The organism is Pelosinus baikalensis, from assembly GCF_020819555.1.
Classification (GTDB): Bacteria; Bacillota; Negativicutes; order DSM-13327; family DSM-13327; genus Pelosinus; species Pelosinus baikalensis.
Genome location: NZ_JAJHJB010000026.1, coordinates 1 through 57,671 on the forward strand (window position 1 = coordinate 1; position 57,671 = coordinate 57,671).

A 57,671-nucleotide genomic window follows, 5' to 3' on the forward strand; every position below is an offset into this window, starting at 1 on the left:
TTCAAATCTTCTAGGGGGCTAAAAAGGAACCACAAAGACGCAAAGGACACAAAGGATTCTATTTATAATTTATTTTGTGTACTCCTTTGTATGCCGCAGCAGCGGCATTGCGCCTTTGTGGTTCATAGCATCTTATATCTTTTCGCCTACAAAACTTGCACATTCTGATACTCAAAAAAAATATCTGACAAAAGAGGCTGCCAACAGCCCCTGATGTCAGATGACGAGTAATATTCTATTATTTTAATCCTAATATATCTTTGATCTCTCTAACTCGACTTTTGCTAATTGGTATTTCAACATCGCCTTCAACTTTTAACCAGTAGGTTCCCTTAAACCAAGGCACTACCTCTTTTACCTTATCCATGTTTACAATATAACTCTTATGCACACGCACCAAATTAGTCTGGGCCAAACGTTCCTCTAATTCCGTTAAAGTACTTGTATAACTAAATTCACCATAAATTGTAACTACTGTAACAATACCTTTTTGGGTATACACATAAATCAAGTCATTGTAATGCACCATAATAATCTTACCATTTCTTTCCAGAGGAAGCTTTTGCACAACAATTTTGGATTTATTTAACGCCGCATCCACGCGGCCAACCGCGGCCCGCCATTCATCACTATGATAATTTTTCAGGCGCTGGATTGTCATATGTACACGTTCTCTTTCAAAAGGCTTTAAAAGATAATCTACTGCGCCAACTGTAAAAGCCTGGACAGCATATTCATCATAGGCAGTGGCAAATACCAGTAAGGTTTCCGGAACAATAGTACGAAGTATAGCTGCAGTTTCTAAACCATTCATACCCCGCATTTGTACATCCATAAAAATAACATTCGCCTTTAATTGAGCTGCTAATCCAATCGCTGCGGCCCCACTATCCGCTTCGCCCACAATTTCCACTTCATTTTCCAAGGACAATAAATACTTTAGCTCATCGCGAGCCGGACTCTCATCATCTACGATCAAAATGCTAAGCACATTCTTCCCCCTCATCATACACACGCTTTGGAATACGCAAGGTTACTGTAGTTCCACTGCCTGGGGCACTCAAAAGGGACAATCCATATCCTATGCCATATTGTCCTCGTAAACGTTCATGAACATTGGATAGACCAATGCATTCTGGAGCAGGCGCCGCCAAAGGACACCGCCCTTTGACATCCATGCCGACACCATCATCACGAATCGTAATCACAATATCCTGACCATCTTCCTTGGCGCTAATTATAATGCAGCCACCATTTTCCTTGGGTTGCAGCCCATGCTTTATCGCATTTTCTACTAAAGGCTGTATGGTTAAGGTAGGAATCAAATATTTTTCTACTTCTTGAGATATCATCTCTTGAATTACTAGCTTCTCGCCATGTCTAGCTTGCTCAATGGTTAAATAAGCACGTACTTGGGATAGTTCCTCTTTGAGGGTAATATTACGCCCCGTTTTATGTAAGGTATGCCGAAACATAGCTCCTAACTTTAACAAAAGCTCTCTTGCTAAATCAGGTTTTGTACGTACCAAAGAAGTAATCGTGTTAAGGGTGTTGAATAAGAAATGAGGATTGATTTGTGCATAAAGCGCTTTAAGCTCTGCTCTAGAAACTAATTTCGCCTGACGATCAATTTCTGTTAATTCTAATTGTGTGGAAAATAAATGGGCGATACCAGAAGCAAAAACTCTGTCTCCATGTCCTACGGCATTTGCCCTTGTATAATATAACTTCAACGTGCCTATAATGCGATTTGCACGTTTTAAAGGCACGATAATGGCACTGGCCAATTTGCAATTTTTGCAAGAACAGCCAATCTCTAAAGCATTTTGTGCGATATACATCTCTCCCTTAGAAAGCACTTGATTGGTAGCAAGGGTTAATCCTAAAGTATCTGCAGAATGGTGTGTTGACTCCACGCCTACAAAAGCCAACACCTGCTCCGTATCCGTAATGGCAACTGCCTCATAGCTTCCTGCATTAAAAATAATTTGAGCTGTTGCCTGAGCAGAGCTGCGATCTAAGCCATGTCGCAGATACGGCAAGGTCTTGGTTGCAATATCAAGAGCTTTATGAGACTGTTCAGCCCCAACCTGTTCTTGGGTATACATCGCCGTCTTAATAATTAGCATAAAAATAGCAACGCCTAAGGAATTGACCAGAATCATCGGCATTCCAATCGCATCTACCAAATTCCTAGCCATATCATAGGGATGAGCCGTAAGCAAAATAATAATCATCTGCATGACTTCCCCTGCAACACCGGCAACAAAAGCGATCCACCAAGGAATGAGCTTCTCGTGATAATAACGGTGGATTAGACCTGCCAGTAATCCTTCACAAATACTAGAGATTCCACAAGAAAATGATGTAAAACCACCTAATAAATAGCGATGCCCGCCAGCTATAATTCCAGCGGCTGTCCCCATAATAGGACCGCCAATCAGCCCAGCAGCCATTACACCAATAACCCTGGAATTTGCTAATGCATCGCCGACGGGAATACCAGCATAGGTCCCTAAAATACCAATAAAACCGAAAATAATAGTGATCGCAGCTTTTTCACTAAAATTACCTTGTCGATAAATCATTCGCCGAAATACTGAAAATTGAGACAATAGAAAAGCCAGCGTAGCAGCCACACTCATTCGTTCAATCATTTCCCATAATAAAAAGTCAGTCAAAACCCTCACCTCATATAGTGCCGATTTTTATATCTCTCCAACGTACATAAGGTATGATCCTTTAAATACTCTTGATTAAAGAATAACATGTTTAAATATAGCAAGCAACTACAACATGGTTCGATTATCCGCCATAGCATTGCTGCTTTAGTCTATACTTATTATCTAGATCTTTATTGTAACAAGGTCTAATTCCCCAGATTAATAGGACTATAGTACCTTATTCCTTCCTAAAAAATCCATTACAATAATATATACAATACTACAAAATATTACAGAAACGTTTTTATACTGGGAGTTGTTGTCATGATCATTGACTATGCTGAACCTGGAATGATATTAGGGCAGGACGTTATAGACGAGTATGGAAAACTTTTACTTGAACAAGGAATTACACTAACAGAAAGTTATATTAAGCGCTTAAAAAAATTTGGTATTAATACCATTCGCATCTTTGACCAAGAAGCAACGCTGCTCAAACAACAGCAAGTAATTCCCTCTGAATTGCGCACCGAGCTGTCCCTTTGTTTCCAGGCCTTGTCTTCGCTACAAACCAGCTTTTTGGCAAATGAAAAGCTTACTTTTTTATATTTGGAGCAAATTGGTAACCTTATCAATAACATTATCGATCAAGCATCACAACAAGCAACCACAATGATTAATACACAAATTTATTATCCCAATCAGCAAGAACTCGTTCATTCCATCAATGTCTGTTTACTTTCATTAATAACAGGCTTTCAGTTGAATATGTCCAAGGATGACCTTTATGAACTAGCCTTAGGGGCCTTATTACATGACATTGGAAAAGCGACTCTTCCTCGTATCAATGGTTTGTTATTTGATAGTGCCAAATTGCACACATTATATGGACGCAATTTACTGTTGCGTAACAAATTATCACCGAAAATTGCACGAATTGTGGCCGAACACCACGAAGCTTTAGATGGATCGGGACTGCCCTTAGGTCTCACTAATAATAAAATTCATTTGTTTTCAAAGATTGTAGCCATTGCTAATTTTTTTGATAAAGCGATCACAAAAGCCACTATTGAAAACACTTCTCAATTGGAGGTAATTGAAGGAATGTTAGCAAAAAGCAATACAATTTTTGATGTGCATCTTCTTACGATATTCATCCATACGATACCAATCTATCCTGTTGGCAGTTTAGTTCTATTAAATACGAAGCAAGTGGCCCACGTGACGAAAAATCATCAAAGCCACCTGCTGCGCCCTGAAATTAAACTCAATACAAAACTAGGCAAAGTGGTTGTCAACCTACGGCAAGAACCCAACCTGGCTATCAGCAAAGTAATTGAATACTAGTACACTGCATAAGAAAATACTAATGCATTCTGTAAATCATATAAAGCGAATCGAACCACAAAGACGCAAAGGACACAAAGGGATGCCGCATCAGCGGCATTGTGTCTTTGTGGCTCAAAAAATGTCAGCTTTTCCACCTCTAAAACGTATACTCTTCCTCTATATATTATATTTTTAAAATTTTTTATGGTATAATAAAAACCATCTAAAAATCATAAAGTTGGTGCAATATGTTATATACTGATATTCCTATCGTAATCGCCAGGGAGCTTACTATCAAAGTTCCTCAGGTAATTGCTACTATTAATTTATTAGACGAAGGCAATACTGTTCCTTTTATCGCTCGCTATCGCAAAGAAGCGACTGGAGAACTGGATGAAGAGCAGCTTCGCACTACAGAAGAACGCCTGCAATATTTGCGCAATCTGGTAAAACGACAAGAAGACATCCTTGCTAATATTGAAGAACAAGGCAAGTTGACACCCGAATTAAGTGCGGCCATTATTGCCGCTACCAAACTGCAAGAGTTAGAAGACTTATATCTGCCCTTTAAGCAAAAGAAACGTACTCGTGCCCAAGTTGCCCGGGAAAAAGGACTAGAACCTTTAGCCGACATTATTTTGTCTCAACAACTGACAACGGGTACACCTCTTACAGTTGCAGCAGACTTTATATCCCCTGAAAATAAAGTGGATACTGCTGAAGATGCCTTAGCAGGGGCTCTTGATATTATTGCTGAAACAATCAGCGAAACAGCCGAAATTAGGGCCAACATGAGAAAACAGCTATGGAGAACAGCCGAAATTCGTACAGAGCTGGCAGTAGCAGAGGAACTAGGTAAAGAAGTTCTTACTTATAAAGAATATAAAGAACCCGTTAACCGTATCCCCTCTCACCGTATTTTAGCAGTCAATCGGGGAGAAGATAAAAAACTACTCAAAGTAACCCTAGAAGCTCCACATGATACCAATATAGAATTAATCAACCGTCAAATCAATAAAGGGACTTCTATTTTCAGCGAATGCATCTTATTAGCAGTCACTGATGGTTATAAACGGTTATTATTTCCTGCTCTTGATCGGGAAATTCGCTCTCTTTTAACAGAGAATGCAGAAAAGCAGGCAATCCGTGTCTTTAGCCTTAACCTGCGCCAATTACTTCTCCAGCCGCCTTTTGCTGGACATACCGTCATGGGACTTGATCCAGGTTATCGCACAGGCTGTAAAATGACCGTAGTTAGCCCTACAGGCTCTGTCCTCACCACAAATGTCCTTTATGTGACCATGGGAGAGGGGCAAAAAGAAAAATCAGCACAAATTGCTCTAGAGGCTATAAAACAATATGGTGTAACACTCATTGCAATTGGCAACGGTACAGCTTCCTATGAAACGGAAGAATTTACTGCTGGGCTGATTAACACCCACCAACTGCCAGTAAATTACCTAATTACCAATGAAGCGGGTGCTTCTATCTATTCTGCTTCTAAACTGGCAAAAGACGAATTGCCTGATTTGGATGTCACCTTGCGAGGTGCCGTGTCCATTGCACGACGAGTACAAGACCCTTTAGCTGAATTAGTGAAAATTGATCCTAAGTCAATTGGCGTTGGTCAATATCAACATGACGTAAACCAGAAAGAACTGGGTGCAACCCTCTCTAACGTAATCGAATCTGCTGTAAATCATGTTGGTGTCGAGTTAAATACCGCCTCCATTGAACTACTAAAACATGTATCGGGCATTAATGCTACCGTAGCCAAAAATATCGTAGCTTATCGAGAAGAAAACGGCACTTTTAAAAGTCGAGCTCAACTACTTAAAGTTGCCCGTCTAGGACAATCCACCTTTATCCAATGCGCTGGTTTCCTGCGTATTCAAGATGGAGAAACGCCTTTAGATAATACTCCTGTTCATCCGGAATCTTATAAGTTAGCAGCAGCTATTTTAGCCAAACTTGGTTTCTCACCAAAAGATTTAAAAGATAAAACCACTCTGCAAACCATTCAAGAAGAAGCACTAAAAGCAAACGCTGCTACTTTGGCAGCCGAGCTGGAAGCAGGTGAACCTACCGTTCGTGATATTTTGGCAGCACTAGCCAAACCCGGTCGTGATCCTAGAGAAGACATGCCAGCTCCCATGACCCGCAAAAATATTGTTAAATTATCAGAACTAACTGCTGGAACGATTGTAAAAGGCACTGTGCATAATGTAACTGATTTTGGCGTCTTTGTAGATATTGGCATTAAGACCAATGGTCTCATCCATCGCTCAGAACTGAGTTATAAACCCTTTCGCCATCCACTAGATGTTATTTCAGTGGGAGATATTGTCGATGTTATGATCTTAAACGTAGACGAAAATCGGAATCGCATTGGCCTGAGTCTAAAACAGGTGGCAGCAGCTGGAGATAAGAAATAGATGATAAGCTACAAATAAGAAAAGAAGTTTATTCTCCTTGTACAAAATGGCACAGGAATCTTTCGATTAACCTGTGCTATTTTCTATTTTAAGTTGTTTGCAGCATCATTTCGTACTTTAAGCGTGTTCATCATAGTAAACTGGGAATGCTGTTTTTCATTATAAAATCATACAAACGCAGAACACTTTGGTGAATTTCATCAACATGTAAATGCCCATATCCTAACATCAGTTTATCGGAATGATTTCCTTTTCTAATGCAATAGTGTTCTATAGGATACACACGAATCCCAAAAGCTTGGCTTTTTGCAATAAATCCTTCATCAAAACAGACTCCTGGAATTTGCAGGACGAGATGCAGTCCCGAAGCATCACCGAGCAAACAGACTTCTTTCCCAAAACACTGCAAAATAGATTTTAAAAATAGTTGACGCTTTTCGCCATACAGTTTGCAAATTTTCTGTACATATTTGTCAAGCTTTCTTTGACTTAAAAATTCTGTCAATGCAGCTTGTTCAATAATTGGATTTTGCACATCAAAATACTTCCGCAAATGAAGCCATTGGGCATGAAGCTGAGGCGGCAGCACCACGAAGCCAACTCTCAGTGCCGGATACATGGTTTTGCTGAAGGTGCCCGCATAGAGAACCGATTCACAGCCCATAGAATAAAGTGGAGTTATCGGCGCGCCTCCATACCGGAATTCGCTGTCATAATCATCTTCGATAATATAAAAATTCTGCTTCCGTGCCAGGCGAATGAGTTCTGCCCTGCGTTCTGCGGGAAGAATTCCTCCAAGAGGGAATTGATGTGAGGGGGTAACATACACTGTCGAGAAATTCTGATTCTCTAGTTGTTCCGTTCTAATGCCATTTTCATCTACAGGAATACCTAAAAAGGGAATTTTTCTGTTTTTCAGAATTTCTATAATTCCCAAATGGCATGGATCTTCCACTGCAAAGGGCAGTCCTTCTTTTGATAACATTTGAACGAAAAGGTTCAGTGCCTGTGTGGTTCCCGTAGTGATAAAAATGTCTTGGGGTTTTGCCAATATACCCCGCGTACGAAATAACCACTGGCTTATTTCTTCCCTCAAGGGTTCATATCCCGCCGTTGTGAAGTATCCTAAATCTTTGTCTTGCAGTTTTTCACAGGATTTATAGAGTAATTGATTCCACAGATAACGCGGGAAACAACTTACATCAGGCTGTCCTGTTTTAAAATCCGTGGAGAAAGATGGTTGACTGGTTTCATAAGTAATTGTTTTCGTATGGTATTTGTCCAGATGCAGTCCCTCTTTCACCTTCGTGGGTGCTCCCTGCCGGCTTACAACAAAACCTTCTGTAATAAGCATATCATAGGCTTCGCAAACTGTACTTCGTGAAACAGACAAATTCTTGGCAAGACCGCGACTGGAAGGCAAAGCTTCCCCCGCAGTGATTTTACCTTCAAGAATCAGTTTTTTCATGGAATAGAAAAGCTGCCGTGATAATGAAATCTCCTTTTCCCTTTTCAATATAATATTCCACATACACTCTCCTACTGGTATGTAATATATTCGCTAAACTGGATATTTCGTTATACCAGTCTCTATGATAGTATAATAACACAGTAATTTATAGAGGTAAAGGAGCGTGGATTGTGGAAAAATTAAAAGGGCGCATCTATTTAGCCATATCTTTTGTACTTGCAGGAACCTCAGTAATTGCTGCACGGTTTGTGTCTGATTCTCTGGGGACCTTTACGATAACCGCAGCAAGCCTTCTTGCGGCACTTATCATATTGCTGCCATTTTACATGTTACGAATCAAGCAAGCGATTCCTAAAATGAGCAAAAATGACTGGATCATGATTTGCCTACAGGCATTTTTCGGTATTTTTTTATTTAGAGCCTTCCTTTTATTCGGATTGCAAAACACCAGCTCAACAGAAGCTGGCGTTTTGATTGGCGCTGCACCGGTATTGACAAGTATATTAGCACGCACCATGCTGAAAGAGAAATCAAATGCAAAAACCACAGGTGGTATCATCTGTGCTGTTTTGGGAGTTCTACTGCTTCAAGGCGCACAACTTTCAAACCTTACAGCAGAACATGTATTGGGAAATATACTGGTAGTGTGTGCAGCAGGAAGCGAATCTCTATTCAATATCCTATCGCGTATTCATAGTTTGAGCGAAATAAGCGGCAATATGGATAAGATAGAGCCAACCGTTCAGTCTCTGCTCGTGTCCGCTGTTGCTTTTCTTTTTTGCATCATTCCTGCAGCATTTGAATACCCCGTTTCATCTTTGCTATTACTTGACTTAAAGGGATGGGTATCTATTTTGTGGTATGGTTTAATCGTTACTATGCTATCTTACGTTTTGTGGTATGCTGGTATCAAAAGATGTACAGCCCATACCGCTGCTGCTTTTTCTTGCTTGATGCCATTTACTTCTATGCTGTTAGCCTTTTTGATTTTAAAAGAATCCATCGAAACAATGCAATGGATCGGAGGATCTCTAGTTATCCTTGGTGTTATATTGCTAGCCGATTCTCAGGCAGCAGAAAAAGGTTAGAAAAGATTGAATTCTTATTCGAAATAAGAAAGACAAATCCACGAATACCTACATAGGTGTCCGTGGATTTGTCTTTTGCTGATAATACTGTCATTCGCTCTGTTGCCTTAATTTTGGTATTTCTACCTTAGTCAAAGATTTTGGTCTAGCGGTCCAAGGAGAAATGGCAACGGATGATGAGCATTCAAACTAAGAGATGGAAATCACTTTATTACCTATATCGATCCTTATCTTTATCTTTGTTCTTATATTTATCCCATACATTACGAGCCAGCATAATGACTCCGCCAATGATCAATACATTTAGTAACATACTAAAGATTCCAGACATACCTCCCATATGTCCGCCAAACAGGCTGCCAAATAAGCTTCCCGCTAGAAAACCTCCGCCGATCATGCTGGCATTTCGCCAGAATCCGCCAGTAGATTGGGATGGATTGTTTTGTTGCACATCAGGTGTTGTCTGTTTTGCAGGAGCTTTGTCACCAAAACTGTTGGCAGGCGCGGAGGGTTTATAAGTGCCTCCCGTACTTCCTGGTGCTGCTGACTTACTAGGCGAACTGCTGGATGACGGTGCAGAAAATGACTTCGAACCAGAAGATGACCTAGACCCTGAGCTGCTTACTGCAGCAAAACATACAGTACTAAGAAAAACAAACAATAATGTAAATATTATAATCTTTCTCACTAAAAACACCTACTCCTCCTTATGAACTTTTACATCTCCTGGAAAAGCATAAATAGCTGACAAATTAGGCAATTCTCCGCTTAAATAACGATCAATATCATGAATATCAACAAAGAAGGAACAATTCACTTCTAAATATCCCTGTTCTTTATTTTTTGTCAGCGTTTTTAAGTGTTCCCGCAACTTGTGACACTCCGCTTCCGAAGCAGTAATATCTAGTGTTACTAATGGCACTCCATATTCCCGCAGTACATCTTGTAAACTTATTCTTTCAGACATAATGATCCCCTTTCTTTAACCTTACTATAATGAACAAACCTCATCAGCCCAAGCTACTGCTTTTTTATAATCATCAGGGATATGTTTTTCCTCGATACCTAAACTAGCAGCACAAGTCATAAAAGCTTCCCACTGCGCTCTTTCATAGAATAACACCAGATGATAGATCTTGCCAAAATCATTATATTCTCCTAATAATGCACTTTTAATCTCTTCACTAATAGGCAGCTCAGCCATAATATCTTTGAGAGGTCTGCCAATGAAGACATCAATTAAGGAAAACATCCCCATCATAAACAATTCTGACTCCCGCCCTTTAAATCCTACTCGTTGAGCAAGTAATTCAGAAAATCTTGCCCGTACTAACGAGGTAACAAGAATACCATCTGTTTTATTATCACCAACTGTCCGCATAACAATTAAGGATACCCATTTAACAATCTCATTTTTCCCCATTAACACTAAAGCATGTTTCACAGAGGAAATTTCATTTGTTAAACAAAAAGCTGCAGAGTTAATAAATCGCAACAACTGATAAGACAAGGCTAAATCATACATAATGAATTTTTCAATTGCGTTAAAGTTAAAATTTTCTTTATCTAGCTCCTGCAGTACTCTAAGAACCCGTAACTGATTAATTTTACTACTCGGAACCGCTTTTCCTCTCAGAACCAAAGGTTTACTAAAAAAATATCCCTGAAAGTACGAATAACCCATTTTTACAGCTTGCTCAAAATCAGCTCGCGATTCTACTTTTTCAGCTAAAAATTTAATGTTTCGTTCACCAACACTACTCATAATCCTTTTCCTATCATGCCCAGTGGTGGTTAAAAAATCAACTTTTATAATATCAGCAATATTCAGCAGAGGCATAAATCTAGGATGAAAGACAAAATCATCTAATGCTAATACATATCCTGCTTGTTTTAATTTTTCACAAGCCTTGATCAATTCGGCAGTAGGTTCCACTGTCTCTAATATTTCAATTACGACTAACTCTTTAGGTAATAGCAGGGGTATTTCCTTTTTTATCAGATTCTCTGTAAAGTTAACAAATGCGCGTTTACCACCAGTAAGAACATCCATACCAATCGCAAAAAAGCTGTTGCATATTACCTCAGATGTCGCTTGATCACCATCAGTGCAAGTACATGTGTTTTCATAGCTGTCTCGAAATAACAGTTCATAGGCAAAAAGCTTTTGACTTTTTGTGAAAATAGGCTGCCTCGCTACAAAAACATCCACTTCGTATAGCCTCCTCTACCGCATATACCTTTTAAAACAAACCTTCCTAGAGTATATCTAAGAAGGTTTGCCAACTTAAACTCCTTATTCAATACTAATAATGAAATCATAATGCGGCTGGCCACCTAAATATAATTCAATCTGGACAGCAGGCAAGTGGACTGCCAGATCATCTGCCAATACTTGTGCCGCCCTATTTGTCAGGCTAGCACCATAATACAAGCTAACTACTTCATCCTCATCATCTAATAAAAATTCCACCATACTGCGTAGTGCAGCACCTACATCATCCGCATCAACAATTACTTTGCTATCCTGCACACCAATGTATTTACCAGCTGCTACGGTATGGCCGTTTACGACACTATCACGCACAGCCATTGTAATCGCTGCAGCTTTTACTTCTTTACTCCGTGCTGTCATACGAACCATGTTATCTTGTATGGAAAGATTGGCATCAAAAGCCATTAATGCCGCCAAACCTTGGGGCACATTCGTAGTTGGTACAATTTCCACTCGATTACCTAATAGTTTTTGTGCTTGACCTACTGCCAAAAGAATATTTTTATTGTTAGGCAGAATAATATATTTTTCGCTATTACCCCGATGCACTGCGTCAATAAAATCTTCCACAGGCGGATTCATAGTCTGTCCGCCCATAATAACAGTTGCAGCTCCCATTTGCTTCATAATATCAGCCAAGCCCTGGCCCGCAGCTACACTGATGATAGCCACTTGGTTATGCCCTGGCACTACATCCAAAAATTCATGACGCTGCTGATGCTGATCAGCCATGTTATCAATTTTTATATCATGCAACGTCCCCCAGGACATCGCTGACTCCAGTACCACTCCAGGACGAGCTGTATGAATATGCACCTTCATGACATCGCTGCCCGCCGCTACGACCAAAGAATCTCCCATAGGGAGCAGATGTTTTCTTACATCAGCGGTATTGAGGCTACAGTGTTTCACCAAAAATTCAGTACAGTAGGGATGTGTAATATCGACTCCTGTATATTCAAGAGAAGCAACGCGCAAATTACTGTCAAAATTAGCTTCAGGACCTGAAGACTCTCCACTCAGACCTTCTAAGCAACCGGATAAAAATACGATAAGCCCTTTACCGCCCGCATCTACAACTCCGGCAGATTTTAATATTGGCAATAGATCTGGAGTTTTCTTTAATTCTACTTCACCAGCTTTAATAGCTTCCGATAAAACATCCATAAAATCTAAACCATCCCTCACCGCTCGGTGAGCCCCTTTGGCAATTCCTTTAGCCACCGTGAGAATGGTCCCCTCTACAGGTTTTGATACGGCACGATACGCATACAATACACCATATTGAAAAGCTTTACCGACTTCAGATGATGTGGCTTGGTCCTTACCAGCTAATCCTCTAGCAATACCACGAAAAATCTGGGATAAAATTACCCCGGAATTTCCTCGTGCCCCCATAATCGCACTATCTGCCGCCCGCTTACTCAAAGGACCGATGCCAACCTCCGGAGCCTCTTTTACAGTCTGGGCTACTGCTCTTAATGTTAATAACATATTCGTACCAGTGTCACCATCAGGCACTGGAAAAACATTTAAACTGTTAATATGTTCATGCTCTCGCATAAACGTTTGGTATGCCCCAAGTATCATACGACGAAAATCATTACCTGTAAGCCATTCAGTCTTCCCCTGCATTATAAAATCCTCCTACATAGAAATATTGCGATTTAGATTTTTTCCTGGAAAACTAAGCCTAACAAGCCTGGTCCTAAATGGGCACCTAATACGGAGCCAATTTTTGCAGGTAATATAAGAGTTTTTGGATACATCTCTTGTATTCGTAACCTCAAAGCTTCCCCTTCTTCCGGGACATCAATGTGGCCTATACCAATATATTCTAAATTCTGATACTTTTGCAGCTCATCTAACATGCGATTCACGACTCGCTGTTTGGTACGAACCTTATCCATAACAGCAACTTTGCCATCAACTAAATACAGTAAGGGTCTTATTTGCAGTATACTGCCACACAAGGCAGAGGCACCGCCAATCCGTCCCCCTTTATATAAATACTCTAAGGTATCTGGAATTAAGAACGTGTGCGTCGCTTTTGCCATGGTTTCTAATCTGTCAACAATATCTTTAGCGAAACAATTGACCAAAGCCATCTCTAGTGCGGTCTTAGCCATCTGCACCATACCAACCGACGCAGTACCTGAATCAATTACGTGAATTTTTTTCCCGCCGATCATGTTAGCAACCGACCTGGCACCTTCTGCAGTACCGCTTAATCCCCCTGATACACTGATAATAATTATTTCTTTACCTGCTTTAATAAGAGGCTGACAAACTTCTATAAAATCACCTGGCGCCGGCTGCGATGTTTTAGGATGTTGTTTCGTCTCTTGGGAAATGTGAAACAACTCTTTTGTAGAAATCTCATTTTCCCGCCACTCCTGGTCACCAACCCGTACCTTGAGGGCTACGACATGTAAATTAGGATGCCCAGCAAGCATTTCATCAGGCACTTGCCCAATGCTATCAACTACAATGTGTATTTGAGACACAGATAAACTCCTCTCAATCTAAGCAGGCTATTGCCCCACAATATAAAATTTATACTTATGTTACATTTTATCAAAAAATGCGTTATAAATACATACTTTTTTTCCTGCTATGTCCCAAGTACAGCATCGGCCCCAGCCGTGTTTATACTTACGCTCGTTACTTTGCCAGAGCAATTATTTCTTGCAAAAAGGAAATTAGCAGAAAAACGCGAAAGTAATACTATTTATAGAGATATTGTATCTGTTTCGTCCCTAATTCGGGAAAGATGAAACTCTTGATCCTTCCTATTTTTATACAAACCAGGAATTCATATTCTGGTACAAATAAAACCATACATAAAAGGAGCACATTAATGGAAAAAAATCTACTCTTTGCATTAGATATTGGAACACGCAGTGTAGTCGGCCTAGTGGGGGAAAAAGTAGATAATAGCATTCAGATCATTGCCTCTCATCGCCTGGAGCACCGTACTCGCGCGATGATGGATGGGCAAATTCATGATGTTCCAGAAGTAGCAGCGATTATTGCCGAAGTAAAAAATGCATTAGAGACCTCTTGCGGTCTCTTGAAGAAAGTCTCAGTAGCCGCAGCTGGTCGAGCTTTATGCACCATTCAATCTAGGGCTGAAATTGAAATGTCAGATAGGGGTGTCCTCACATCCAGTGATGAGCACGCTCTAGAACTGGCAGCTATCCAATCGGCTCAGCATAAATTAGCTACATCCAATACGATATCCGACCCTACCTCTTACTATTGTGTAGGATATAGTGTCGTTAGCTTCATCCTGGATAAGACGCCGTTAAAGACCTTAGTGGGGCAACGAGGTAAAAAAGCTACGGTTGAACTAATTGCAACCTTTCTGCCTAGACAAGTTATCGATTCTTTGCAGTCAGCTATCACCTCTGTCAATTTAGAAATAGCCACTCTCACCTTAGAACCTATTGCAGCAATTAATGTATTAATTCCTCAAACCATGCGCCATTTGAATTTAGTCCTGGTTGACATCGGAGCAGGTACATCGGATGTGGCCATCACGAAAGATGGTTCGATTATTGCTTATGGTATGGTTCCCTGCGCCGGTGATAAAATTACGGAAGCTATTTCCCAGCAATATCTTTTGGACTTCAATGTGGCAGAGAAGGTCAAACGCCAGCTTACGGGTAATGAATCCTCTACCATTACTCTCACCGATGTATTAGGTCTTCCCCAGGAAATAGCCGTAAGTGAAATTATTAAAAACATTCAACCCCATGTAGCTGAATTGGCACAATTAATTGCAACCCAGATCGTATCCCTTAATGTTACGGCCCCTCAGGCGGTTCTCTTAGTCGGTGGTGGTTCCCTCACCCCGATGATTTCCGAAGCATTAGCCCAATGCCTTGACATGCCAGCGCCGCGAGTAGCGGTTCGCCGCCCTGATATAATCGAAGGCATTAGCCAAATTCCGACTGACCTTTGTACCCCTGATGCAGTCACACCTCTTGGGATTTTAAAACTTTCTGCCAGCCGTACACTTAATTTTATGAATGTTACCTTAAACGAACAACCCTTACATCTCTTTAATCTGGGTCACTTAACCGTTGCAGATGCTCTGTTAGCTGCGGGTATTGACACGAGGAGTCTCCATGGCAAACCAGGGCTTGGCATCACCATTGATATTAACTCCCAAACCAACTTCTTTCCCGGCACCCATGGCACTCCTAGTCTCATTGAACTAAATGGTCATAAAGCTACCCTTTCTGAACTGCTGCAGGAAGATGATGTGATCAAAGTAACCAAAGGCACAAGTGGCACCATGCCCTCTCTTTGTCTTTCCGATATTTTTGATATTCTTCCTTCCTATACTATCTCTATCAATGAAAAGCCTTACGAAATATCTCCGATTATTACTATTAATGATGAATTAGCCCAACCAGATGCAGTACTAGCCGATAGAGACCAAGTACTTTACCGTGTGCCGAGTACCCTAGAAGAAGTTCTGGACGCAACTGGAAACGCTATGGATGTCCCGCCATACCACTATATTATCAATGGCAGTGAACGAGAATATAGTATTTGGCGCAAATACACTATTAACGGAAACACCGCCACAGCTGCCAGTCCCGTAAGTGCCAACGACCAGATCATGATTTCGCTTCTTTGCGAACCAACTCTGGGTGAACTATTAGGCCTCAATAACGATGAGGAGCATTCCATCACCGTATTATTCAATAAAGTTAAGTGTAGTATCCCCCTTCGTCGCTATACGATCATCATGAATGATAAAGTCTCTCAAATCACAGATATTGCCCACAATGAAAGTGTCATTCATTTTTCTTCTACCGAGCAAGAACATCCTATGATTAGCGATGTACTACTGGCTGCCAATTTCAATCCGAAAACCATTCCTCCTGGCAGTATTGTAAAGATTCTTTTAAATAATCAACCGACAGAATATACATCACTTGTTAAAAACGGTGACGAGATTACTCTTGTGGTAACTTGATTCTTTTAAGACTATACTTATTCTTTTTTGCAAGTGTTACAAATTGTGACATACATCACATCTATTCTTTCTCAATACCATTATAATGAATTATGTAACAAAAAATGGTAAGGGGGATATGATTCATGAGCATGTTTTGTCGTCAATGCGAACAAACCGCTGGAGGTACAGGCTGTACTAAGGTAGGGGTTTGTGGTAAAAATGAGGATATTGCCAGTCTGCAAGATACACTTGTTTTTGGTTTAAAAGGAATTTCTGCATATGCCCACCATGCTAGAGAACTCGGTGCTAGAGATGAACAAGTTGACGCTTTTATGCATGATGCTTTATTCTTTACTCTCACAAATGTTAACTTTAGCTTAGAACGCCATATTGAAATGGTATTAAAATGCGGTGAAATTAACCTTAGAATCATGGAAGTGTTAGATAATGCCCATGTTACTCGTTTCGGTTCACCAGCTCCTGCACAGGTATTTACAGGCACTAAAGCTGGCCCTGGCATTGTGATTACAGGTCATGATCTCTTAGATCTTGAAGAATTATTAAAACAAACAGAAGGTACAGGCGTTAACGTTTATACTCATGGAGAAATGTTACCTGCTCATTCCTATCCTGAACTTAGAAAATACAAACACTTAATTGGAAATTTCGGCACTGCATGGCAAAATCAGCGCACAGAATTCGAAAATTTCTCTGGCGCTATTTTAGTAACAACAAACTGCGTAATGCCGCTTACTGACAAATGTTCCTATGGAGATCGCATTTATATGCGCAATATTACTGGTCTAGAAGGTGGCAAACAAATCCTTGACCGTGATTTCTCCGAAATTATTGCCCATGCTAAATCCTTACCAGCTCTGCCTGAAACAGCTGGAGACTATACAATTGCTACGGGTTTCCATCATAGTGTTATCCTTAGCTTGGCTGACAAAGTGGTCGAAGCGGTTAAAGCCGGTAAGATCAAACGTTTCTTCTTAATTGGCGGTTGCGACGGTGCAAAACCTGGTCGTAACTACTACACTGAATTGGCACAAAAGGTACCTAAAGATTGCGTAATATTAACCGTAGCTTGTGGTAAATATCGCTTTAACAATTTGGAATTTGGTGATATTGACGGCATTCCTCGCCTCTTGGATTTAGGACAATGCAACAATGCATTCTCAGGCATTCAAGTAGCAGTAGCCTTAGCTAAAGCATTCAACTGCGGCGTAAATGACCTGCCACTTTCCTTTGTTCTATCCTGGTATGAGCAAAAAGCAGTAGCGATTCTCTTAACTCTGCTTCACTTAGGAGTCAAAAACATTCGCATTGGCCCTACACCACCTGCTTTCATCTCACCAAATGTATTTAAAGTATTAAATGAGTCTTTCGGTTTACAGCTGATTACCACTCCTGATGAAGATCTAAAAGCCATTCTTGGCTAAATAAAAATCCTGGATGAAATAAAATTCATCCAGGATTTTTTATAGATATAATCACTATCTTCCTCTATGTTCTTGTGCATCTCTGCGTCCTCTGCGTTTAACATTCTCCTTACAGAAACTTTACTTGCTAAGCTCTACAAAAACCTTCAACCCTTGTGTACACTAGGAAATTAAGCGTCTTAAATATTCCACATCCAGAATTCTTATTTTCTGACCGTCAAAATCGATGAATTTATCTTTTTTCAGAGAACTTAACGTCCTTGTTACCGTTTCCCTTGTTGTACCCACCAGATTTGCTAAGTCTTGCCTCGATAAATCAAGAGCAAGTTCAATTACGCCATTGTCTTTGATATCACCTTGTTCCTGGCTTAAGCGCAATAATACTTCTACGGTACGTGACATTACATCATTCAAAGCCAAGTTTTTAATTTTCTGCTGTGCATAGATTAATCGCTGACTTAGCGCTTTTATTAACTGTAGAGCCAGCTCATTATTCGTAAGTACCAGCTGCTCTAAGTCTATATTACGTATCATACCAATACAGGAAGGCTCTACTGCCACAGCAGTAGCCGGATAAGGCCGGTTATTAAACATCAGCACCTCAGCAAAAATCTCTCCTGCCCCTAAGATCTTAATAATATGTTCCCGCCCATCATCAGAAGTTCTAAGAACCTTTACTTTACCGCTTTTTACATAATGAAAGCCTTCACCCGTATCACCTTCAAGAAAAATAATCATGCCTTTGCGAAAGCGCCGCTCAATTGTATGATTATGAATAATCTCCAATTGCTTTTCCGGCAGCCTTGAAAAAACAGGTATCTCTCTTAGATATTCCCATCCCTCTTTATTGCTTTCCAAAATACTCATCGCCACCTCTCACTACTTTCTTGTTCCTTTGTAAGCAAAAACTGACAGGCAATCGCCTGATAGCCTGCCGCTGCAGCCGTTAATTGATTTATTTTTAGATTCTCATCAGCAATATGCATATCCTTCTCACAGCCAGGACCAAAACCGATGGTAGGAACGTTGGCTATCGCAGCGGAGTAACTAGCATTCGTGGAAATAGTATAGGTGGAAAGTGCAGGGGTAAAACCAGCTTTACCTAAGGCTTGTTGGGCACCACTTACCAATTCATGTTCAGGAGATAGTATCCACCCAGGGAAAAACCGTTTTCCCGATAAATATTGTCCTGTATAGCACTCAAGACCAGACTCAGCAATCCCTACCTCTGCGCTAAAGTCAGCATCCTGGTGCTGCAATACAGCAATGGCTCTATGAATTGGCTGCAAGATATCTGCTTCTAATTCATCCTGGACCATATACCGATCAAATGTAGCCCAACATGTATGGGGCACTGTAGAACTTCCCGGAGAGGGAGCTGAGGCGATACTTACTAGTTCTAGACTACCCTGCCCTAATGAGCTAACTGAAAAGGTTGTTTGCTTCTTAATTTCTGCTACTAAATTTAACATCATATCACTGGCGTTCTTCCCTGCTAGGGGAACAGCAGAATGAGCGGCTTTTCCTTTCGTCATCACGATCACTTGAGCGCGCCCCCGCTGCCCATAGCAAATCGCCAAATCAGAAGCTTCTCCAACAATCACATAATCTGGCTTCATTACTTGGATCACTTGGCGAAAGGCCAATCCTTCAAACTGCTCCTTACCAACTGTACCGGATACAAATACAGATCCAGATAGTTTATCTTTATATTGGATCAAAGGTGCCAAGCCACATATCATTGCAGACAAAGCTCCCTTCATGCTTACAACCCCACGGCCATAAATACGTCCATTCTCAACCAATCCCTCAAAAGGATCATGAATCCATGTTTCAGTACCACTCACAGGTATCGTATCGATATGACTATCAAACAACACTTTAGGACCCGGATGGTTTCCGCGAATCTCACCAATTACATTGCCCACGCCATCAATCCAAGCCGAATCATACCCCAAAGCAAGCATCTTCTCTACTAACAAATCCGCAATTTCTTGTTCTTGCCCTGTATAGCTAGGAATTTGCACTAACTCTTGACATGTCTTTATGATCAAGTCTTCATCAACTGGCCCAAGCGGTCCACAAATCTGTTGATTATCCATTCTACTTCTCCCTTTTTCTAGGCTAACTTTCAATAGCCGCATTAGAGCATTACAATTATATAAAATTATCAATTTCGATTCCCTTCTCACTAAATCCTGCATAATTAAGAAGTATAATAAGAGAAACGCTGCACATCTTTTACCAACATATAAATAATCGAACCACAAAAACACAAAGGACACAAAGGATTGCGGCAGCGGCATCGTGCCTTTGTGGTTCATATTTCGTCCTATCTATGGCAGGAAATCCTCAATCGGTCACGAAAAGAAATAAATGGACTTATCTATTATTCGGTGACGACTGCCATGTATCACACTGATTTGGAGCATATATAGCAACGTTGACTATATGAAGGAGCGCATACATTACCATGATCATCATTGTACTACTACTCTATAGTGCCATTAATTTTTACATTGGGATACGAGGCTGGCAATCCTTACGAAGGAAATCATCTCTTATTTTCTCCATAAGTTATCTCTTTATTTTCAGTCTTTTTGCATTGAGTTACCCTTTGGGTAGTTTAATTCAAAAACTCTCTCCTTCACCCCTTGGTGATACCCTACTTTTGACTGGTTCCTTTTGGCTCGGCATGATCTATTATTTATTTTTATTTACTCTCTTTATTGATATTCTGCGTTTCATCGATACATACAAACCCTTTTTACCGCTAAAATTAAAACAACATTCTTTGCGGGTGGCTGCCACCGTTTTTCTGGCCACAACCTGTCTGATTGCTTATGGTACGTGGAACGCTCGTCACCCAGTGACCATCAACTATGAGATCACGATACCCAAAACAGCAGGAACAAGTTCTTTAGAAACCTTACAAGTCGTCATGGTCTCTGACATTCATTTGGGACAGATTGTTGATAATCGTCGTTTAAAACGATTAGTCAATCGAATTAATCAACTAGAGCCTGATATTGTACTGATTCCTGGGGATATTATTGATAATGATATCAATGTTCTGCCAAATCAGCATATGATCGAGACATTTCGTAAACTTCGACCTAAACTAGGTACCTATGCGGTATTAGGAAATCACGAATATTTCGATCAGCAAACAGATCTTGCTATTCAATATCTAGAGCAAGGCAATATCCATATACTCCGGGATCAATGGACCCTAGTTGATAATAGTTTTTATGTGGTAGGCCGGGATGATCTTGCCAAAATGCGTTATATAGGAGCCTCTCGACAAGACCTGAAAACTATCATGGAAGGCATTGATCATAAGCTGCCGATCATCCTTCTTGACCATCAACCTAAAAATTTACAAGATGCAGTCGATCAAGGAGTTGATTTGCAACTATCAGGACATACTCACTTGGGGCAATTATTTCCGAATAGTCTAATCACGAAAAGACTCTACGAATTAGACTGGGGATATCTACAGAAAGAAAGTTTACAGGTGATCGTTTCTTGCGGCTTCGGTACATGGGGTCCCCCTGTCCGTATTGGCAATTCGCCAGAAATTATTAACCTAACCATTCACTTTGCAAATTGATTCTGGAAATACAAGCTTTCTTTTCTTAAAAAAGAATAATTATTGACAATTATATAACCTCATGCTATTATATAGGCAAACAAAGATATAAATACCCTGCAAGGGGAGTAGCTGTACAGTATCTGCCGTCAACACGGATTCATCCCGGCTATACTGGCAATCATAATTGCAAGCAAGACCTTGCCTCATATCTAACAGTATGTGGGCAAGGTCTGTTTACTATATCTTGATTTTTACTCAAAAAACAAAATCAAAAAGGAGGCTTTTTTATAATGAACAATCTAAAAACAACCTTATTGTTAGCAGCCCTAACAGGTCTATTAATGGCAATTGGTGGTCTATTTGGCGGCAGATCCGGAGTAGGTATCATGCTGATAGTCTCCTTGGCTATGAATTTAGGGAGTTATTGGTTTAGTGATAAACTGGTTCTGCGTATGTACAGTGCCCGAGAAATTACAGCTGAGCAAGGGCCTGACCTATTCAAGCTGGTAGCCAATCTTGCCCATAGGGCAAACTTGCCGATGCCTAGAGTTTACGTAATTGATTCCGATGTCCCTAACGCCTTTGCTACAGGACGCAGCCCTCAATATGGTGTTGTCGCAGTTACTACCGGGATTATGAAAACTCTATCTTATGACGAATTGTCAGGTGTTATCGCCCATGAATTAGCTCATATTAAAAATCGTGATACACTCATTAGTACCGTTGTTGCTTCAATCGCAGGCGTTATTACCTGGATTGCCCACATGGCTCAATGGTCAGCCATCTTCGGTATGGGTCGCAGCAATGAAGACGATAATGGAGGCGGTCTTCTAGGTACACTATTTACCATCGTATTAGCCCCAATTGCTGCAACTCTTATCCAATTAGGAATTTCTCGTTCAAGAGAATATATGGCCGATGAAATTGGTGGTGCCATTTCAAACAATCCATTAGCATTAGCAAGTGCTTTAGAGAAAATTGATTATTATGCCAAGCATAAAGTGCTGCCTGCCTCCACACCATCTACTTCTCATTTATTTATTATTAACCCGTTAAGCGGGACGGGAGAATGGATGACGAACTTATTTAGCACTCATCCAGCTACCGCTCAGCGTGTAGCACGTCTCAGAGAACAAGCCCGCGGAAGGTAATATAAGAAAAAACGCGGTAGAATAAGCACTTCTCCGTGTTCTTTGTGCATCTTTGTGACCTTTGTGTTTCAATGTTCCCTCTAAAACTTATAAACTCTATAAGTAAGGAGACTGCCTTCAATACAGGTCTTTTAAACCTATATTGTGGGCAGCCTCCCTTTTTATTGCTAAAAAAACCAATCTTGATTTGTGCATTGACAGCTTCTTATGTTTGAGTAGATTAACAATCATAGTCAAAACCAATAATTTTGATTGTTATTATGAATTTTACGCATGGCTAGTAATGATATATACTACTTATATAACATGGAGGCGAAGAAAATGTACATTTTAAAATGTATTGCTCAAATTGGTGGGTTACTAGGAATTGCCCTAATGGGTAATAAACTAACGCAGGTATTTGATTTACATTTCCCTGGTAGTATATTAGGAATCTTATTTATTTTTCTTTTATTAGAAGCAAAAATCATTTCTTTAGAATGGGTCGAAACAGGTGCCAACCTTCTCATTGCAGAGTTAATTCTATTTTTTATTCCATCAGCTGTCGGAGTGGTTCAGTATAAACAGTTAATTATAACCAATGGAGCAAGTTTTGGATTCGTTATTTTTCTTAGCACCGTAACGGTGATGGTATCTACGGGATTACTTGCGGAATTTTTCAATAAGATAGGAAAGGGACGATAATATGTTAGCAGGATTTAGCTTTATTATTACAATTCTTAGTTATGTAGGAGCAAAACTTTTATATAGAAAAAATCAATCCGTTTTTTTATCACCATTAGTCATCTGCCCTTTTGTATTAATCAGTTTGCTATTATCATTTCATGTTTCTTTAGAAACCTATTCTGCAGGTACGCAATGGATTACGGATATGCTGCAGCCGGCAATCGTCGCTTTTGCAGTTCCCTTGTATAAATATCGAGCATTATTAAAGAAATATGCATTAGAAATTGCCCTTGGTGTTTTCGGAGGTTCGATCATTGCAATCGTATCTTCCGTTATGTATGGTAAATTGTTTCACTTGACGCCACAACTTCTTGATAGTTTGGCGCCGCGCTCCATTACCACTCCCATTGCGATGAATATTTCTCAAACCATTGGTGGCTTGCCTGCCATGACAGCTAGTTTTGTAATCGTAACAGGTATTGTAGGAATCGTTGCAGGTCCTTTTATTCTAAAATGGCTTCCCATTCATCATCAAGTTAGTAAAGGTATGCTTCTGGGAATGGGGGCGCATGGAGCAGGAACGGCACAGGCATATGAAATGGGTTCTATCGAAGGGGCAATCGCAAGCTTAACAATGATTGTTGCTGGTATTATTACAATTATGGTAGCACCTATACTAGTACCTCATCTGCATTAAAAACTCTGCTACTTTAGCAGTCTTTTTCCGTCCTGCTTCGTTGTCGTCGCTTGCAGGTCGAAAAAATCCTCACTAAAATCTATAGTTTTAACGCAGATGAGGTACTAGTCCCCATCATATTATAAAGGCAAAGTCAGCAAGATTCACGTAATGAAAACTGATGTTTTGGATAAAATAGAATGTATATAGTGGTGTAATCCAAGCTGCAAATAATAATTTTAAAGGATATTTTTAAATATCCTCCCATAATACATGCAGGAAAATAGTCATATATAGTATAATAAAGCTATACGATATGTAACTACTGAATCAATAGAAATAATAAGTATGTAAATACGATATCAAACTAACAAATTCTTTAGTTAAAATGTATCATATTATGGAAGGAGCTTATATTAATGGCTTTAATTAACGAAAACTATTTGAAACTCCCTGGCAGTTATTTATTTGCAGAAATCGCAAAGAGAGTTACAACTTTTAAAGCAGAATTTCCAGAAGCAAATATCATTCGATTGGGAATTGGTGATGTTACACAGCCCTTAACCCCTGCTGTCGTTGAAGGCTTACACAAAGCCGTGGATGAAATGGCACACGCCGAAACATTTAGAGGCTACGGACCAGAACAAGGTTATAACTTCCTCATCAAAAAGATCATTGAAACTGATTATCGTTCTAGAGGTGTCGAACTTGAAGAAGATGAAGTCTTCGTCAGTGACGGTTCAAAAAGCGATGTAGGTAATATACAAGAAATTTTTGGTGTACATAACAAAGTTGCGATTACTGATCCTGTATATCCTGTATATCTGGATACCAACGTAATGGCGGGTAGAACAGGTGGTTTTTCTAATGGTATCTTTGAAAATGTCACCTATTTAATCTGCAATGCAGAAAATAATTTTGTTCCAGAGTTACCTACGGAAAAAGTAGACCTTATTTACTTATGTGTTCCTAATAATCCTACAGGCACCACACTTTCTAAAAAAGAATTAAAAAAATGGGTTGATTATGCAAGAACAAACAACTCAATTATCTTATTTGATTCTGCTTATGAAGCATATATCCAAGATCCAGAGCTTCCTCACAGCATCTATGAAATTGAAGGTGCCAAAGAAGTCGCTATTGAGTTTCGATCTTTCTCCAAAACAGCCGGATTTACCGGTACTAGATGCGCCTATACCGTTGTACCTAAAACCGTTCTGGCTCTTACTGCCAATGGCGAGAAACACCCCTTAAATAAATTATGGAACCGCAGACAAACGACAAAATTCAACGGTACTCCTTATATTATCCAAAAAGGTGCGGAAGCGACTTATACTCCTGAAGGTCAAGCCCAAATCAAGAGTGTAATAAAATATTATATGGATAATGCAAGAATCATTAAGGAAGGCCTAGAAAGTATTGGCATACAAACCTTCGGTGGCGTAAATGCACCTTACATTTGGCTGAAAGTACCAAAAGGACTTGATTCTTGGTCTTTCTTCGATAAACTGCTCCATGAAGTACATATTGTAGGTACTCCTGGTACTGGCTTTGGTCCATCTGGCGAAGGTTACTTCAGATTGACAGCCTTTGGCAACAAAGAAGCTACCATTGAAGCAATTGAAAGAATTAAAAACAAATTAAGTTTATAAGTAAAGCGCTAATGCGTCATTTTAAAAATAAAACCTTTTGAACCGCGAAGACACAATCGAAAATCAGGAAACGGCTATTTACGCCGCTTCCTGATTTTTTTATAAATCGAAATGTTAAAATGAACTTATGATTCAATCGTATTCTCAGTATTATCTTGTTCCGCTGTTACATTTGAGGAACTAAGATTCGCTTCCTTACTTTCCTGTGTAAGGCTCAGGTTGTATGCAGGACCAACAATATACATCGATCTGCTTTATATATCGGAGATCTTTCTTTGAAATTCCTTTGAATTCTTTTAATTTTCTTTGATTTTGTTAAAATTGTTATTATTTTTGAGTCTAACTTCCAGATTCATTTTTACCCGCACTAAAACGTCTTGCCAATCACCTCTATGAATTTGACGAAAAATTCGTGTCGTTGGATACCAAAGACTCTCTTGTCCTTTTACCTTCCAGCGCCAATCAGGGTCAACGGACAAAAGCAGCCATGTTTCTTTCCCCATAGCTCCCGCTAAATGCGCAACTGCCGTATCTACCGTTATTATCAGATCCAGATTCTCAATCAGTCCTGCAGTTTCGGCAAAGTCACTGATATTCTCATGAAAATCAATTACTTGATGCGAAACCGTTTGTAGATCGGCAGCGTTATCATCCATCTGCAAGCTTACCCAAGTTACCTCCTGGAGAGAAAAAAGCTGCTTGAACACATGAAAAGGAATGGATCGATTTTTATCATTTTTATGATTTGGATTACCGGCCCAAACAACACCAATGGTAAAAGACTGATCCTTTATTTCTTTTTTCAGAATCTCACTCCACTTGTTTATCAGGTTAGAATCTGCTTTTATATATGGAATGGGGCTAGGAATCGTATCTAATGTAGTATGAAACATATATGGCAAACTTGGTAATGGACAGGAAAACTTATACTCTCCCACCATCTTTTCGTCAGTTTGGATTGTAATATTCTCAAAAGAAGCAGACATTAATCGTTCTAGCTGTTTGGGAAGGAACAAAACTACTTCGGAAGCCACTTTTTCAATTTCTTGAGCATATCTTACAAAATGAATCGTATCACCGAACCCTTGTTCATGAAACAATACTATTTTTTCTCCTATTAGCTCTTCTACCTTCCTATGAGTGCATTCAGAATCACAGGCATTAAAGATTTTGCGGCGCAGTTCATACCCTCTCCAGCCTTTCTCATACTGTCCCTGAAGTAAATATAAGACGCCTAATGCAAATTCAGCTTCTTTAAAGTCAGATCGCAGTCTGATAGCCAATTCAAGATGATTTTCAGCCTCATCTAAGCGCTCCATCTGCTTGAGCACCATCCCAAGGCGAAAATGTGCTTCTGGAAAACCAGGTTCGTGACTTATCGTTTCGCGAAGACAAATTTCTGCTTCCTCCAGAAAACTTGTCCTAGAAAATAGCGTTCCTAAATTAAATAAAGCTTCAGCATAATCCGCCTTTAACTCTAAAGCACACTGAAGATAGAATTCTGCTTCATTTAGATTATTTATATTAATTAATAGTGCACCTATACCATTATAAGCTTCAGCATAATCTGGTTTTAAAGAGATTGCTTGATGGAAAAGCTCTAATGCTTGCAATGCATCTCCTTCATGTGCCAGTGCAACTCCCTGACTAAAACATAATTCTGCATTCATATGATTACTTTCCTCACTTTGGTGCGATAACAAAAGTATTGATACGTCTACCTATAAAACAATCGAACCACAAAGACGCAAAGGACACAAAGGGTTCTATTTATATTTTTTTTGGTGCACTCCTTTGTGTGCCGCATCAGCGGCATTGTGTCTTTGTGGTTCATAATATCTTATCCTTTTTTAAATCCAATTCAAATCTTCGCTATCGCCGATTTATACAATTTTCGATTATTTAACAACCAAACTTTATCGGAAAACGCCCCATCTTCTATCTTTTCTAACGCTCGTCCCATATCATACATTCTCGCATCCATGATATCCAGATAATGTAGTATTTCAGCCTCGGGTATCATTGGTCTTTTAGGACTGCCAAACTCTGGTTCATAATGATGCGACAAGACCATATGCTGCAAAAGCAGGGAGGCTTCCGGATCGGCTCCCACCTCTACAGCAGTCTGATCAATCATTTTTATTCCTTGGATGATATGTCCTAAGAGTTCTCCCTCTACCGTATATTCAGAGACAATCCCCAATTCACTGGCATTCATCTCCGCTATTTTTGCAATGTCATGGAGAATGATGCCTGCAAATAGCAAGTCCCGATTAAGACTTACATACACCTCACTTACCTTTTCACCCATTTTCAACATAGTGGTAATATGATATAAAAGACCAGAACGAACGGCATGATGATTTTGCTTTGCCGCAGGATATAATAGCAGCTTCTCTTTATTACCAGCAACTAAAGTGCTGACAATTTGGGCAATATCAGTATTTTCAATCATACCTATATATTTTTCAATTTCCTCATACATCGCTTCTGGGCTGTAGGGAGCAACGGGCACGAAATCACCAATATCTAACGCATCTTCTTGTGTAGCAGCTCTGATTTTATCAATTTTAAGCTGCAGCCTGCTCTGCCATTCTGAAACGCTTCCCCGTATTCTGACTAACATATTCACAGTGTATTTCGGTTCCGTTTCTGTACTATAATCCCAAAGTTTTGCATTAATTTCACCAGTGGGATCCACTAATGTTAAATCAAGATAACTTTTATTATTACTGGTTGTTTTGTATTCAGCAGCCTTCACAAGAAAAAAGCTCTGAATTAGGTCACCAGACTGAAAATCTCTAATTTTTTTAGTTTCCATCCTTACTCTCCCTTACTCTCATACTTTTCTTGCCCTTTTGCAGCAGGCACCGGAAAGTTAATATCATATTTCATACAAATCATCCGAATGATCACAGTGACAAAAAAGCATAGATACATTGGACCATTTCCTAACAAAAACGGTTTCGAATAGAAAAAACATATCGCTCCTGCAATAGAAGCTACTGCATATACTTCTTTTCGAAAAATAAGGGGAATATCCCGCACAAATACATCTCGAATCAAGCCGCCACCTACACCGCTGAGTACAGCCATCATAACGGTGATAAATAACCGATGATACTCATATAAAAATGACATATTTGCACCCGCCGCCGTAAAAGCCCCCAGTCCTACGGCATCACAGATCACAATAATATTATTGAATTTATTAATCCACTGATAATTTATACTTACAATAATAGCCGTAACCAAACTGATAATGGTGAAAAAAGGATAGACAAAGGCTGTAGGAGGATTAATCCCAATTAAAACATCCCGCACAATACCTCCGCCAACTGCGGTAGTTAGCGCTAGCATAAACACGCCAAACAGATCTAAGTGTTTGTGTATCCCAGTCAAAGCTCCTGCTGCTGCAAAAGCAATGGTTCCAATCACTTCAATAATATTCAATACTTCCATTTATTACTCCTTGTTCTGTTACTCTTTCATCAGCTCTTTGTGACGATAACAATGGGTTATATGGTCATTAACCATACCAACTGCCTGCATATAGGCATAACAAATCGTCGGCCCTACAAAAGAAAACCCCTTTTTCTTCAAGACCCTGCTCATTTCCTTTGATTCTAACGTCTCCGTGGGAACCTCTTCTAGAGAGGACCAACGGTTTTGCCTAGGCACGCCGCCAATAAACTGCCAAATATAATTTGAAAAACAGCCTGTTTCCTGTTGCACTTGCAAAAAGGCCTTGGCATTTTTAACAATAGCCGCCATCTTTAGGGAATTACGAATCAATCTAGGGTCAGACATCAATTTTAACATTTTTTCCTCATCATAAACAGCAATTTTAGCTGCAGAAAAACCATCCAGCACTTCACGATAAACTTCACGCCTTTTTAATATGGTAATCCAGCTTAACCCTGCCTGCAAGCCTTCTAAGAGCAGAAATTCAAACAACTTATCATCATTATATTGAGGCACTCCCCATTCGGTGTCATGATATTTCTGATATAGAACATCAGCTGTTACCCAGCCACACCGCTGTATTTCATGAGAAGTACATAACACATCATTTTTTTTCATATAGCTACTCCCATTACTTCTTTTTTATCCTATTTTCTACAAAATCGCCCTTCCCTACTTCCATACCAAATTGACAAATTCCTGCATAACAGAAAACTACGCATCCTTTAAAACATAGCCGTTTTGAACCACAAAGACGCAAAGGACACAAAGGGTTTTAATTCTTTGTGCTCTCCTTAGTGTGCCGCGGGCAGCGGCATTGCGCCTTTGTGGTTCATAACTTTTATATTTTTTCACCTACAAAACTTTTACTTTCCAGACGATTAGAAAAAACTCCAAGGCTCCTTGCATATCGCAAGTCGTCTTGGAGTTTTTCTAAACCCTAGATTATCTAAGCTATTTTATTAGCATTATCGACAGTAAAAGCATTGCCGATAATTGGTTTATAGTCAAACACATCCTTGTTGCCAGCCTGCATCACCAAATGGCTTAAGTGGGGAAAATCACTTCTGTTAACATGGCATTTCATACCATATACGACTTGCCATGCAGTCACCACTTCCTCTAATGCTGCATTTCCAGCCCGTTCGCCAATCCCCCCGATCGTTGTACTTGCCAGTTCAGCCCCGGCGGCAAGCGCTACCAAGGTATTGGCATTGGCTAAACCAAAATCATTGTGCATATGAACTTCTACCGGCAATGGGCAGCGAGGAATCAATTCCTGAAAGATAGAATGCACCCCTAATGGATTTAGGCAACCTACCGTATCCGCATAACGAATGCGAACTGCTCCCAATTCTGCCGCTATATTTGCAACTTGCAGGAAATACTCCCGATCCCCTCGTGAAGCATCTTCTGCTCCTACAGAAACCGTGCAGCCAAAGCTTTGTGCCAACAATATGGATTGTTTTAAATTCTCCAGTACCCATTCTCTGCTTTTTTTTAATTTTTGTTCAATATGCAAATCAGAAACAGGAACAGAGATATGCAGATGGGAAAAACCACAAGATACTGAAGACAGAATATCATTTTTAAGGGCACGATTCCAAGCAATCACCTTAGCTTGCAGCCCAGCAGACAAAATCATCTTCATCGCTTCTTGCTCTTCTTCTCCCATAACAGGAACCCCTGCCTCAATCCAGGTAACTCCCGCCTTATCTAGTGCCGTGGCAATATTTAATTTATCCTGAGCAGAAAAAACAATGTTTGGGGACTGTTCTCCATCTCTTAGGGTAGTATCCACAATCTCAATTGTTCTTGCATCCTGCATAATGATCTATCCTTCCTGCTTTACCTGTATAGCTTGATATAACTCCCATAATGCATGATCATCTACTTGCTTTTTTTGCCTCACTGCTAACCTACGAACTTGTTTTAATAAAGTTTGCGCGTGAGCGTCAGATATGCTAATATTCCACTGCCGAAACTTAGCTTGGATAGATGCATTTCCTGAATGCTTGCCAATTACTAGTTGTCTGGTTAACCCGACTTCTTCGGGAGAAAAAGCTTCATACATCTGAGGATTTTTGATCACTCCATCTACATGAATCCCTGACTCATGAGCAAAAATATCCTGGCCAATAATCGCTTTTGTTTTCGTCAGGGTTAGCCCCATAGCAAACAATATTTGGGAACAAATCAACGCTAAATGCCCCGTTTGTTTACTTGCTTTTCCTAGTAACCGTTTTTGCGCCATGATAAGTTCTTCCACAGCAGCATGCCCCTGCAAACCGATACCAGCTACTGCTGCTGCAATTCGTTTCACACCAACTTGTAAGGCAGCTAATGCATTACCGGTAGCCAAGCCATAGGCATTATGTCCATGAAATTCTAAACAAACAGGTATTTTAATCAATAAAGAAGCCAAAATTCTCGAAGCTGCTACCGGATCCAAAAGGCTCTCTTTATCCCCATATATAAACGAATCGATTCCATCAATGGGAATATCTCGCCAGAGAAAACAAAGTTCTTCTATTGAAAATCGGGAAGCATTTTCTATACAAAATCCAATATTCATACCTAGTCGCTGGGCAGTAAAAAGGGCTGTACAAACTGTACTCGTCAGGCCTTGCCCCAAATGTGGAGTGCAAGCAATGATAATATTTTTAAACCCTAACTTATCGGCCAATGCGACTTCCGCTAAAGTGCCATTAATTTTCCCGCGTATATGTTTTTGCTGATATAGATTCAACTTTGGCAGACCATGTTTCTCCCAATCAACTACTTTACAATCAATCACATCCACTGGAAGCTTTTGCAAAAGCTCTAGCAAGGGATTTATCTGTCCATTGTCCATTCCTACTCGCAGACCTTCTTGTAACGTTTGATCTACCCAAATCATTTTTCACAAACTCTTTTACTAATATAAACGTGAGTTTCAGCAGGTGCTGTCTTTTCTACTTCACCAACTAAATTACCACCTGTCAACTCTGCTTCCAGCCAAGGAGGAATATGATTACAAAGGACCTCTAGACGATAGAATTTCCCTTGCCGCAAGAACGGCAACAGCACTTGTTTGGAAGTAATTCCACCAGTATTTTCCTGAACCTCTTTAATGGATATATAATAATCGCCCTTTTCTCTTTCTATGGGTAAAGGAATTACATTGTTGCCCTGGGATTGCTCCTCCTCTTCCTTGTCTTCTTCTTGCTTTAACACATAATCTAGAAAAGATAACGGCTTTTGCTTTCCTTCAAATTCCCAAATACTGCACTGATTTTTTTCCAATTCAAAGTAAGGTACACCAACGACAGCGCAGCCTACAAAAATCTTACATTGGTCTAAAAACAAAATGATCTCAGCCATCTGCCGACGCAAGCCAACCAATCCAGCTTCCTTATCTAATGAAAATTTTTGTTCTCTGATAACCTTCCAAGACCCTTGTACTTTTTGATAAATGACAATGGCATTCGCCTCATCTAAAGAGCTGGTTACGCCATTATCATTTATACAGACTGCGACTTCTGAATACACAGCAATCCCTCCCCCTTTCCTATACACCTAAGATCTACATTCTATTAAAGTGCTAAACGTTCCACTATATTACCGCCTTCAATATGCTCTTCCATAATGGTTTCTACATCATCAGGAGTAACCCCCTTATACCAGGTACCACCAGGATATATAACAACCACAGGTCCTTGCTCACAGATACCGAAACAGCCTGTATTATTCACAAATACCTCACCACCCAAATCCCGGTCCTCAATTTCCTCCATGAATTTTGCCACCAATTCCACGCCGCCTTTCGTATGGCAGTAACCTTTCTGTTGACCATTTGCTCTTGAGCTGGTACAAACGAAAATATGAAACTTTGGTTTATTCATCATGATTAGACCCTTCCTTTCAAATTGCTTTTTTCATCGTTAACTGTTCTATTGCATAAGACAATCCCTCTTCCACGGTATAACAATACTCCACACTCACAATACCATGTTCTAATAGTCTTTGTTGTCCATGATAACCAATGCGCATGGTCAAAACGGCGTTACAATCTTCAATCGCTTGAATTGCTGCGTTCTTTCGTCCCTCTTTAGAATCTGAATCATCACACTCTGAAGCACCAGAGCAATATTGCTCAACTTTGCGTCTCTCCACAAGGGTAAAGGATTTATCATTTACCTGGTAAATTAAAAATTCTGTCGCATGCCCAAAATGTTGATCTACTAATTTTCCATGCTTAGAGGTAACTGCAATCTTATATTCTTTACCAATCTGCTTAGCCAGAAAAACGGATTTTTCTGGTTCTGGCTTGGTCATACGAAACTCATTAGACCTGTCATTGCCTAAGAGTCCAACTGCATCAGCCCGGCACTGCTTACAGTGTCTCATCTGCTGCATTTGAAGCTGACAGAGATCTCTCATTTCATTAATTTCTTTCATGCTGGTTTGCGGAAATTTTTCAAACGCACTTCCGGGAGCAGGAATCAGCGGCATGATGTTCGTGATAAAAACCCCTAATTCTTTCATTTTCTTTACGACTTCCGGAATATGATGATCATTGATTCCTTTTACCATGACAATATTGATTTTAACCAGTACACCATGCTCTACCAGATAGGCAATGCCTTTCAATTGATTTTGAATCATCAATTCAGCGCCAGCTACTCCTGTATAGCTTTTGCCCTCATAATTCACAACTTTATAAAGCCGCGCCCCAATGTTAGGATCAAGACAATTCACCGTAACGGTAATATGCTTTATGCCCAGTTCTACAAGCTCTGCTGCATAGTAAGGCAGCATTAAACCATTGGTTGACAAGCAAAATATAATATCCTCACCTTTTGCCTTAATTAATTCAATGGATTTTCTTGTAACATCCCAATTTGCCAAAGCGTCTCCAGGACCGGCAATCCCTACTACACTTAAATTTTCAATATTTTCTTTGACCCAGGAAAATTTTTGGCTGGCAAGCTCTGGTGTCAGCACTTCACTCGTTACTCCTGGTCGGCTTTCATTTACACAGTCAAATTTACGATTGCAATAATTACAGCTGATATTGCACTGGGGTGCCACTGGCAAATGCATCCGCGCATATTTATGATGGGCATCCGCATTATAACAGGGATGTTTGCTCTCTTCCATATCCTTCACCTCAATTTCCCCTAGCATTGCAGGGTATTTTTACTTACTACGAGCCAGCTACCCTTGCTGATAGAATTTTTCATACATAGAGCTTCGATATGATTTATATTTGTTTTCCAGCAGGGTATTGGTGATGCGATCCAACAACATCATTGTACCCGTATAACCTACAGATAAAAGTCGCTGTCCTCCTACCCGATCATGAATGGGAAACCCCAGTCTCACGAGAGGAATATCACCTTTTTCTGTAAGATATCGACCATCGGAAGGACCAATTCCAATATTGACTTTTCCTTCCTTACTGGCAGCTAAGATATGAGAGAAATCTGTTTCAATTAATATCTTACTTTGTTCTACGCACTCAGCTACTGCTGCTGTTACTAATTGATTGAACTTCCCGATTTGACTGCCTGTAGCCACAACTGCTGGGAAAACGCCATTTTCTACACAAATTTTGGTTACCGCATAGACCATTTCCGGCTCACCAAAAATAACACTTCTTCCTTGAAAATTATATTTATGAGAGTCAATCATCCCATCTAACAAACGTCCACGCTCTTGTTTAATACTTTCCGGAACATTCTTTCCAGTAATTTCTACTAAGGTATTGATAAATGCATCTGTACTTTCCACACCCATGGGTATGGCTATATTGTATAAAGGAATACCAAATTCTTCTTCCAAATATTTTCCTGGAGAAATCCCATCCTCTATGGTTATTCCCATTTGGATGGTCGCTACAGCCCCGCCCATAGATCGTATATCCGTTATTTTAGTCCCGCCATTGCTCATCTTGGTATAAGGTTTTGCAAAAGGGCGATCCAGGGTATCGGAAAAATCAGGATATAATACATATTCAATTTGCATGAGAGCTAACATACGCTTTATTTCACGAATATCAGCAGGACTGATGTTGGGAATAATAATATTTATTTTGTTATTTTTTTCTACAGCTTCCGTTAGCTGCATCAATATTCTTTTTAGAGTAAAAAAATAACCTTCAAAGTGACTTCCGCCATAGCCAGGCGTGGAAGCCGTAACAATCGGAAACTCTTCCATCTCTTTATCAATGAGATATTGACCCGTAATTCTCTCAATATCTTCACCAATGGTTTCTGCTAAGCAAGTCGTTACAATACCAATCAAAGCGGGATGATATACCTTCCTAATATTGTCCAAAGCTTGTCTAAGATTCTTTTCCCCGCCGTATATGGTGCCTTTTTCATTTAAAGAAGAAGATCCTACATCAACAGGCTCGTTAAAATGTTCGGCAATATGCCTGCGCATGTAGGTACTACAGCCTTGGGACCCATGAACAATAACCATGGACTGTTCGATTCCCTTTAATGCTAATATGCCGCCCATTGGCATGCACATATTGCAGGGATTCTCATTCACATTCCGAAAAGGCACATTCTCTTTGTTTTTTTCAGCCATGGTTCGCCACCCCGCTTTTCATTCCCAATGCATTAAGACTCTTCCATACAGGAGAACAGACGGTAGAATATACTTCTTCAGCAAAATTAATGGCACCCTCAAAACCGCTTAAAGGATGTTTGCGATCATGATTATGATCAATAAAGGCAATCCCCAATTTATAGGCCAAAGGCCGTTCTTTTACTCCGCCTACTAGTAGATTAGCACCCTTTTCCATCATGAATTTTTCCAGTTCAGCAGGATTCGCATCATCTAGAATCACCGTACCGTCATCCACTAACTCATTCATGATTTCATATTCCTCTTTTCTGCCGGTTTGCGTACCAATCATCACTACATCAATACCAATTTCCCTAAATTGCTTAATCAGAGAAATAGCCTTAAATCCTCCACCAACAAAAATGGCAGCCTTCTTGCCTTCCAGCTTAGTCCGATAGCCTTTGATAATGTCTTCTACTCTAGCAGTTTCTTTAGCAATCAACTCCTCTGCCTTAACAATCATAGACTCTTCTCCTAAAGCAGCCGCAATATTGCGCAATGAGGTGGCCGTATCCTCAATACCTAAAAAGGATATTTGAATATAAGGAATCTGGTAGAGTTCTTCCATTTTTCCCGCAAGATAGATCATCGATCCAGCACACTGTATGATGTTTAGCTTGGCCTTAGGGGCTGATTTCAAGGCTGTATAATGCGAATCACCCGTAAATGTAACGTTTAATTCTACCCCCATCTGCCGTAAATAATTTTGAATGATCCAAGCTTCCCCAGCCAGATTAAAATCACCTAAATAGTTAATACTATTGTTCTTTTCGATTACTGCAGGCGCAGAGGGTTTTATCAAACGAAGCAACGCATCTCCTGCTGCCCTGTAGCCTGCAGATTTATTACCAATAAATCCGCTTGACTCTACTGGTATCACTTCAATATTATGTCTTCGAGAGGCGGCGCTGCAAATGGCTTCCAAGTCATCACCAATTACGCCGACAATACAGGTTGAATATACAAATACTAGTTTTGCCTGATATTTATTCACCAGTCCATCAATTGCTGCTGCTAATTTTTTTGCGCCGCCAAAAATAATGTCCTGCTCTTTCAAATCGGTAGAAAAGCTATTGCGATATAATTCAGCACCACTACTCAGGCTGCCGCGAATATCCCAGGTATAAGTGGCACAGCCAATTGGTCCATGTACCAAATGTATGGCATCTGTAATTGGATTGAGCACGACTCTGGCTCCACAATACACACAAGCCCTTTGGCTTACACAGCCGGCAGAACTGTCCGTATCACATTTAAGCTGTTTCTTATTCTTACCTTTCGTAACAATAAACTCATCTCGTTCTGTAATGCTTCCTGCAAGATCTTCAGCCATAGTACATCTCACTCCTCTCCTAAAAACTGTGCCAAAAAAATGGTTTACTAAAACAGCTAAAAAATTGAACCACAAAGGCGCAAAGGACACAAAGGGGACTATTTATATATTTATGTTCGTCTTTGTGTGCCGCACCAGCGGCATTGTGCCTTTGTGGTTCAATCATTAAAGATATTACAAAAAGTCTGCTTACATTACCAATTCAAAGTCTTCATCTTTGGCATCTCTGTCTGCTCTGTCTAACAGGGCGTTACTAATCATCTCAATCAGTCTCATGGCACCATGATAACCAACAATCGGCAAGTAAGAATGAACACTTCTATCTAAAATTGGGAACCCGACTCGCATAAAAGGAACATCTTCCGCCCGGGCAATATATTTTCCATAGGTATTGCCAATCAATAGATCTACAGGCTGATTTTTAATCCATTGGTGCAAGGTAAATAAATCTCCTGCACTTTTCACATTAGCCTCAATCCCAGCACCTTTCAGCATACTATTAATGTCATCTTCAAAGCTTCCTGCTGCAGAATTGGAAGAACCACCTGGCGTCCCCGTCAGCACATGAAGAGGAACCATTCCTAAGCTTAATACAAACTCTGTTAAACCCGTTACAATATCAGGATCGCCAAAGATCGCTACGGTTTTCCCATGAAAATGGAAATGAGTGTCGGTCATAATATCAACCAGCTGACCTCGTTCTATTTCTATTTCTTTTGGAATTTCGCGGGCAAAGCTATTACGCAAGGTCATTAATAACGCATCCGTAGCTTTGATTCCAATGGGTGTTTTAAGGGTAGCTACAGGAACTTTGTATTCTTTGTTTAAAAGATCAGCGGGATCACTGGAGGCAAAGCGACCAAGGGCCAGAGTGATCTGAGAGTTTCCTGTATCCTTTAACTGTTCCACAGTTGTACCACCCTCAGGATACATCTCAAATTCTCCCGTCATCGGTGAATCCACGACTCCTGATGTATCAGGGAACATAATATATTCAATGCCCATGCTTTCTACCAAGCGTTTTATTTCCCGCATATCTCCAGGATTGACGAAGCCAGGAATAATATTGGCTTGTTCTTTTTTCTCTGGCGACGTACTTTCTGCTAAATAGCTAACCATCGCTTTTGTCATATTGGAGAACCCTGTGATATGGGACCCAACATAACTAGGAGTGTTCGCATGAATTACCAGTTTCCCCTCAGCCACTTCCGCTGTTTTTATAATACTGGAAACATCATCGCCAATGGTTTCTGTTAAACAAGTAGTGTGTATGGCCATAACATCCGGTTTATAGATGTGAAAAACATTTTGTATCGATGCTTTTAAGTTAGCACCACCGCCAAATACGGATGATCCTTCTGTAAAACAGCTAGTGGAAGCCATAACGGGATCACGGAAATGACGAGTTAAATGCATACGATGGTAAGAGCAGCACCCTTGTGATCCATGGCTATGAGGCAAACATTTGTGAATCCCCAGAGCAGCATACATAGCGCCAATTGGCTGACAAGTCTTAGCAGGGTTAATAATACCGCCACTTTTACGTTCGGTTATATCTTTTGGTGTACAATCTAACATACTATGCCACTCCTTCCTCAGTTACTGATCCTTCTAGTAAAGGTTGATTTTTCCATGGTGGGGTTATAAAATTCCAAGTTGGTGAGGCAAATCCCATACTGATATCTTCAGCGAATTTGACAGCACCATTAAAACCAGCATAAGGTCCGCTGTAATCATAGGAATGTAATTGTTTCGAGTTAATACCCATTTTTTGAATGACATATTTATCCTTGATCCCGGAAGTGAAAATGTCTGGTTTCAATGCTTTTATAAATTCTTCTGTTTCAAAATGATTTAAGTCATCAACAATGATGCTGCCATCTTTCATGTCAAAGCGCATGCCTTTATACTGACCTAAAGGTATTTTGGCTTTTAATTTTTCCAGTTTTTCTGGTGATACTTTCAAACGGAAGCGTTTTTCATCAGCTTCTGCTGTATAGTGAGGAATGTTTTTACTATCTGCATCTGTTTTAATGGTAGGAATCACTTCACGACCTTCATAATCATCCCGATGAGCAAACTCATATCCGGCTAATAAGGTCTCAATGCCTAGTTCACTAAATAAATTTTGGAAATGATGACCCCGGGATCCGCCAACAAAACAAAAGGCTGTTTTCCCTTCACAAATCTTTTTATATTGGTCAAATATCGGCTCAATTCTTGCCAATTCGCTAGCAATTACCGCCTCTGTCTTCAAGGTCAGTTCTTTGTCATCAAAATAAAGAGCCATGTTGCGCAAGGATTCAATTGTCCCTTGGATTCCGATAAAGTTAACCTTAAGCCAAGGTGTACCATATTTGGTTTCTAGCATCTCAGCAATATAGTTAATGGAGCGGTGACATTGCACCAAGTTAAGTTCTGCAGTATGAGCATTTTTAATTGCTTCATAAGACCCATCCCCTGTCATAACCGATACTACATGATAGCCGATTTCTTTGAGGATACGCTCTACTTCCCAGCCATCGCCACCGATGTTGTATTCCCCGAGAAGATTAATCGGGAACTTAGCAGGAGCTTGTTCTTGGTCCCCAGTACCAATTACCTTTTCCATTAAAATGTTATTGGCAATATGATGACCTGCGGATTGACTAACCCCTTTATAGCCTTCACAACTAAAAGACAGTACTTGCACTCCATGCTTTGCTTCTGCCGCTTTAGCAACAGCGCCCATATCATCACCAATCAATCCTACAGGACAGGTAGCAGAAAGAGTAATGGCCTTAGGATGAAAGATTTCCATAACTTCATCAATTACCTTAGCCAGTTTCTTTTCCCCACCAAAAACAATATCACTTTCTTGCATATCCGTAGATATGCAGTAATTAATAAAATTCTGTTTTGGATCGTCGGATTTCGCTTTATTCCTCCGTGTATTCCACGCATAATAGCCACAACCAATTGGCCCATGGACAATATGCACCATATCCTTAATCGGGCCTAAAACAACGCCCTTACAACCAGCATACGCACAGCCTCTGTTGGTGATAATACCAGGAATGGTCCGGGTATTGGCTTCAATTTGCTGACTTTCTACATCCGATCTTTTAATGAATATATGTTTTTTGCGATTTTTTTGCACTTTAGCTGGATATTGGTCTAATATCTCCTGAAGTTTTGCTTCATTCATTCCCATATTCCCTTACCTCCCTTATACTGCACTTTCTCCTGTTTCCCCAGTACGAACCCGAATGGCATCCATTACTGGTAAAACAAAAATCTTGCCGTCACCAACGTTATTACAAGTCTTATTCGCCTGAATGATTGCCTCTACAATCTTTGCCACATCCTCATCATGGGCAAGAATGGTAAATAATCTTCGAGGGAATAAACTAGTACCCACTAAAAAATCAGTTATTAGTTTTTCTGCTTCCCCTGTTTGATCCTCTCCAGCCATAAGAAGGAGTTCTTTTTTTCTTTCCAAAATTAATGTTGGATTGCTTACTATCTTACCGCGGCCTTCTACTTTAAAAGCTGTAAAACCAGCTACGCCAGCTTCCACTAAGGCTTTTTTAGTAGCGCCTGTTTTGTTCATACGCACTACGGCGAGAATTTCTTTCATCCTGATCCCTCCTTCTTATAGACTTGGGATTCCACTAGAGATGGTATACGCTTCTTCAATGGAACTTATGAAAATTTTACCGTCACCATAAGCACCTTGCTCGCTGGTTTTGGCATATTTTAAGATCAACCGAACCATCTCTTCTTTATCCTCATCACGGATCGCCATCATTAACAACGCTTTAGGAATTTCATCATAGATGATTCCCGATATTTTAATACCTTTTTGCTTGCCGCGACCGACTACATCCACAACTGTTGCTGCATGGAAACCAGCTCTTGATAATTCTGCCAATACTTCATCTTTTTTTTCTGGTCTGATAATGGCTCTAACTAATAACATATTGTTTCCTCCAATATATTTTTTTTGTCTTTGAGGCTAACTACATATCCATAAACCCATGTTCCATCATGATTTCTTCCAATCTGTCTTGTGTCATTGGTTTAGGAATAACAAACATTGTATTACCGTCAATGGCTTTCGCTAATGCACGGTACTCGTCAGCCTGTCCTGATTCCGGATCAAAGTCAACAACTGTCTTTTTATTAATTTCGGCACGTTGGACCAAATTGTCACGAGGGACGAAATAGATCAATTGGGAGCCAATTTCTTCAGCAAAAGCTTTTAATAGCTCATACTCTTTATCAACTTTACGGCTGTTGCAAATAATGCCGCCAAGTCTTACTTTACCGTTTACTGCGTATTTTTGAATACCTTTGGCAATGTTATTCGCTGCATAAAGGGCCATCAATTCACCAGAAGCAACGATGTAAATTTCTTCTGCTTTACCTTCGCGAATCGGCATTGCAAAACCACCGCATACAACGTCACCCAGTACATCATAAAATACATAATCAAGATCTGGTGTATAAGCACCCAGGGATTCAAGCATATTAATAGAGGTGATGATACCACGGCCGGCGCAGCCTACACCTGGCTCTGGACCGCCTGATTCAACGCACATGGTACCGAGATAACCAGGCTTTAAAATATCATCTAAATCAATATCATCGCCTTCATCACGTAAGGTATCCAATACTGTTTTTTGACATAATCCATGAAGTAATAAGCGAGTGGAGTCAGCCTTAGGATCACAGCCTACTACCATAATGTGCTTACCAGCCTCTGCTAAGGCACCTACTGTATTTTGAGTTGTGGTGGATTTACCAATACCACCTTTACCATATATCGCAATCTGTCTCATAATAAAAACCTCCCTATATTGCAAACAATTTTTTCTCCATTACACATTTACTAAGGATTTAACCCCTAATCTTCATTCCCTAATCTTTGTAGTTGAAAAGTATATTTTATTCACTTATAATAAAGATTAGGTACATCGAATAAGCCCTGGTGTCTGTTGGGGAATGTAAAGATTGCCGCGCTTTATGGATACCGCAAATATCCATAAAGCATTTTTCTTTTTGGACAATTGCACACATATACTATAGAACCACCTCCTTAAAAACACAGATGGGCTTATAAACGAAAGTGCGTTTATAAGCCCCATTGCTCATGTACTTATTTTTTTCTGGTAAAAGGCAAAAAGCTCACAAGGGTTTTTTAAACCACTCGTAAGCTTCATTGCTTCCTGCCTATTAACTTGAGCTGAGTATAGCACATATTATTTAGTGACGCAATACCCTTTTAAAATAGTCGAAATATTAAAATTAAACCTTCCGCACCCACTATACTCAACTAAAAATAATACTGAAAAATCAACATATATACCGGAATAACCACTATGGCTAATATTGTTGTTACCGTAGTCATGATTGCAGCATACTCTGCATCTCCTTGATAGGATTTAGCCACAATAGCAGTCTGGGTCATAACAGGCAGCATGGCTTGGATAATAAACACTTTTTTCATTAAGAGAGGCAAAGGCATAACATAAGTGATTGCCATAACAATCAATGGTGAAATAACAAACCGCCCCAGAAGAATAGCTATCATATCTTTGCTTATCTTAATATTACTCAGCTTTACACCATATATAGCAATACCAATAAAAAGCATGGATAAAGGTGTTGTCATGCTCCCAAGATATTTGCAGGTATCGAGAATAAATTGAGGCAAACTGATATCACATAAGATAAGGACCATAGCCAGCAAGAACCCTAACAGAGGGGGAGAAAACACTTTTTTTATTACCTCAACGGCAGAGACCTTATCTTTACCTGATGTGCCATCGTTGCGAATACCGCTTGCTCCAATGGTCCAAAATAAAGAAGTATTGGCAATATAATATAGCAAAACATAAGGAACACTTTGTTCGCCAAACAATGCCAAATTGACTGGCAAACCAATAAAAATAGTATTTGAAACAAAGAACATGGATCTAAATGTTCCCTGCCGATTAGATTTTACTCTCAAAAGCTTAGAAACTGCATATCCAACTGCATAACAGACCAACATGGAAGAATAGGGTACAATTAGCCCCGTCGCCAAATGCAGCAGCCCGTCTTTATTAAAAGTATTCATCAAATTCCATATCATATAAGTAGGCAATGCTACATTGGTAATGATACGGGAAAATAATTGAGAAGCCTCTTCATTAAACCATCCTTTACCCGTAAGAACATATCCTGTAATAATCATTAAAACAATGCTAAAGATGCTTTCAATTGTGTGAAAAATAATCATAAACTATAAACTCCTAATCATCCATGAAATACACTAGTCAGAAAAATGCTGCGCGTCCTTTAAAACATATAAAACAGAATCGAACCATAGAAGCGCAGAGAACACTGAGAAAAGATCCATAGGGTTAAAAACCTCCGTGCTCTCTGCGATCTCTGTGTCCTCTGTGTTTATCGTTCTCTTTAAGAAACTTATCTTTCTAGACTTAAGTACCTTATGCTAAAGCTGCTAAAGCCGCTTTTACTATGGCCTCTGCTTCTGAGGAATGACCGATTGGGGCAGCAACATCTATACCGTCTTTTACAAAATTGCCGTAATATCGATTCTGTTCCTGCTCGAGTTTCTTCTCAGAAAGATATGTATATCCTAAACTCTTCATATGCTCTACCACTTGCTGGGCAGCGTCTATTTGAGTAGAATAGTTCGGGACAGTCTCATCGAAATTCTCTCGCAATTTCAAACTCACCATTTCGCTTTCTTTTACCAATGGGACATATACGCCACCAGATTGTTCGACATCAGCTGTTGTTCCTAACCATTTCACCGCAAGCTCTGCACTAAATTGCAGCAGGTGTTTTAACCAGATAAAACCCATCACCTTTACTGCTACTTCAATATCCAAATCCCTTCCTGGATTCATACCAATACCATTTTCTTTCATTGTACTATTCCTCCATTATATTAATTGAAGTGCTGCCTTCGCTAGTTGATCCGCTTGTTCATTATATTTGTCACCGGAATGAGCTTTTACCTTTACGAATACAACCTCCAATTGCTTCGCGACCTGATCATAATATTGTTTATATTTCTTAGTTCCTTCCTGCTTGGCCTCCCATGCATTAGTACACCATTTTTCGATTCCCTCGTAGTCATGATAAATAACAACGGTGCGCACCCCTTGCTCTAACGCATAGGTCATAGCAATTTTGGCACCCATGGTTTCTCCCGCTACATTGCGCATACCAGCAAGTTCCGGATCATTTCCTTTCTGACTAAACGTAATCTCTGCTCCTTTCCACAATATTACAACCCCAGCAGAATATTCTTTGGTTGCAGTATTGTAACTGCCGTCAACATAGGCAAGCATCATATCATCAGGAGGCTGCTCTATCACCAAAGGCGATACTGCCTTTACTCCTCCTGCTAAGTATGCTCTTGCCTCTTCCTCTGTTTTAAAGCTCTTATATTCAGCTCCGGAATACCCCTTGATTTGCTCCTGACACTGAGGCCAGGTATAGAATAAACCAACTGTGCGTCCTTTCCTAACAGCATATACCTTCTTTTGTTTATCTGACATATCCTCTCTTTAACCATCCTTACATTTTTATTAACAAAAAATCTCACCTTGGCCGGCAAGCTTGTCCCAAAAGACAATACAGTGCCACCAGCACTATAAACTCATTCATTATCTTTCTATTTTATGCCTTTCTATTTAGAAAAAGCAAGCAATAATCAAAATAGATTGTGCCAAGATACTTATAGCATCTTGGCACTCTATTATGAATAACTTTCCCACGCATTCTCTTACTCAGTACGAGTAGAGCACATGGGAGCAGTTAGCTGGGTAAATACATTCAGATTGGGCTGCCCTAAGCTGATTCCATTCGTTAGGCGATTGGAATGAAACGAAATGATGACACTTGTAATTTTTGCCAAGCCGCTAGGTGTTGGAATCCCTCGCAGAGGATTATAATCCAGCGGAGCAACATAATAGCTCAGAGTTCCATTACTATTTACAATTAAGCGATTGGGATCAAAACCATCGGAAGTATACACCACTCCTAAAGGAGCCGCAGGCCAGACACCTCGATCCGTTACAAAGAACACCGTATATACGCCAAGGGGGATTAAACCTTGGGCCGATATTTGAATATGCCCTTCATTTCCTCTGCCACAAATTTCACCTGTAGCGGTGGCCTGCAGCCAAAATGACAAAGCAATAGCAGGCGGCCGATTGGCTGACAATGTTTCAAATATAAGATCACAGCAGCCATCGCAATATTTTGATTTTCTATCCTCTTCCACACTATCCCTCCTTAATGAAAATACTATATAAAGTTTAACAGATCAAACTTTTTGCTTTATATCTTTTATATATGGTATGCCTCTAATAGAAGAAATGTGAAAAAAAACAGAATTATTTCATACGTCCTTATATTGAAAAAAGACCATGCTATCAATGCATGATCTTTTCCCAGTTCTTAGACAATCTTAATTACCGATGGTGAAATACAATGATCGATTTACTAAGGTTTAACAGTTGCTTTAAACACTTGTTTGCCATCTTTCATTTCAATAATTACAACACTTTTTACTGCATCATGAGTAGCATTTAATGTTGTGCTCCCTGTTATTGCTGGATAGTCTTTTGTCCCAGCCAAAGCTTCACGAATTTTTTCAGGATCAAGGCTATTGGCGCGTTTAATGGCATCAATAATGATATTTGCCGCATCATAGCCCAGTACAGCCATCGCATCCGGCACTTGACCATATTCTTTTTTATACGCTTCTACAAAAGCTTGAGAAGTAGCACTGGTATCATCCACAGAATAATGGTTGGTAAAATAGGTATTATTTAGTGCTGCGCTAGTTCCAACCTCCACTAGTTTTGGTGAATCCCAGCCGTCTCCCCCTAGAATTGGCACCGTAATACCAATTTCCCGAGCTTGTTTCACAATTTTTCCTACTTCTTCATAATAGCCGGGTATATAAATAATTTCAGCATTTAACGCTTTTATTTTGGTTAAGATGGTCTTAAAATCCTGATCTTTTTGCAAATATGCTTCTTCCGCTAAAATACTCCCGCCGCCTTTTATATAGGCCTCTTTGAAGAAGGTAGATAATCCTTTACTATAATCACTGCTGTTATCTACTAACATGACAGCCTTATTCAAATGCAGCGTGTTCAACGCAAAATTTGCCCCCACTGTGCCTTGAAAAGGATCGATAAAACACACGCGGAAAGTATAATTTTTAACTTTACCACTTGCTTCGTCCTCTGTTACCTTAGGATTTGTCGCACCTACAGCAACAAAGGGAACTTTAGTCGCCTCTGCCACACTAGAGGTGGCAATTGCGTTAGAGCTCGCAAAAATACCCGTTACTGCCACAACTTTATCCTGAGATGCAAGCTTGGTCATCGCATTGGCTGACTCAGAAGGTTCACTTTTATTATCAGCAATCACAGCCTGAATTTGCTTTCCAAGAATACCGCCTTTCGCATTGGCCTCTTTAATTGCCATTTTGGCACCATTGGCAGATGAGGTACCCATGGTTGCATTACCACCAGTCATTTCATTCAAAACACCAATTTTAATATCCTTGGAAGCAGAATCACCACAACCTGTCAACATTCCTGCTAATACTAAAACCACTAAAGATACCACCACAAGTTTCAAACCCGAATTTCTCATATCATCGTCTCCCTTTTTAATCATGTAACTGCACAAAATACATCTTTAATGTACTCTGGATTCTTCTTAAGGCAAAGACAAGTCAGACTAGGTGAGAGTGATTCTTTTGATGCTTTTTTCAGTGAAAAATAAGCATCAAAAAACAAAGAGTCAAATCACTTAGTGATTTGACTCTGGATAAACAAATGAATACGCTAAAAGCGTTTTCAGCATCACAATATAAAGAGATCTAAATCATCCCTGTATATTACGAATTTGTCTCTGTCCTTTTGCCTGAGAGATTTGTCAGCAATATGATTGCTGTGTTTCACCTTCGGCGCCCTGTATAAGAGTCTCTCCAGAGTCCCGTCCATTTACGGTTCTACTCGGTGGTCCGAGTGCCTGAGAGTTTTACTCCTTCGGCGGGCTATTAAGCCACTCTCCCGCAAACTTCATTCGGAAAACATATGTAGTTGTAGCAAGTACATTTGCTGTAAGTATTATTATAAAACAACACATCAAATAATTCAATAGTAAATAAGTAAGTTTTTTCAGCATCTTTGTCTTTTTTTCTATTCTGGCTGAACATATAAAACAGAATCGAACCACACCAGGAACAGAGAACACAGAGATAGATGGCAAAAGGCCGCCTCAATTTTATATTGAGGCGGCCTCTTTTCATTGGCTAGCGTTTTACTTCAACTTTAGCCATCTTTTCGTAATATTTTACTAAACTGCCATGATCCCCATCGCCCATGCCATCCACTTTAAGAGCCTGCATCATTTCCATAACAGCTGCAGTAAGAGGCAATGGAACGCCCATATCATGGGATGTTTCCAATACATTCGCTAAATCTTTAATATGAAGGTTTATACGAAATCCTGGATCAAATTTACGATCCATCATAAGAGGTGCTTTGGCATCAAGAACCGTACTTCCAGCTAAACCACCGCGAATTGCCTGGTACACTAAATCCGGTTCTACTCCTGCTTTACTGGCTAACACTAATGCCTCTGAAACTGCTGCAATATTAAGGGCAACAATGACCTGATTGGCAAGTTTCGTCACGTTTCCTGCACCCACTTCACCAGTCCGTACAACAGAACCAGCCATGGCTTTCATTATAGGATAGCAGGTATCAAATACTTCTTGCTTGCCACCAACCATTACAGACATGGTACCATCAATCGCTTTAGGTTCACCGCCGCTCACAGGAGCATCTAACATATCTACGCCTTTTTCAGCAAGTTTCGCTGCCAATTCCCGGCTCACCAAAGGAGCGATGGAACTCATATCAATGAAGGTAGTGCCTTTTTTTGCTCCCTCTAATATACCATTTTCACCTAAAACCACTTCTTTTACATGAGGCGAGTTTGGCAGCATAGTGATGATAATATCCGCCTGCTGGGCTACTGCTTTTGCAGTGGCAGCACTCTTGGCTCCCGCTGCGACCACTTCATCTACTGCAGCTTGATTCCTATCCACGACAATAAGTTCATAGCCTGCCTTAAGTAAGTTTTTACTCATAGGCTTACCCATGATTCCTAGTCCAATAAATCCAATTTTCATTTTCTTGACTCCTTCATTTTTCAATTTACGGTTACCAATAACCTATCCTTGTCTCTGCCTCTAGCGAACCAGGCAAGGACGTTTATTATCAAACTTCCAGTTTGGAATCAAATACTGCATCGCCATAGCATCATCCCGTGCACCTAAGCAATTTTCCACATAGAGTTTGTGTGCTTTCTCAATCTGCACCATATCTACTTCAACTCCAAGACCTGGCTTATCAGGAACAGCTACCATTCCACCAACTATTTTTAATGGCTCTTTGGTCAAACGTTCTTGACCTTCCTGCCAAATCCAGTGAGTATCTAGAGCTGCGATTTTACCAGGCGCAGCGGCTCCCACATGGGTAAACATTGCCAGAGAAATGTCAAAGTGATTATTAGAATGGGATCCCCACGTTAATCCCCATTCATGGCACATCTGGGCAACTCGCACTGAACCTTGCATGGTCCAGAAGTGAGGATCAGCTAAAGGAATATCCACTGAATGTAACTGAATGGTATGCCCCATCTGACGCCAATCAGTGGCAATCATATTGGTAGCAGTTGGCAGTCCTGTCGCCCTCCGAAACTCAGCCATTACTTCACGCCCAGAATACCCATTCTCAGCTCCACAAGGATCTTCAGCGTAAGCTAATACATGATGCTTATTGCTGCATAACCGAATTGCTTCGTTCAAAGACCATGCACCATTCGGATCAATGGTAATTCGTGCCTTTGGGAAACGCTCAGCCAACGCCGTAACCGCTTCAATCTCTTGATCGCCGCTTAGTACACCGCCTTTTAGCTTAAAGTCATTAAAACCGTAAAGCTCATGAGTAGCTTCAACCAGCCGGACAACAGCTTCTGGAGTTAACACCTCCTCATGGCGCAGTCGGTACCAATCATTTTTTGCATCCTGATTACTCAAATACGGTAGATCGGTCTTGGTGCGGTCGCCAACGTAGAACAGATACCCCAGCATTTCCACTTCCTTGCGCTGCTGCCCTTGACCAAGCAATGCAGCAACGGGCACGCCTAGAAATTTGCCTACCAAATCCAGTAGTGCAGCTTCCAAGGCCGTGACAACATGAATGGCAATGCGCAAATCGAAAGTTTGCAACCCTCGTCCAGCCGAATCTCGATCTGCAAAACTCCGTCTTACGGTATTAAGAATATTGTTATAAACACCAATTGATTTGCCAATGACCAACTCTCGCGCATCTTCCAACGTCTGGCGAATGCGTTCCCCTCCAGGAACCTCTCCAACGCCTGTATTACCTGCATTGTCTTTTAGAATCACGATATTACGGGTAAAAAAAGGACTATGGGCACCACTGAGATTTAAGAGCATACTATCTTGGCCTGCAACAGGAATAACCTGCATTTCAATAATAATCGGCGCAGACGAACTACTTTCCTTTTTCTTCTGATCCATATAACATCACTCCTAATTCATTACTTATCTTTGGACTATCCCATCCTTAAAATCTATCCTTTATTTCAACAATCCCATCTCTATTAACACCTTAGAAAGCTGCTCTCTTTCACTATGAGTCATGGCCCCTGCTGGCTCCATGCATGGTCCCGCTTCAATCCCAATAAGATAAGTGACTCTTTAATCACAGCAGGAAAAGTACCAATCGAAAAGGCACATTGCACCTATCATCGTCGATCAATTGATCATTGGTGCAATCATCGCTTTCCAGGATGTCACCCGCATTCAGGAAATGGAAGCGAGAATCCGCAACGAGTTAATCACCAGGAAATTCATTGCTAAATACCACTTCACCGATCTATTAGGAGTCTCACCTCAGATGATTGAAATTAAGCGAATTGCACAAGAAATGTCTTTAATCGATGCCACCGTATTAATTTCAGGAGAATCCGGCACAGGAAAAGAGTTGTTTGCCCAAAGCATACACAACGAAAGCCAACGAAAAAATGGACCATTTGTTGCTGTCAACTGTGCGGCCTTGCCGCAAAACTTACTTGAAAGCGAATTATTCGGTTATGTAGAAGGAGCATTTACGGGCGCAACCAAAAAAGGAAAACCCGGTTTATTTGAAATGGCTCATACGGGCACCATTTTTCTTGACGAAATCTCAGAAATGGATAAATACGCTCAAAGTCGCTTGCTTCGTGTGCTGCAGGAAAAGCAGGTCATGCGTCTCGGGGATGACAAATACATACCCGTTGATATGAGGATTATTGCAGCTACTAATAAAAATTTAGCGGGACTTATTAAAGAAGGACAATTTCGGCAAGATCTTTTTTATCGACTTAAAGTACTAACCATGACGCTGCCTGCATTACGCAACAGAAAAAATGATATACAATATCTTGCACATCATTTCTTGGAATATTATAAAAGACGACATTTTAAACAGTTGGATATTTCTGATTCTGGATATAACTATCTATCCGGATATTCCTGGCCAGGGAATGTTCGGGAATTAAAGTATTTCATAGAAAGATTGGTGGTCATCGCCAGTGAAAAATGGATTACCGAAGATGTTATAAAAAAATATTGGCATGACAGAGAAGATGAAACAGAACTACCTTCCATAGTGAGCGATGACCTTCCAGTAGACAATGCCCCTCTGCCGTCAGAAGACAAACGGATTGCTGATGCATTAGCACAATGCCATTCCAACATAACCCGCGCGGCTAAATTACTGGGAATGGATAGAAGCACACTTTATCGAAAATTGAAAGCTTATAAAATTGAAATCAAAAAAGCTTATTAAAACAATAAGAACTTTTGAACCGCGAAGACGGGAAGAAAAAGGGCAGTGCCAAAACATTCGTTTCAGCACTGCCCTTTTACGAAGGGTTATTCATTATCTCAGTATGTTATTTATTGTTTTTATGGTACTCTGCCACTTTAGCAAAAGCATAACCGCTTGCTGCAATCGTAGCAGCAATATCTTCTTCCGAATGAGCAGCAGACATAAATCCTGCTTCAAATTGAGACGGTGCCATATATACGCCTTGCTTTAACATCTCATGAAAGAAGGTATTGAATGCACCAATATCCGATTGTTTCGCACTCTCATAATCATATACAGGTTGGTCTGTGAAGAACATGCCAAACATGGCACCAAGCTGATGGTACTGCAATGTAAAACCATACTTCTCGCCTTGAGCGCGAATTCCGGCACATAAAGTTTTGGTTTTCTCAGCTAACTTCTCATACAGTCCAGGTGTTTGCGACAAGAGGGTAAGAGTGGTAATCCCTGCTGTCATTGCCAACGGATTGCCGCTTAGTGTACCTGCCTGATATACAGGGCCAGCAGGAGAAATGAACTCCATAATATCCTGCCTGCCGCCATAGGCACCTACGGGCAAACCGCCGCCGATAATCTTTCCTAAACAAGTCAAATCTGGTTTTATGCCGAACACTGACTGTGCTCCGCTGTAAGCCACACGAAAACCAGTCATAACCTCATCAAATATCAGCAAAGAACCATATCGCTGAGTAATGTCACGTACGGCTGCCAGGTATCCTTCTTGCGGCAGCACCATTCCCATGTTGCCGGCAACAGGTTCAATAATGACGGCAGCAATTTCTTCGCCATATTGAGAAAAGACCTCTGTCAGAGCTGATATATCATTATAATTTACGGAAATCGTTCCACCGGCAACAGCGTCAGATACGCCAGGACTGTCAGGTACACCTAAGGTAGCCGCCCCTGACCCTGCCTTTACCAGCAGACTATCATGATGTCCATGATAGCAGCCAATAAATTTAACAATTTTGCTGCGATTGGTATACGCTCTTGCTAAACGCAATACACTCATGGTAGCCTCTGTTCCTGAATTCACCATGCGTATCAATTCCATAGAAGGGACGGCCTGCTGCACTAATTTAGCCAAGGTAGTCTCTAAAAGAGTAGGTGCTCCATAACTTGTTCCATTAGACACAGCTTGAACTAAGGCTTCTACTACCGCAGGATGAGCATGACCTAAAATCATCGGACCCCATGATCCAACATAATCAATATATTGATTCGAATCAATATCATATAAGCGGCTGCCTGCAGCCCTCGCAATAAAAGGCGGCGTTCCGCCAACACCTCGAAAGGAACGTACAGGACTATTAACGCCCCCTGGTATATACTGCTTTGCTTCATTAAATGCTTCAGTCGATTTATTTAAATGAAATGCCATGAGTAGACCTCCTAAAAATAATAAGGTGGTTTATTGTCTCTATTCTTATTCCTCTTTTAACCAGCGGGCAACATCCATCGCATGATAGGTAATAATAATATCCGCCCCGGCCCGTTTCATGCTAACCAGTGTTTCCATCACTATACGCTTTTCATCAATCCATCCTTGGGCTGCTGCAGCTTTAACCATGGAATATTCACCACTTACGTTATAAACTGCCAAAGGATAATCAAAACGATCCCTAACTTGACGAACAATGTCCAAATAAACCAAGGCTGGTTTCACCATAATAATATCTGCACCTTCTGCAATATCTAACTCGACCTCGCGCATGGCTTCCCGACTATTAGCCGGGTCCATTTGGTAGCTTTTGCGATCACCAAATTGCGGTGCTGAATCAGCAGCGTCACGGAATGGTCCATAATAAGCAGATGCATATTTTACGGCATAAGACATAATTGATACATTGCTATAGCCACTTTCATTTAACGCATTGCGAATAGCTAATATACGTCCATCCATCATATCAGAAGGCGCTATGATATCAGCGCCTGCCTGCGCCTGGCTCACAGCGGTTTTTGCCAGTAATTCCAAGGTACTGTCATTATCAACCTCTCGACCTTTCAGCAAGCCGCAATGACCATGGCTGGTATACTCACACAGACATACATCACCAATCACTACGATTTCAGGTAACGCCGCCTTAATCAGACTCATTGCTTTTTGCACAGGACTATTCATATCCCAGGCACTTGATCCTTCTGCATCTTTATATTCAGGAAGACCGAAAATGATAACTGCCGGTATACCTAAGGAAAATGCCTCAGCGGCTTCCTTGACTGCCATATCGGGAGACAAATGAAAAACACCTGGCATAGAAGAAATTTCCCTGCGTATTTGATTTCCTGGAACCACAAACAAAGGATATACTAGATTACCAACCTCAAGAGTTGTTTCCCGAACTAACTGTCGTATTCCGGCAGAAGCTCTAAGACGTCGCGGACGAAGCAAAGAACTCATTTTTGAGCCTCCTCATATAGCGTTTTAATGACTTCTATCATACCGTGAATCGTGTACTCCTCACCAATCACATCCGGAGTAATGCCATGTTCCAAGCACGTGCCGGCAGTGATCGGACCAATGCACGCAATCTTGGCATTTTTTAAGAGTTCCGCTCCCTGGTCTCCTAATAAATTCAGTAAATTGGTTACTGTAGAGGAGCTGGTGAATGTTACAAGATCGATATCTCCTGCTTTTAGCTTTTCTGATAGAATCTTACCATCCGTATCCCCAGTAAGAGTGCGATAGACAGGAACGACATTTACCCTTGCTCCCATTTCTCCTAATTTTTCCGGTAAAAGATCTCTTGCTACCAACGCTCTCGGAATAAGCACTGACATACCTGGCTGAATCCTGCCAGTCACTGCAGCAACAATACCTTCAGCTCTAAATTCCAAAGGAACAATGTCTGCTAAAATTCCATAATCTTTTAGCCTTGCTGCTGTTTGTGCACCAATGGCAGCAACCTGAATGCTGCCTAAAGCCCGACTATCTTTCCTCATGCTATGTAAACGCTTAAAGAAATATTCAACACCATTAACGCTGGTAAAAATCAGCCAATCATACGTCGTTAATTTTTTAATTGATTCATCCAGTTCAGCATAGCTCTCTGGCGGAACCAGTTTGATGGCTGGTGCTTCTATACATTGTGCTCCCAAAGCTTCTAATTGACCTGTTAAGACACTGGCCTGTTCTCTTGCACGAGTAACCAATGCAGTTTTCCCAAACAGCAAACGCTGATCAAACCAGCCCAACTGTTCACGCAATTTTACAACTTCGCCGACAATAAAAATAGCTGGCGGCTTGATTCCTGCTTTTGCCACATCCTCAGCAGCGTTCCCTACCGTCGTGACTAAAACCCGCTGCTCAGGTTTCGTTCCCCAGCGAATCACTGCAGCAGGTGTATTTGCCGAGCGGCCATGCTCAATCAGTTTGGATGTAATATGAGGCAGATTTTCTACTCCCATTAAAAATACTAAGGTATCTACCCCAGTAGATATATGTGACCACTTAATCGTTGATTCCGGCTTAGTAGGATCTTCATGTCCAGTGATTACCGCAAATGAAGTCGCAATCCCTCGATGGGTGACAGGAATGCCAGCATAAGCAGGTACTGAAATGGCTGAGGTTATCCCAGGTACAATTTCAAAAGAAATATGATTTTCTACTAAGGTTAGTGCTTCTTCACCGCCCCGCCCAAAGACGAAAGGATCTCCGCCTTTCAGTCGCACTACATTTTTACCCTCTTTTGCTTTATCCACTAGCAGCTGGTTAATATCTTCCTGACGCATCGTATGATCACTAGAAGCCTTGCCTACATAAATAAGCTCTGCATCTTCTCTAGCTGTCGACAACAATCGATCATCTGCTAATCGATCATATACAATCGTATCTGCTTGCTGTATATATTCGAGGGCTTTCACACTAATGAGCTTATAGTCCCCCGGACCTGCTCCTACTAAATAAACAATTCCTTGCCTCATTATTTTCTCCTCCTGTTAGAACGTAATTTATATTCTAGATGATAGCAAAGAACATATTGCGTTCTTTTTGAACCATTAATGATTTACTTCTAGTTCTTGCAGAATCTCTCGTCCACCCTCGCCGAGCATCCGTTGTGCTAAATCACGACCAAGCTTCTTGCCATCCTGAGGACTCCCACTAATGGTTTGTCGAATCTGACGCGCTCCATCCACTGACAAGATAGCCGCTTCTAACGTTAATACCGCTTGTTCTATTCTCCCGAACACACCAATGGGAATCTGGCAACCGCCTTCTACTTCAGCCAAATACGCCCGTTCTGCTTCTACAGCCCAGCGAGTCTCCTGATGATTTAAAAAAGCAAGCATCTGTAATACTTCTGCATCATTACTGCGCGCCTCAATAGCCAAAGCCCCTTGTCCCACTGCTGGCAAACAAATATCCTGGGGCAATACTTGAGTAATTTTCTCTTGCCAGCCCAAACGCTTTAAACCAGCAACGGCTAAGATAATCCCATCGAACTCGCCATTCTCTAATTTTTTTAGCCTGGTATCCAGGTTTCCCCGTAGGTCACCAATCTTAAGATCTGACCGATATTTAAGCAGCTGTGCCTTTCGCCTTAAACTTGAAGTCCCGACCCTGGAACCTTTTGGTAAATTGTCAACGGTGCCATAGTTAGGGCTGATAAAAGCATCCCCAGGGTCCACACGCTCAGTAATAGCAGCCAGCAGCAATCCCTCTGGCAGCTCGGTTGGCATATCCTTTAAGCTGTGCACGGCCAAATCGATTTGCCCATCCAACATTGCCGTTTCTAATTCTTTGGTGAATAAACCCTTACCGCCAATTCTAGCCAAAGGTACATCTAAAATTTTATCACCAGTAGTTACAATATGAAGCAGCTCTACATCCACATCAGGATACTGAGCTCTTATACAGTCAGCAATATGATTTGCCTGCCATAGAGCCAGCTTACTGCCCCGCGTACCGATAGTAATTTTTTTTCTTTTCACGATGTCTGCCCTCTCCTATTGTATCAAGTTTAAACAAATCCAGTATTGCATCTAAATAGAACTGTTCTTTATGTGTACAGGCTCCCTCATTAATGCAAACCATAGGATCTCTTAACATTTTACGTATAATCATCTTCGACATATTTTCCACGGCCTTACGTTCATCTGCTGTAATATCAGGCAATTTTGTCAGCGCTCGCTTCAACTCTCGCTGACGAATTTTTTCTGCCTTATCTGTCAAACGTGCCATAACAGGACGAAGTGATAAATAACGGAATTTAATCATCAATTCCTCTAACTCTTTTTTTATAATTTCTTCAGCCAATTCAGCTTCCTGTTCCCTTAAACGAACATTGGACTCTACAACCGCTTCCAAATCATCAATGTTATATAAACGTACTCCCGCAATAGCAGATACCTCAGGTTCCACATCCCGGGGTACAGCAATGTCAATAATAATTATAGGACGTCCTTGACGCTTGGGCATTAAATGAGCCACATCCCAGGCACGTATCACGTAATGAGGAGCACCAGTAGAAGTAATAATAATATCAGCATCCACAGCACTTTTCATAAAACTTTCAAAGGGTACGGCTACTCCTCGAAATTGTTCAGCCAACTCTACCGCTCTTTCGTATTTACGATTGGAAACGATTACCGTTTTGACACCATTTCCTACTAAATGCTTTGCTGTAAGTTCACCCATTTGTCCCGCCCCCAGCAATAACACATTGGAAGCAGATAAATTACCAAAAACGTTCTTAGCTAGCTCTACAGCGGCATAGCTGACAGACACTGCACTATGGGCGATTCGGGTTTCACTGCGAACCTTCTTACCCACAGCAATGGCTCTGTTAAATAACGTATTGAGTACTGTACTTGTAGTGCCAACATCCCTAGCTACTGAATAAGCCTTCTTTACCTGACTTAAAATTTGACCTTCCCCTATAATAAGAGAATCAAGACTTGCCGATACCCGGAATAAATGTTCAATACAATCTTCTTCCACATAAAAAAAGAAGTCTTCCATATCAAGAGTGCTTTCGGATATTCGTTGCAAAAATTGCTGCATTACCGGAAATCCATCTTCCGCATCATCTACTACAGCATACATCTCTGTGCGATTACAGGTAGACAGTAATACACATTCGCTAATTTCTTCATATTCATGAAGATGATTCAATGCCGTTTTAATCTTATCCTCAGAAAAAGTAAAACATTCCCGCACATCTACCGATGCTGTCTTATGATTGAGTCCTAGTACAACCAATTGCATTTTTAATCTTAGCCTCCGCCTCTTTTATCTTACCTTCCTTAAGCAAGATAATTACTTCCTGATCCAAGGTCCTTCGCCAAAAGGATTCTCTTTCTTTTACTGTCGAAAGCTGCTCTTTTATCTGCTCTCGTGCTTTAGCCACCAACTCAAGATAGATTCCATATTCCGGGCCATAACGCTCTTCTAATTCCTCACGTAATTTTTTTGCTAACGCTGGGCTTTTACCACCAGTAGAGATCGTAAGCAGCAAATCTCCATGTGAAATCTGGGATGGCACACTAAAATTACCAAGCTCAGGTGCATCCGTCACATTTACAAGAGCACCTGCACCCATACCTTCCTCAGCAGCCCATTTATTTACTGCGTTACTATCGGTAGCGCAAATTACAATAAAAAAACCATTAACATCACCCTGCTGGTAAGACCGAGCAATATGAATAATACTCTTGTCCTCTACTAAGGAAGCCAACTGCTTCGTAAGGGCAGGACTTACTACCGTAACCATTCCGCCAGCAGCCAAAAGCGCCCCAACCTTACGTTGGGCCACACTCCCGCCGCCAACAACCATGCAAGACCGACCGTCAATTTGTAAGTTTATCGGGTAACAGGGCACATTTTTCACATCCTTCATATTT

Annotated in this window: 50 protein-coding genes and 2 riboswitches; of the genes, 11 read left to right on the plus strand and 39 right to left on the minus strand. The window is 40.6% G+C overall.

The window, feature by feature from the left end:
* Positions 1–238: 238 nt before the first annotated feature.
* Positions 239–991 carry a LytR/AlgR family response regulator transcription factor gene (locus tag LMF89_RS16635; protein WP_229536082.1) on the minus strand — a complete coding sequence of 251 codons (753 nt, stop codon included), beginning with the start codon at positions 989–991 and terminating at the stop codon, positions 239–241.
* Positions 984–2,690: a LytS/YhcK type 5TM receptor domain-containing protein gene (locus LMF89_RS16640; protein ID WP_229536083.1), complete on the minus strand. Its 1,707-nt coding sequence runs from the start codon at positions 2,688–2,690 to the stop codon at positions 984–986. The genes LMF89_RS16635 and LMF89_RS16640 overlap by 8 nt, the downstream gene beginning before the upstream one ends.
* Positions 2,691–2,987: 297 nt before the next feature.
* On the opposite strand from LMF89_RS16640, the gene LMF89_RS16645 reads away from it, so the two are divergent.
* Together LMF89_RS16645 and LMF89_RS16650 are read left to right on the plus strand one after the other, a co-directional pair.
* On the plus strand, positions 2,988–4,010 hold the full coding sequence (locus LMF89_RS16645) for an HD-GYP domain-containing protein (protein WP_229536084.1): 1,023 nt from the start codon (positions 2,988–2,990) through the stop codon (positions 4,008–4,010).
* 230 nt (positions 4,011–4,240) lie between these two features.
* Positions 4,241–6,427, plus strand: a complete 2,187-nt coding sequence (locus tag LMF89_RS16650; protein WP_229536085.1) for a Tex family protein — start codon at positions 4,241–4,243, stop codon at positions 6,425–6,427.
* Positions 6,428–6,557: 130 nt separating this feature from the next.
* On the opposite strand, the gene pdxR is transcribed toward LMF89_RS16650, so the two are convergent.
* Positions 6,558–7,958, minus strand: coding sequence for a MocR-like pyridoxine biosynthesis transcription factor PdxR (gene pdxR, locus LMF89_RS16655; protein ID WP_229536086.1), 1,401 nt, complete (start codon positions 7,956–7,958; stop codon positions 6,558–6,560).
* Positions 7,959–8,068: 110 nt separating this feature from the next.
* Here pdxR and LMF89_RS26305 point away from each other — a divergent pair, with 110 nt between their 5' ends.
* Positions 8,069–8,986, plus strand: coding sequence for a DMT family transporter (locus tag LMF89_RS26305; protein ID WP_229536087.1), 918 nt, complete (start codon positions 8,069–8,071; stop codon positions 8,984–8,986).
* Positions 8,987–9,197: 211 nt separating this feature from the next.
* Here LMF89_RS26305 and LMF89_RS16665 read toward each other — a convergent pair whose 3' ends face one another.
* The 5 genes from LMF89_RS16665 to LMF89_RS16685 form a co-directional block, all read right to left on the minus strand.
* Positions 9,198–9,683: a hypothetical protein gene (locus LMF89_RS16665; protein WP_229536088.1), complete on the minus strand. Its 486-nt coding sequence runs from the start codon at positions 9,681–9,683 to the stop codon at positions 9,198–9,200.
* On the minus strand, positions 9,684–9,953 hold the full coding sequence (locus LMF89_RS16670) for a hypothetical protein (protein WP_007933830.1): 270 nt from the start codon (positions 9,951–9,953) through the stop codon (positions 9,684–9,686).
* Between the two features lie 24 nt (positions 9,954–9,977).
* Positions 9,978–11,198, minus strand: a complete 1,221-nt coding sequence (locus tag LMF89_RS16675; protein WP_229536089.1) for an EAL and HDOD domain-containing protein — start codon at positions 11,196–11,198, stop codon at positions 9,978–9,980.
* 84 nt (positions 11,199–11,282) lie between these two features.
* Entirely contained in the window at positions 11,283–12,896 is a 1,614-nt protein-coding gene (locus tag LMF89_RS16680; RefSeq protein ID WP_229536090.1) for a DAK2 domain-containing protein, read from the minus strand.
* 32 nt (positions 12,897–12,928) lie between these two features.
* Positions 12,929–13,768, minus strand: a complete 840-nt coding sequence (locus tag LMF89_RS16685) for a DegV family protein (protein ID WP_229536091.1) — start codon at positions 13,766–13,768, stop codon at positions 12,929–12,931.
* Between the two features lie 353 nt (positions 13,769–14,121).
* Between LMF89_RS16685 and LMF89_RS16690 the strand changes: the two genes are divergently transcribed.
* Together LMF89_RS16690 and hcp are read left to right on the plus strand one after the other, a co-directional pair.
* Complete coding sequence (locus LMF89_RS16690) at positions 14,122–16,254, plus strand: cell division protein FtsA (protein ID WP_229536092.1); 2,133 nt, start codon at positions 14,122–14,124, stop codon at positions 16,252–16,254.
* A 125-nt stretch (positions 16,255–16,379) separates the two neighbouring features.
* Positions 16,380–17,678, plus strand: a complete 1,299-nt coding sequence (gene hcp, locus LMF89_RS16695; RefSeq protein ID WP_229536093.1) for a hydroxylamine reductase — start codon at positions 16,380–16,382, stop codon at positions 17,676–17,678.
* 162 nt (positions 17,679–17,840) lie between these two features.
* Here hcp and LMF89_RS16700 read toward each other — a convergent pair whose 3' ends face one another.
* Together LMF89_RS16700 and LMF89_RS16705 are read right to left on the minus strand one after the other, a co-directional pair.
* Complete coding sequence (locus LMF89_RS16700) at positions 17,841–18,545, minus strand: Crp/Fnr family transcriptional regulator (protein ID WP_007960004.1); 705 nt, start codon at positions 18,543–18,545, stop codon at positions 17,841–17,843.
* The gene (locus LMF89_RS16705; protein WP_229536094.1) at positions 18,542–19,780 is read right to left on the minus strand and encodes a YgeY family selenium metabolism-linked hydrolase; all 1,239 of its coding nucleotides are present in this window, start codon (positions 19,778–19,780) and stop codon (positions 18,542–18,544) included. Before LMF89_RS16705 ends, LMF89_RS16700 begins: the two co-directional genes overlap by 4 nt.
* Before the next feature lie 371 nt (positions 19,781–20,151).
* On the opposite strand from LMF89_RS16705, the gene LMF89_RS16710 reads away from it, so the two are divergent.
* The 5 genes from LMF89_RS16710 (at position 20,152) to LMF89_RS16730 (ending at position 25,418) form a co-directional block, all read left to right on the plus strand.
* Positions 20,152–21,291 (plus strand): metallophosphoesterase, encoded by a 1,140-nt coding sequence (locus LMF89_RS16710; protein WP_007960002.1) that lies wholly within the window; start codon positions 20,152–20,154, stop codon positions 21,289–21,291.
* Between the two features lie 272 nt (positions 21,292–21,563).
* The gene (locus LMF89_RS16715) at positions 21,564–22,424 is read left to right on the plus strand and encodes a zinc metalloprotease HtpX (protein ID WP_229536095.1); all 861 of its coding nucleotides are present in this window, start codon (positions 21,564–21,566) and stop codon (positions 22,422–22,424) included.
* A 321-nt stretch (positions 22,425–22,745) separates the two neighbouring features.
* On the plus strand, positions 22,746–23,108 hold the full coding sequence (locus LMF89_RS16720) for a CidA/LrgA family protein (protein ID WP_229536096.1): 363 nt from the start codon (positions 22,746–22,748) through the stop codon (positions 23,106–23,108).
* A 1-nt stretch (position 23,109) separates the two neighbouring features.
* Complete coding sequence (locus tag LMF89_RS16725; RefSeq protein ID WP_229536097.1) at positions 23,110–23,787, plus strand: LrgB family protein; 678 nt, start codon at positions 23,110–23,112, stop codon at positions 23,785–23,787.
* Between the two features lie 398 nt (positions 23,788–24,185).
* A complete protein-coding gene (locus tag LMF89_RS16730) occupies positions 24,186–25,418 on the plus strand; it encodes an LL-diaminopimelate aminotransferase (RefSeq protein ID WP_229536098.1) in 1,233 nt (410 codons plus the stop codon).
* Positions 25,419–25,714: 296 nt separating this feature from the next.
* On the opposite strand, the gene LMF89_RS16735 is transcribed toward LMF89_RS16730, so the two are convergent.
* From LMF89_RS16735 to gudD, 23 genes are all read right to left on the minus strand, one after another.
* The gene (locus LMF89_RS16735; RefSeq protein ID WP_229536099.1) at positions 25,715–27,088 is read right to left on the minus strand and encodes a tetratricopeptide repeat protein; all 1,374 of its coding nucleotides are present in this window, start codon (positions 27,086–27,088) and stop codon (positions 25,715–25,717) included.
* A gap of 191 nt (positions 27,089–27,279) precedes the next feature.
* Positions 27,280–28,239 carry a 3'-5' exoribonuclease YhaM family protein gene (locus LMF89_RS16740; protein ID WP_229536100.1) on the minus strand — a complete coding sequence of 320 codons (960 nt, stop codon included), beginning with the start codon at positions 28,237–28,239 and terminating at the stop codon, positions 27,280–27,282.
* A gap of 2 nt (positions 28,240–28,241) precedes the next feature.
* A complete protein-coding gene (locus tag LMF89_RS16745; protein WP_229536101.1) occupies positions 28,242–28,880 on the minus strand; it encodes a trimeric intracellular cation channel family protein in 639 nt (212 codons plus the stop codon).
* An 18-nt stretch (positions 28,881–28,898) separates the two neighbouring features.
* Positions 28,899–29,501, minus strand: coding sequence for a DNA-3-methyladenine glycosylase I (locus LMF89_RS16750; RefSeq protein ID WP_229536102.1), 603 nt, complete (start codon positions 29,499–29,501; stop codon positions 28,899–28,901).
* Positions 29,502–29,832: 331 nt separating this feature from the next.
* The gene (locus LMF89_RS16755; protein ID WP_229536103.1) at positions 29,833–30,711 is read right to left on the minus strand and encodes a hydroxymethylglutaryl-CoA lyase-like TIM-barrel protein; all 879 of its coding nucleotides are present in this window, start codon (positions 30,709–30,711) and stop codon (positions 29,833–29,835) included.
* Positions 30,712–30,717: 6 nt separating this feature from the next.
* A complete protein-coding gene (locus LMF89_RS16760) occupies positions 30,718–31,782 on the minus strand; it encodes a homocitrate synthase/isopropylmalate synthase family protein (RefSeq protein WP_229536104.1) in 1,065 nt (354 codons plus the stop codon).
* The gene (locus LMF89_RS16765) at positions 31,779–32,414 is read right to left on the minus strand and encodes a Fe-only nitrogenase accessory AnfO family protein (protein ID WP_007959977.1); all 636 of its coding nucleotides are present in this window, start codon (positions 32,412–32,414) and stop codon (positions 31,779–31,781) included. The genes LMF89_RS16760 and LMF89_RS16765 overlap by 4 nt, the downstream gene beginning before the upstream one ends.
* A gap of 44 nt (positions 32,415–32,458) precedes the next feature.
* Positions 32,459–32,770 (minus strand): 2Fe-2S ferredoxin, encoded by a 312-nt coding sequence (locus LMF89_RS16770; RefSeq protein WP_007959975.1) that lies wholly within the window; start codon positions 32,768–32,770, stop codon positions 32,459–32,461.
* A gap of 16 nt (positions 32,771–32,786) precedes the next feature.
* Complete coding sequence (gene nifB / locus LMF89_RS16775) at positions 32,787–34,025, minus strand: nitrogenase cofactor biosynthesis protein NifB (RefSeq protein ID WP_229536125.1); 1,239 nt, start codon at positions 34,023–34,025, stop codon at positions 32,787–32,789.
* 57 nt (positions 34,026–34,082) lie between these two features.
* Complete coding sequence (locus LMF89_RS16780) at positions 34,083–35,462, minus strand: nitrogenase component 1 (RefSeq protein WP_007959972.1); 1,380 nt, start codon at positions 35,460–35,462, stop codon at positions 34,083–34,085.
* Complete coding sequence (gene nifE, locus LMF89_RS16785) at positions 35,455–36,834, minus strand: nitrogenase iron-molybdenum cofactor biosynthesis protein NifE (protein WP_229536105.1); 1,380 nt, start codon at positions 36,832–36,834, stop codon at positions 35,455–35,457. Before nifE ends, LMF89_RS16780 begins: the two co-directional genes overlap by 8 nt.
* Before the next feature lie 189 nt (positions 36,835–37,023).
* Positions 37,024–38,412 carry a nitrogenase molybdenum-iron protein subunit beta gene (gene nifK / locus LMF89_RS16790; RefSeq protein WP_007959969.1) on the minus strand — a complete coding sequence of 463 codons (1,389 nt, stop codon included), beginning with the start codon at positions 38,410–38,412 and terminating at the stop codon, positions 37,024–37,026.
* A gap of 1 nt (position 38,413) precedes the next feature.
* Positions 38,414–40,027 (minus strand): nitrogenase molybdenum-iron protein alpha chain, encoded by a 1,614-nt coding sequence (gene nifD / locus LMF89_RS16795; protein WP_229536106.1) that lies wholly within the window; start codon positions 40,025–40,027, stop codon positions 38,414–38,416.
* A 15-nt stretch (positions 40,028–40,042) separates the two neighbouring features.
* A complete protein-coding gene (locus LMF89_RS16800) occupies positions 40,043–40,453 on the minus strand; it encodes a P-II family nitrogen regulator (protein ID WP_007959967.1) in 411 nt (136 codons plus the stop codon).
* A gap of 15 nt (positions 40,454–40,468) precedes the next feature.
* The gene (locus LMF89_RS16805; RefSeq protein WP_007959966.1) at positions 40,469–40,795 is read right to left on the minus strand and encodes a P-II family nitrogen regulator; all 327 of its coding nucleotides are present in this window, start codon (positions 40,793–40,795) and stop codon (positions 40,469–40,471) included.
* A gap of 40 nt (positions 40,796–40,835) precedes the next feature.
* A complete protein-coding gene (gene nifH, locus LMF89_RS16810) occupies positions 40,836–41,657 on the minus strand; it encodes a nitrogenase iron protein (RefSeq protein ID WP_229536107.1) in 822 nt (273 codons plus the stop codon).
* 494 nt (positions 41,658–42,151) lie between these two features.
* Complete coding sequence (locus LMF89_RS16815; protein ID WP_229536108.1) at positions 42,152–43,099, minus strand: AEC family transporter; 948 nt, start codon at positions 43,097–43,099, stop codon at positions 42,152–42,154.
* Between the two features lie 211 nt (positions 43,100–43,310).
* Positions 43,311–43,757: a BC1872 family protein gene (locus LMF89_RS16820; protein WP_229536109.1), complete on the minus strand. Its 447-nt coding sequence runs from the start codon at positions 43,755–43,757 to the stop codon at positions 43,311–43,313.
* 15 nt (positions 43,758–43,772) lie between these two features.
* On the minus strand, positions 43,773–44,393 hold the full coding sequence (locus LMF89_RS16825) for a ribonuclease H1 domain-containing protein (protein WP_007959961.1): 621 nt from the start codon (positions 44,391–44,393) through the stop codon (positions 43,773–43,775).
* Positions 44,394–44,620: 227 nt separating this feature from the next.
* Positions 44,621–45,121: a hypothetical protein gene (locus LMF89_RS16830; protein ID WP_007959960.1), complete on the minus strand. Its 501-nt coding sequence runs from the start codon at positions 45,119–45,121 to the stop codon at positions 44,621–44,623.
* Between the two features lie 221 nt (positions 45,122–45,342).
* A complete protein-coding gene (locus tag LMF89_RS16835) occupies positions 45,343–46,509 on the minus strand; it encodes an ABC transporter substrate-binding protein (RefSeq protein ID WP_229536110.1) in 1,167 nt (388 codons plus the stop codon).
* Positions 46,510–46,760: 251 nt separating this feature from the next.
* Positions 46,761–46,860: riboswitch (glycine riboswitch) on the minus strand.
* 8 nt (positions 46,861–46,868) lie between these two features.
* Positions 46,869–46,944: riboswitch (glycine riboswitch) on the minus strand.
* A gap of 229 nt (positions 46,945–47,173) precedes the next feature.
* The gene (gene garR, locus LMF89_RS16840; protein WP_255711458.1) at positions 47,174–48,082 is read right to left on the minus strand and encodes a 2-hydroxy-3-oxopropionate reductase; all 909 of its coding nucleotides are present in this window, start codon (positions 48,080–48,082) and stop codon (positions 47,174–47,176) included.
* Between the two features lie 36 nt (positions 48,083–48,118).
* On the minus strand, positions 48,119–49,474 hold the full coding sequence (gudD, locus tag LMF89_RS16845) for a glucarate dehydratase (RefSeq protein WP_229536112.1): 1,356 nt from the start codon (positions 49,472–49,474) through the stop codon (positions 48,119–48,121).
* Positions 49,475–49,853: 379 nt separating this feature from the next.
* Between gudD and LMF89_RS16850 the strand changes: the two genes are divergently transcribed.
* A complete protein-coding gene (locus tag LMF89_RS16850) occupies positions 49,854–50,786 on the plus strand; it encodes a sigma-54 interaction domain-containing protein (RefSeq protein WP_229536113.1) in 933 nt (310 codons plus the stop codon).
* A gap of 106 nt (positions 50,787–50,892) precedes the next feature.
* Here the strand turns inward: LMF89_RS16850 and hemL are convergent, their stop codons facing one another.
* The 6 genes from hemL to LMF89_RS16880 form a co-directional block, all read right to left on the minus strand.
* Entirely contained in the window at positions 50,893–52,209 is a 1,317-nt protein-coding gene (gene hemL, locus LMF89_RS16855; RefSeq protein WP_229536114.1) for a glutamate-1-semialdehyde 2,1-aminomutase, read from the minus strand.
* A 45-nt stretch (positions 52,210–52,254) separates the two neighbouring features.
* On the minus strand, positions 52,255–53,229 hold the full coding sequence (gene hemB / locus LMF89_RS16860) for a porphobilinogen synthase (RefSeq protein ID WP_007953937.1): 975 nt from the start codon (positions 53,227–53,229) through the stop codon (positions 52,255–52,257).
* Complete coding sequence (gene cobA, locus LMF89_RS16865) at positions 53,226–54,752, minus strand: uroporphyrinogen-III C-methyltransferase (RefSeq protein WP_229536115.1); 1,527 nt, start codon at positions 54,750–54,752, stop codon at positions 53,226–53,228. The genes hemB and cobA overlap by 4 nt, the downstream gene beginning before the upstream one ends.
* A 75-nt stretch (positions 54,753–54,827) precedes the next feature.
* Complete coding sequence (hemC, locus tag LMF89_RS16870; RefSeq protein WP_229536116.1) at positions 54,828–55,760, minus strand: hydroxymethylbilane synthase; 933 nt, start codon at positions 55,758–55,760, stop codon at positions 54,828–54,830.
* A complete protein-coding gene (gene hemA, locus LMF89_RS16875; protein ID WP_229536117.1) occupies positions 55,720–57,036 on the minus strand; it encodes a glutamyl-tRNA reductase in 1,317 nt (438 codons plus the stop codon). The genes hemC and hemA overlap by 41 nt, the downstream gene beginning before the upstream one ends.
* Complete coding sequence (locus LMF89_RS16880; protein WP_229536118.1) at positions 57,005–57,649, minus strand: precorrin-2 dehydrogenase/sirohydrochlorin ferrochelatase family protein; 645 nt, start codon at positions 57,647–57,649, stop codon at positions 57,005–57,007. The genes hemA and LMF89_RS16880 overlap by 32 nt, the downstream gene beginning before the upstream one ends.
* Between the last annotated feature and the right edge of the window lie 22 nt (positions 57,650–57,671).

Excerpts from the sequence above, each read along its gene's own strand:
- LMF89_RS16800 (WP_007959967.1), bottom strand. The coding sequence starts at position 40,453 with ATGAAAGAAATTCTCGCCGTAGTGCGTATGAACAAAACAGGCGCTACT.
- LMF89_RS16750 (WP_229536102.1), bottom strand. The coding sequence starts at position 29,501 with ATGAAAAAAAATGATGTGTTATGTACTTCTCATGAAATACAGCGGTGT.
- hemB (WP_007953937.1), bottom strand. The coding sequence starts at position 53,229 with ATGAGTTCTTTGCTTCGTCCGCGACGTCTTAGAGCTTCTGCCGGAATA.
- pdxR (WP_229536086.1), bottom strand. The coding sequence starts at position 7,958 with ATGTGGAATATTATATTGAAAAGGGAAAAGGAGATTTCATTATCACGG.
- LMF89_RS16645 (WP_229536084.1), top strand. The coding sequence starts at position 2,988 with ATGATCATTGACTATGCTGAACCTGGAATGATATTAGGGCAGGACGTT.
- gudD (WP_229536112.1), bottom strand. The coding sequence starts at position 49,474 with ATGGATCAGAAGAAAAAGGAAAGTAGTTCGTCTGCGCCGATTATTATT.
- nifB (WP_229536125.1), bottom strand. The coding sequence starts at position 34,025 with ATGGAAGAGAGCAAACATCCCTGTTATAATGCGGATGCCCATCATAAA.
- LMF89_RS16680 (WP_229536090.1), bottom strand. The coding sequence starts at position 12,896 with ATGCAGGGGAAGACTGAATGGCTTACAGGTAATGATTTTCGTCGTATG.
- nifE (WP_229536105.1), bottom strand. The coding sequence starts at position 36,834 with ATGGCTGAAGATCTTGCAGGAAGCATTACAGAACGAGATGAGTTTATT.
- LMF89_RS16700 (WP_007960004.1), bottom strand. The coding sequence starts at position 18,545 with ATGAGTATTTTGGAAAGCAATAAAGAGGGATGGGAATATCTAAGAGAG.
- LMF89_RS16805 (WP_007959966.1), bottom strand. The coding sequence starts at position 40,795 with ATGTTATTAGTTAGAGCCATTATCAGACCAGAAAAAAAAGATGAAGTA.
- LMF89_RS16735 (WP_229536099.1), bottom strand. The coding sequence starts at position 27,088 with ATGAATGCAGAATTATGTTTTAGTCAGGGAGTTGCACTGGCACATGAA.
- LMF89_RS16760 (WP_229536104.1), bottom strand. The coding sequence starts at position 31,782 with ATGATTTGGGTAGATCAAACGTTACAAGAAGGTCTGCGAGTAGGAATG.
- LMF89_RS16770 (WP_007959975.1), bottom strand. The coding sequence starts at position 32,770 with ATGATGAATAAACCAAAGTTTCATATTTTCGTTTGTACCAGCTCAAGA.
- hemA (WP_229536117.1), bottom strand. The coding sequence starts at position 57,036 with ATGCAATTGGTTGTACTAGGACTCAATCATAAGACAGCATCGGTAGAT.
- hcp (WP_229536093.1), top strand. The coding sequence starts at position 16,380 with ATGAGCATGTTTTGTCGTCAATGCGAACAAACCGCTGGAGGTACAGGC.
- hemL (WP_229536114.1), bottom strand. The coding sequence starts at position 52,209 with ATGGCATTTCATTTAAATAAATCGACTGAAGCATTTAATGAAGCAAAG.
- LMF89_RS16820 (WP_229536109.1), bottom strand. The coding sequence starts at position 43,757 with ATGAAAGAAAATGGTATTGGTATGAATCCAGGAAGGGATTTGGATATT.
- LMF89_RS16780 (WP_007959972.1), bottom strand. The coding sequence starts at position 35,462 with ATGGCTGAAAAAAACAAAGAGAATGTGCCTTTTCGGAATGTGAATGAG.
- LMF89_RS16815 (WP_229536108.1), bottom strand. The coding sequence starts at position 43,099 with ATGATTATTTTTCACACAATTGAAAGCATCTTTAGCATTGTTTTAATG.
- LMF89_RS16755 (WP_229536103.1), bottom strand. The coding sequence starts at position 30,711 with ATGCAGGATGCAAGAACAATTGAGATTGTGGATACTACCCTAAGAGAT.
- LMF89_RS16720 (WP_229536096.1), top strand. The coding sequence starts at position 22,746 with ATGTACATTTTAAAATGTATTGCTCAAATTGGTGGGTTACTAGGAATT.
- LMF89_RS16745 (WP_229536101.1), bottom strand. The coding sequence starts at position 28,880 with ATGGAAGTATTGAATATTATTGAAGTGATTGGAACCATTGCTTTTGCA.
- nifK (WP_007959969.1), bottom strand. The coding sequence starts at position 38,412 with ATGTTAGATTGTACACCAAAAGATATAACCGAACGTAAAAGTGGCGGT.
- LMF89_RS16710 (WP_007960002.1), top strand. The coding sequence starts at position 20,152 with ATGATCATCATTGTACTACTACTCTATAGTGCCATTAATTTTTACATT.
- LMF89_RS16725 (WP_229536097.1), top strand. The coding sequence starts at position 23,110 with ATGTTAGCAGGATTTAGCTTTATTATTACAATTCTTAGTTATGTAGGA.
- LMF89_RS16740 (WP_229536100.1), bottom strand. The coding sequence starts at position 28,239 with ATGGAAACTAAAAAAATTAGAGATTTTCAGTCTGGTGACCTAATTCAG.
- nifD (WP_229536106.1), bottom strand. The coding sequence starts at position 40,027 with ATGGGAATGAATGAAGCAAAACTTCAGGAGATATTAGACCAATATCCA.
- nifH (WP_229536107.1), bottom strand. The coding sequence starts at position 41,657 with ATGAGACAGATTGCGATATATGGTAAAGGTGGTATTGGTAAATCCACC.
- LMF89_RS16730 (WP_229536098.1), top strand. The coding sequence starts at position 24,186 with ATGGCTTTAATTAACGAAAACTATTTGAAACTCCCTGGCAGTTATTTA.
- LMF89_RS16715 (WP_229536095.1), top strand. The coding sequence starts at position 21,564 with ATGAACAATCTAAAAACAACCTTATTGTTAGCAGCCCTAACAGGTCTA.
- LMF89_RS16825 (WP_007959961.1), bottom strand. The coding sequence starts at position 44,393 with ATGTCAGATAAACAAAAGAAGGTATATGCTGTTAGGAAAGGACGCACA.
- cobA (WP_229536115.1), bottom strand. The coding sequence starts at position 54,752 with ATGAGGCAAGGAATTGTTTATTTAGTAGGAGCAGGTCCGGGGGACTAT.
- LMF89_RS16650 (WP_229536085.1), top strand. The coding sequence starts at position 4,241 with ATGTTATATACTGATATTCCTATCGTAATCGCCAGGGAGCTTACTATC.
- LMF89_RS16705 (WP_229536094.1), bottom strand. The coding sequence starts at position 19,780 with ATGGATAATCAACAGATTTGTGGACCGCTTGGGCCAGTTGATGAAGAC.
- LMF89_RS16835 (WP_229536110.1), bottom strand. The coding sequence starts at position 46,509 with ATGAGAAATTCGGGTTTGAAACTTGTGGTGGTATCTTTAGTGGTTTTA.
- LMF89_RS16670 (WP_007933830.1), bottom strand. The coding sequence starts at position 9,953 with ATGTCTGAAAGAATAAGTTTACAAGATGTACTGCGGGAATATGGAGTG.
- LMF89_RS16850 (WP_229536113.1), top strand. The coding sequence starts at position 49,854 with ATGATTGAAATTAAGCGAATTGCACAAGAAATGTCTTTAATCGATGCC.
- LMF89_RS16690 (WP_229536092.1), top strand. The coding sequence starts at position 14,122 with ATGGAAAAAAATCTACTCTTTGCATTAGATATTGGAACACGCAGTGTA.